Source organism: Amycolatopsis melonis (assembly GCF_040064235.1).
GTDB classification, from domain to species: Bacteria; Actinomycetota; Actinomycetes; order Mycobacteriales; family Pseudonocardiaceae; genus Amycolatopsis; species Amycolatopsis melonis.
In genome coordinates, this window is sequence record NZ_JBDZYD010000001.1 from 809717 (window position 1) to 867387 (window position 57671).

Here is a 57671-nt window from a genome sequence, read left to right on the forward strand (position 1 = left end):
GGTACGTGGCGGTGCGTGCCGCGATCGAGATCTTCGCGCGGCCGCGCTACCTGCCGCCGCAGAGCCTGACCTTCTCGCCGACGGGCGGGCAGACGCCGAATCCCGCGTCCGGTGACTGGGTTCTCGCCCAGGGCGTGCGCAACGCGGCGGGCGAGCTGGTGCTGCCCGACGCCCAGCTCGGCCCGTGCCCGCCGGGCGGGTGCGGCGGGGCAGGCGACGTGGGGCCGGGCGCCACCAACTGGCTGCAGTTCCAGCCGGGGGACCGGTTCTGGGTCTTCCAGGGCATCGAGGCCGGGATCTTCGCCGTTCTCACCGCGGCGCTGGTGTTCTTCGCACTGCGGCGGTTGCGCACGATCGCCTGAGCCGGTCCGGCGGATGTCCACCACCCGGTGCGGCCGGTTCGTGGGTTGCTCACCACGGGATTCTCCGGATACTGCGGCCGTTCGGGTGATCTGCGGCGGGAAGCGGGCGAACCGCGTCCGGACTGTCGGTGGGCCGCCGTAAGGTCGCATCCGGTGAGGGAGGACGACGGTTCGGCCGCTGGGCACGCGGGGGAGCCGGAACCGTGGCGGGTGTGCGTGCTGGACCCGTCCGGCCGGACCCTGGGTGCCGGCATGCTGCTGGGCGCGAGCACGGTGCTCACGTGCGCGCACGTGGTCCAGGCCGCGGGGGAGGAAGCGCTTTCGAAACCCCACGCGGTGCTGGTCCGGTTCGTCGGCCTGCCCGGCATGCCCGAGACGCTCGCCGGCGTGCGGCCCGGCTGCTGGGTGCCGCCGTCGGAGGACGGCCGCGGGGACATCGCGCTGCTGGAGCTGAGCGAGGCGTTCCCCGGCGTGCCGGGCGCCCCGCTCGTGCGGCTCGGCGCCGTGCGCGACCGGGTCGTGCACACCTACGGCTTCCCGCCGCCGCACCGGCACGGCGTCTGGGTCAACAACGCCGAGCTGGCCGGGCCCACCGGCGCCGGTGGCGAGTGGATCCAGCTGAACTCGAAGCTGCCCGGCGAGCGGGTCCGCCGCGGCTTCAGCGGCGCCGGCGTCATCGACAAGGCGACCGGCGCGGTGCTCGGCATGGTGGTCACCGAGTACACCGACGAACGGCTCGGGCTCGCCTACCTGATCCCGGTCGAGGTGATCGTCCGGCACGTCCCGGCGGTCGCCGGGTGGGTCGGCGAGCCCCCGCCGCTGCCCGCCGGGCCGCTGGTCGTCGCGATCGGGCCGCGCGACTTCCTGGATCTGGTGCGGCGCGAGCGGCGGGTGTCCCGTCCCGGCTCGGCCACCCCGCGCCTGGGCGAGGGGTTCGTGGCGATCGTGGACGCCACCGGCAAGACCGCCGACGAGGTGGCGCGGCACGTCAACGCGGGCATCGGCACCGAGCAGGCCACCGCCGCGCTGCGGGACAGCCCGGAGGACGTCGCGGTGGCGGTGGCCGCCGTCGACGCGTCGCGGGCGCCGGAGGAGGTGCTCACCGGCGCGGTGAAACCGTTGATGGACAAGGGCGCCACGGTCCTGGTGCAGTTCAGCAGGCCGGGTTCGCCCGGCCTCGAGCTGGCCCGCCGCTGGGAGACCGAACGGAACGCCCGGCGGCTCGACCGGCTGGCGCTGCTGGTCGACATGGTGGAGCACGAGGAGGAACGCACCCGGGAGCGCGCCGTCCACGCCGGCCCGCGCGGCTGCCCGGTGCCCGTCCCCGGCCTGACCGCGGACCTGCGCCTGCGGCTGGCCGCGCTGCGGTCGGCGGGCACGCACGTCGAACCGGGCCGCGTGCGGCGCGCGCTGGCGGTGACCGAGCGCGACGCCGAGGCCGCCCGGCGCACGCTCGTCCGGCTGCACGCCGAGCTGGACGACCGTGCGGCCCGGTACGCCGAGCTGCGCGGCCGGCTGCGGGCGTACAACGCCAAGGCCACCGACGCGGGCCTGATGGAGGACGACGCGCTCGGGCAGCTGTACCGCCCGGCCATGGCGGCGGTGACCGGGTTCGCGCCCGAGGCCGAGGACCGGGTCGAGGAGTACGTCCGTGCGGTCCGCCGCAGGCTGGAGGGTGCATGACGGCGGAACCGGCGTGGTGTCACGGGAAACCGGTCGGGCCCATCGGCTTCTGCGAGGTCTGCGGCCGCCGCGGGATCCCCGCCGAGGAGCCTGCCGCGGTGTCCGGAACAGCTCCGGAGAGCACCCGGCGGAGCGTCGATCTCTGGGGCGGGGACACGGACTTCCACTCGCTGCCCGCGATCGAGGTGCCGGACCCGGAGAAGCTCGTCCTCACCGACCCGGACTACCCCGAGCGGTACCGCTTCTGCGGCCACTGCTCGGAACCCGTCGGCCGCGCGTACGCCGGCGAGCCGGCCTACGCGGAGGGCTTCTGCGAAAACTGCGGCGAGCCGTTCTCCTTCCTGCCCAAGCTGAACCGCGGGGACCGCGTCGGCGACCGCTACGAGGTCCTCGGCTGCTTCGCCCGCGGCGGCCTCGGCTGGGTGTACCTGGCCGCCGACACCGCGCTCGGCGGCCAGCACGTCGTGCTCAAGGGCGTGATCAACAGCGGCAACACCGTGCTGCGCGAGCTGGCGCGGGTCGAACGCGACGTCCTCATCCGGCTCGACCACCCGAACATCGTGCGGATCAACGACTTCGCCGAGCACGTCCCGCCCGGCGGCGACGCGCCGGACACCTACCTGGTGATGGAGTACGTCGGCGGCCGGTCGCTGCGCGACCTGCTGGCGGAGGGGCCGCCGCCGCGGGTGGAGCACGTGATCGTCTACGGCCGCGCGATCCTCGCCGCGCTGGACTACCTGCACGGCGAAGGCCTGCTCTACTGCGACATGAAGCCGGACAACGTCATCCACGGCGACAAGCGGGTGAAGATCATCGACCTCGGCGCGGCCCGCGCGATCGGCGACCGGGTCAACCCGCCCGTGGACACCGAAGGTTTCCGGGCCCCGAAACACGAACTCGCCCGCTACGGCGCCACCGTGCGGTCGGACCTGCACACCGTCGGCCGGACGCTGGAGGTGCTGCTGGACGCCGCGGCCGGAGACCGCGGCACCGGCGGCGTCGAATCCCTGCGCCGGGTCATCGAGCGGGCGGTCGCGCCGTACGAACGGCGGTTCGCGACGGCGGCCGAGATGGCCGAGCAGCTCGACGGTGTCCGGCGGGAAATCTTGTCCCTGCGCGACGAACGGCCGCGGCCGGTGCCGTCGCCGCTGTTCGAGGACACCGCCGAGCTGCTCGACGCCGGGCTCGGCGCGGTGCCCGGCCTCGGCCACTGGCTCGGCGGCGAACCCGGCGGCGAGCAGCTGGACCCCGGGCTGCCGGACCCCGCGGGCGGGGCCGCCCGGCTGCCGGTACCGCGGGTCGCCCCGGACGATCCGGCCGCGGAGTTCATCGCCGCCGCGGGCGCGCCGGGACCGCAGCGCTGGCTGGACAAGCTCGGGATGTTCGGGCCGCCCTCGGCCGAGATCGCCTTCGCCAGGACGCGGGCGCTCGTCGCGCTGCAGGACGCCGGCGGCGCGGCCCAGGCCCTGTCGGCGGCCGAGGAGCTGCTCGGCGCCGAGGCCGCGCGCGACTGGCGGGCCGCGTGGCACCACGGGCTGCTGGCCCTGGTCCGCGGCGACCCCGGGCAGGCCGCGGCCGCGTTCGACCGGGTGCACCGCAGCTGGCCCGGCGAGCTGGCCCCGAAGCTGGCCCTCGGCTTCTGTGCCGAGCTGCGCGGGCGGACCGGGGAAGCCGAGCGCTGCTACCGCTCGGTGTGGCACCGCGACCACAGCCAGGTCAGCGCCGCGTTCGGGCTGGCGCGGTGCTTGCTGCGCCTCCGCAGCCGGGCGGCCGCGGTGGAGCTGCTCGACGCCGTGCCGCCGATTTCGCGGCACTACGACGCCGCCCGCATCGCCGCCGTGCGGATCCGGATCGCCCGGCTGCCGTCCGGGCCACCGGACCGCGACGACTTCTCCGACGCGGCACGCCGCCTGCCCGAGCTGTACCTCGACCGCGAGGCCCAGGACCGGCTCGAAGCCCTGGTCCGCGAGGCGGTGCTGGCCGGGCTCCCCGGCGACGAGGGCTGGGACGGCGGCGCCCTCCTGGGCGGGCGCGTCACCGAACGCGGCCTGCGCGCGCTGCTGGAGCAGTCCCTGCGCCGGCTCGCCGAGCAGGCCGGGAACCGGAACGAACACGGCGTGCTGGTCGACCTCGCCAACGCCGTCCGGCCGAGGACGAGGAGGTGACCGCGATGCCGTCGTTCGCCCTCCAGCTCAGCCAGAACAAGTACCTGGCCCCGCGGGACGACCGGATGGACGTCGTGCTGACCGTGCGGGCCGCCGGCACCGGGGCCACGGCGGCCGCGCCGCCGCAGACCGCCGAACTGCTGCTGGTGGACTGTTCCAGCTCGATGGACTGGCCGCCCACGAAGATCGAGGCCGCGCGGCACGCGTGCCGGGTCGCCGTCGACACCCTGCGCGACGGCGTGCTGTTCGGTGTCGTCGAAGGCACCCGGCAGGCCCGGCTGGTCTACCCGGCCGGGCCGGGACTGGCCGTGGCGGACGAGCGGACGCGGCAGGAGGCGAAGGCGGCGGTGTCCGAGCTGATCGCCGGCGGCGGCACCGCGATGAGCACGTGGCTGGACCTCGCCCGCGAGCTGTTCGGTGCCACGCCCGCGGTCATCCGGCACGCCGTGCTGCTCACCGACGGCCGGAACCAGTCCGAGCCGCCGGCGGCGCTGGCGGCCGCACTCGACCGCTGCCGCGGCGAGTTCGCCTGCGACGCCAGGGGAATCGGGGACGACTGGGAGCCGCGCGACCTGCAGCTCATCGCCTCGGTGCTGCGCGGCAGCGCGGACGCGGTGCTGGAGGACGCCGAGCTCGCCGCCGACTTCCGGCGGCTGGTCGCGCAGGCGATGGGCCGGACGCTGCCCGATCTGCGGCTGCGGATGACGACGATGCCGTACGCCCGCCTGCGGTTCGTCAAACAGGTCCATCCGGCCGAGGTGGAGCTGACCGCGCAGTGCCGGGCCGAGGGTGGCGTGACCGAGCTGCCGACCGGTGCCTGGGGCGACGAGCAGCGCGAGTACCACCTCTGCCTCGACGTCGACACCGCCGAGCTGACCCGGAACGAGGACCGGCTGCTCGGCACCGTCGCGCTGGCCGAGGGCGCGGACGTGGTGGTCGCCGAACCGCAGCCGGTCGTCGGGTACCTGACCGACGACCTGGCGCTGTCGAGCGTGCCGGACGAGAACGTCGCCCGCGTCACCGGCCAGGCGGAGCTGGGCCGCGCGGTCCGGGCCGGCTGGGAGGCCTTCGAGCGGGACGACCGGGCGGAGGCCGGGCGCGAATGGGCCACCGCGGTCCGGCTGGCGACCGAGCTGGGCAACGCGGAAGTGCTCAAGCGCCTGGGCCGGCTGGTCGACGTGCGCGCCGACGGCACCGTCGCGGTCAAGGACGGGGTGCGCCCGCGCGACGGGTTCTCGCTCGTCCTCGGCTCGACGATCTCCACGTTCAGCGGCAGCGTGGCCGAGCCCGCCCCGCCCGCCCGGTCCGACGAGGGCGGTGTCCCGCGTCAGTGTGTCCGATGTGGACACCACGCGCGGCCGTCGGCGAAGCGGTGCGGGCGCTGCGGTGAACCCTTCGAGACGGGAGCCGTGTCGTGACGACGGCCAGGAGCACCACGCGCCACACGCTCTGGTGGCTGCGCTTCGGGCTGGTCGCCGGCAGCGTGCTGGTCCTGGGCACCGCGCTGGCGACCTTCCTCGGCGTGCGGGCGAGCATCGCCGAGATCCGCGAGCGGACCGCACCCGCGGTGCTGGAGGTGTCGCTGGCCAAGCAGGCCCTGGTCGGCGCGCACGGCGCGGCGGTCGCCGCCTTCGAACACGGCCAGGTCCGGCTGACCGGCCCCAGCGAACAGTACGAGGACGGCATCGCCCTGGCCAGCCAGCAGCTGGCGCAGGTAGCCGAGCACAACGCGGCGGGCGAGCAGGGCAGCCAGACACTGCAGCTGATCGAAGGGCTGCTGCCGTCCTACAACGGCTTCATCGGGCAGGCCGACGCGCACTTCCGGCAGGACGCGGGCCGCGCGCTCGCCGCGAGCAACCTGCAGTCCGCGGCCGGGCTGCTGAGCGACGGGGAGAACGGCATTCTCGCCCGGCTCGACCAGCTCGCCGCCGCCCAGCGCGCCGCGCTCGACGACCAGCTCGCCGCCGCCTGGCTGAACCCGGCGATCACGCTGCTGTGGGCGCTGCCGCTGGTGGCCCTGCTCGCCGCGCTGCTGTGGGCCCAGCGGTTCCTCGCCCGGCGGTTCCGGCGCACGGTGAACGTCGCCCTGCTGGCCGCGACGGCGGTCCTCGTGCTGCTGGGCACGGGCACGGCACTGCTGCTCGGCGTGCAGTCCGGCGCCCGGGACAGCGGCGCCGCGCTCGAACACGCCGTGGACGCGCGGTCCGCCGTCACCGCGGCGACCGCGGGCCAGGTCCGCGCGACGCTCGCCCGGGTGCTGCTCGCCCAGTGCGGAACCGGCTGCGGGGACACGGTGACCGCCTTCGCCGCCGCGGCCGCGCATCCGCCCGACGTGCCGCCCGCACCGCCGCGCGAGCCGGCGTTGCCGGGTTCCGGGCTCACCGAACCGGCCTGGACGCCGGGCCTCGGCTACGGGATTCCCGTGCTGGCCCTCGGGGCGGGCTTCCTGATCGTGGCCGGGCTGCAGCCCCGGCTCGACGAATACCGGTTCCGGGAGGCGAGAAGCCGGTGAAAGCCCAGCGGATCGCCGCCTGGCTGGCGGCCGTCGTGCTCGGCGTGTCGGGCTGCTCCGCGAGCGGGGACGACGCGGCGGTCGTCACGGTGCTCGGCCCGTGGACCCAGGACGAACAGACGGCCTTCCTGCGGGTGCTCGACGGCTTCACCCGGGAAACCGGGATCACCGTGCGGTACCAGGGAACCCGCGCGCAGAACCAGGTGCTGCGCGGCGACCTGCAGCAGGGCACCCCGCCCGACGTCGCGGTGCTGTCCAACCCCGCCGAACTGGCGCGGTACGCGCGCTCGGGCGAGCTGAAACCGCTGGACGACGTCCTCGGCACGGAGGCGGCCGAGGCGTTCAGCCCGCAGTGGCTGAAGCTGCAGCAGCTCGGCGGCACCGTCGGGTACGCGGTCGCGGTCAAGGCCGACCTGAAGAGCATCGTCTGGTACTCCCCGAAGACGTTCGCCGGGCCCGCACCGTCCACTTGGGACGAACTGGTGGCACTGTCGCGGCGGCTGGCGGCGGCCGGGCAGCCGCCGTGGTGCCTCGGCATGGGCGCCCCGCCCAACTCCGGGTTCCCCGGCACCGACTGGATCGAGGACATCCTGCTGCACCGCGCCGGGCCTGCCGCCTACCGCGGCTGGGCGGCGGGACGGCTGCCGTGGACCGACCCGGCGGTCCGGGACGCGTGGCAGCGGTGGGGCGAGCTGGTCCTGGCCCCTGGCGCGGTCCGCGGCGGCAGCACGGCGGCGCTGCTCACCACCTTCTCCGACGCGGGCAAGGCCCTGTTCACGGCGCCGCCGGGGTGCGCGCTGGAGCACCTCGGCTCCTTCGCGATCGGCGGGTACGAGCACGCCGGGCGGCCGGACCGCGACTTCCGGTTCTTCCCGTTCCCGGGCGCGGCAGGCGGGCCGTCCGAGGTGTCCGCCGACCTCGCCGGCATGTTCCGCGACACCCCCGCGGCCCGCCGGCTCATGGCCTACCTGGCGGGGGAGCGGGGGCAGCGGATCTGGCCGTCCGGCGGCACCACGTTCTCGGTGCACCGGCGGCTGCTCGGCCAGGACGTCTACGGCAGCGACGTCACCCGCCGGATCGCCGCGACCCTGGCCGGCGGGACCGGCCTGTGCTTCGACGCGTCGGACCTGATGCCCTCGGCCATGACCAGCGCGTTCTACCAGGCGGTGCTGGAGTACCTCGCCCACCCCGACCGGCTGGACGCGCTGCTGGAGCAGCTGGAGCGGGTGCGCCTCGGCCTGCCCCGCGAGCAGTGGCTCGACCTGCCGTGCTGAGTCCCGGAGAGTGAAGGAGAACCCGTGCCGGAGTTCGTGCGTTTCCCGCTGGCCGACGGCGGATCGGTGGTGGTCGAGGTCGAGCCGGAACCCGGCCTGGAACACGCGTCGGCGCCCTCGGGCGTGCTCCGCAAGGCGACGACGACGTTCGAGCACGCCCTCGACGAGGTCCGCGCGGCCGCCACCGCCGCCCTGTCCCGCTTCCGCGAGATGGGTCCGGACGAGGTCGAGCTGAAGTTCGGCGTCAAGCTCGACGCCCAGGCGGGCGCGGTGATCGCGCGGACCGGGCTGCAGGGCCAGTTCGAGGTCAAGCTCAAGTGGATCCGCGAACCGTCCACTGAGGACGAAGCAGAAGAACCGGACCCGCGCTAGGGCTTGCGGCCCACGATCCCCGCAACGCACTTGGCGGAGCCGCTGAGCGGGGTCAGCCGGGGGCCGTCCGGCCACCACTCGTCGCAGACCGCCAGGCCCGGCTCGGACATCGCGTTCGGCTGGATCACCTCGAGGCCGTCCATCAGCGCCTCGATCTCGGCGCGCGTGCGGAACCGGCCCGCGCCCAGCGGGCCCTGGACCAGGATCTGCTCGATGCGCTTGGCGATCGCGGTCAGCTCCGGCACCTCGGGGTCGAAGAAGTGCGACAGCACCACGTACGAGCCCGACGGCAGGGCGTCGATGTACTCGCGCATGATGCCGGTGACGCCGTCGCCCTCGAAGTGGTGCATCGTGCCGACCTGCAGCAGCGCCACCGGCTCGGAGAAGTCGATGTGCCGCAGCACTTCTTCGTGCTCCAGCACCTGCCGGGGCTGGAAGATGTCCGCGTCGACCATGTGCGTGAAGTCGTTCTCGACCAGCAGCGCCCGGCCGTGCGCCAGGACCACCGGGTCGTTGTCGACGTAGACGACGGTGGTGTCCTTGTCGATGCGCTGGACGATCTGGTGGGTGTTCTCCGCCGTCGGCAGCCCCGACCCGCAGTCGACGTACTGCCGGATCCCCGTCTGGCTCGCCAGCATCCGCAGCGCGCGGTTGTGGAAACCGCGGTTGCCGCGGGCGATGTCGACCGCCTCCGGGACCGCCTCGCGGATCTTGTCCATCACCACGCGGTCGACTTCGTAGAAGTTGCTGCCGCCGAGGAACCCGTCGTAGATCCGCGCGATGCTCGGCCGCCCGGGGTCGACTCCCACCGGCGTCTGGCTCGGGGACAGCGTGGACGGGACGTCGGGCATGGCGACCTCGCAGGACTTCGGCGGGTGGCGTTGGGCCACCCAGAGTAGTAGCCCGCGTCCGGGCAGTGAAACCCGAGGTCGTCCGTTCAGCCGCTCGGGCGCAGCCGCTGGCCGGGGATGTCGTGCGCGCGCAGCTCGCGTTCGCGGCGCAGCCGGGCCAGGTGCTGCTCGATCCGCCGGTCGAGGTCGCGGGCCGCCTCGGACAGTTCCGTCAGGTCGCGACGGGACGCCGGGTGGCCGGCGGCCCCCGTGTCCACTTCGTCCCCTGTCCTGTCCACTCCCGGCACCTCCCCGGTTCGGCCCTGGCCCGTCCCCTCTTGGCGCTACTGCCCCATCGGCCGTTTGCCGAAACACTTTCCGGCGTGAGCCGTGGCACGCCGCCGTCCGGAGGAACGGCCTGGTGTCAATTTTGACCGACTGGTAGAAATTGAGGGGAGTTCACCGGGGAACGTCTGGAGCTGGGGATGAGCGAGCTTTCCGTGCAGCTGTACTCCGTCCGCGACGCGTTCGCGGCCGATCCCGGCGGCACCCTGCAACGGCTGGCCGCGATCGGCTTCACGCAGGTCGAGCCGTACGGCGTCGTCGAGAACGCCGAGGCGCTGCGGGCCGGGCTGCCCGCCACCGGCCTGACCGCCCCGACCGCGCACGCCCGCCTGATCGGCGCCGACCAGCACGCCGTGTTCGCCACCGCGGCCGAGCTGGGCATCGGCCTGGTGATCGACCCGATGGCCGCCCCCGAGCGGTGGCAGGACGCGGCCGCCGTCGCGGCCACCGCGGACGCGCTCAACGCCGCCGCCGAGGTCGCGGCGGAGCACGGCCTGCGCGTCGGCTACCACAACCACTGGTGGGAGCTGGAATCCCGGCTCGACGGCCGCAGCGCCTTCGAGGTCTTCGCCGACCGGCTCGACCCGGCCGTCGCCCTGGAGGTCGACACCTACTGGGCCACCGCGGGCGGCGCGGACGCGCCCGCCCTGCTGCGGCGGCTCGGCGACCGCGTCCGCGCGATCCACGTCAAGGACGGCGGCCTCGCCACCGACGCCACCGGCCAGGTCCCCGCCGGCCAGGGCCGCGTGCCGGTCGCCGAGGTGCTCGCCGCGGCGCCCGGCGCCCTGCGCGTGGTCGAGTTCGACGCTTTCGACGGCGACCTCTTCGAAGCTCTCGCCGCCAGCCACGCCTTCCTGACCGGCGCGGCCCGGTGACCGGCGGCCCGGCCGGCGTCGGGATCATCGGCGCCGGCGTCATCAGCGGCACCTACCTGGAGAACCTGACGAGCTTCCCGGACGTGCAGGTGCGCTGGGTCGCCGACCTCGACACCGGGCGCGCGGCGGCGCAGGCGGCGAAACACGGCGTGCCGCACTCGGGCACCGTGGCCGAGCTGCTCGCCGACCCCGAGGTCGAGATCGTCGTCAACCTGACCCTGCCGGCCGCGCACGCCGACGTGGGGCTCGCCGCGCTCGAAGCGGGCAAGCACGTCTGGACGGAGAAGCCGCTCGCGCTCGACCGCGAGACCGGCCGCGCGCTGCTGGACCGCGCCCGGGACAAGGGCCTGCGCCTGGCGAGCGCCCCCGACACCGTGCTCGGCGCCGCGTGGCAGACGGCGCGGCGCGCCGTGGACGCGGGCCGGATCGGCCGTCCGCTGACCGCGCTGGCCCTGTTCCAGGTGCCGGGGCCGGAAGTGTGGCACCCGGCGCCGGAGTTCTACTTCCAGGCGGGCGGCGGGCCGCTGCTCGACATGGGCCCGTACTACCTGACGTCGCTGGTGCACCTGCTCGGCCCGGTCCGGCGCGTCACCGGCGCCGGCGCGCGGGCCCGCGACACCCGGGTCGTCGGGTCCGGGCCGCGGGCGGGGACGCGGTTCCCGGTGACGGTGACGACCACGGTCACCGCCCTCGCCGAGTTCGAGCGCGGTTCGGCCCAGCTGGTGCTGAGCTTCGACTCGGCACTCGTGCGCACCGGGATGGTCGAGCTGACCGGCACGAGCGGCACCGCCGTCCTGCCGGATCCCAACCGGTTCGACGAGCCGACCCGGCTGCACCTGCCCGGCCACGCCGAGCCGGAAGAGCTGCCCGCACAAGGGCACGCGGCCTCGCGCGGCACCGGCGTGCTGGAGCTGGCCCGGGCGATCCGCGCCGGTGCACCGGAACGCGCGTCCGGTGCGCTGGCCTACCACGTGCTCGACGCGATGCTGGCGATCGAGGAGTCGCTGACCCTCGGGCGGACCGTCGAGGTCGCGAGCACGGCCGACGTCCCGCCGGTGCTGCCGGACGGCTGGGACCCGTATGCGAAAACCCTCTAGAGCGGGACGGTGAGCAGGTTCTGCAGACAGAAGCGCAGCGCGCCGACCAGGTCGACGTCGCCCGGTACGGTCAGCCACTGCACCTGCAGGCCGTCCATCAGGGCGATGAACGTCAGCGCCGCCATGCCGGGGTCGACGCCCTCCCGCAGTTCCCCGCGGGCGGCGAGGACTTCGAACGACTCGCGCACGCCCGCCCGCGCGGCCCGGTAGTGGCGCACGAAGTACTCGTGCGCCGGGTGGTCCGGGGCGACCGCCTCGGCGGCCAGCCGCGAGTAGAGGTCGACGATCCCCGGGTGGCGGACGTTGTGCCCGGCGAGCGCGACGAAGTGGCGCAGGACGTCCAGCCCGGGCGGCACGGTCAGCTGCTCGCGCTCGGCGTCCTCGGCGTCGCGGCGTTCGAGCACCGCGGCGAGCAGGGCTTCCTTGGTGGGGAAGTAGTAGAGCAGGCCCGCGTGCGAAATCCCGACGCGCTTGGCGATCTCCCGCAGCGACGAGCCGTGGTAGCCCAGTTCGCCGTACGCGGCGGCCGCCGCCGTGATGATGTCCTCACGGCGGATGCGGCCCTTCAGGTACCCGGTCACGGCGTTGCGGTGGTCTCGGCTGCGTGCACGGCACCATCATGCCGCAGCCGTCGTTCGCCCCAGAATCGTGAGCGAACGGACAAATCGATGGTGCGAACGCCGCAGGCTTGCGAGCATCGCGAAGTGAAGCCGGTCCAGGGCGGCGTGCCCGGGCCCGCCGCCGTCCCCACGGAGAGCCGATGACGACTGTCCCGCCCCTGCCGCGTGCCGCCCGGTTCGCGACCTTCATGTTCTTCGCCCTCAACGGGTTCGGGATGGGCATGTGGGTGGTGCACATCCCGAACGTCGAACGCGCGACCGGCATCTCGCACAGCACGCTCGGCGCGCTGCTGCTGGTGCTCGGCGGTGCGGCGTTTACGGGCATGCAGGTGGCGGGCCCGCTGGTCGACCGCCTCGGCCAGCGGCGGCTGGTGCCGTCCGCCGGCGTGCTCATGGGGCTCGCGCTGTGCGGGCCCGGCTTCGCGAACTCGTGGTGGACGCTGGGGCTCGCGCTCGCATTGTTCGGCTTCGGCAACGGCGCGATCGACGTCGGCATGAACGCCCACGCGGTCGTGGTCGAACGCGCCTACCCGCGCCCGATCATGGCGGCGTTCCACGCGATGTGGTCGATCGGCGGCGCGATCGCCGCGGTCATCGGCGCGGCGACGCTCGGCGCCGGCGTGCCCACCGGCGTGACGCTTTCGGCCACCGGCCTGCTGTGCGTGCTGCTTTCCCTGCTGTCGGCGCGGTTCCTGATGGAGCCGTCCGACGCGCCGGCGCCCGAAACGCCCGCCGACGCGGCGCCGGTCCGGCGCCGCACCCCGGGCCGCGTGGTCTGGCTGCTCGGCGGCCTGGCACTGGCGCTGATGCTGTCGGAAGGCGTGGCGAACGACTGGGCTGCCCTGCACATGGAGAAGGTGCTCGGCACGTCGGCCTCGACGGCGGCGCTGGCCTACGGCGCGTTCGCGGTGGCGATGACGACCGGCCGCTTCCTGACCGACCGCGTCGCGGCATGGGCGGGCCCGGCGGCGATCGTCCGCTACGGCGCGGCGCTGGCCGCGGTCGGCCTCACGACGGCCGCGGCCGCCCCGTGGGTGCCGCTGTCGCTGGTGGGCTGGGCGCTGTTCGGCCTCGGCCTGTCCGGCGGTGTCCCGCAGCTGTTCACCGCGGCGGGCAACCTGGACACGCGGGCGTCGGGCGCGCTGATGGCCCGGGTGGTCGGCCTCGGATACGTCGGGCTGCTGGCCGGTCCCGCGCTCATCGGCGGGCTGACCCACTGGCTGCCGCTGAACGTGACGTTCGCGGTGCCGGTGGTGCTGTGCGTGCTGGCGGCGCTGTGCGCCGGGGTGCTCAGCCCGGAGCCGGAACCGGCGGAGGAGCCCGTCTGCTCCTGACCGGGAGAGGGCTCAGCCGTGCTCACCTTCCCTTCTCCGGCGGGCGAACTCACGCGCTTCCGTGACGCACTCGGCGTGCCGGGCGGCCGCGTCGTGCCGGAAGTCGTGGTCCGGGCGGGGTTCGATGTCCGTCTCGTCCAGGTTCAGGTGGGTGAGGAACGCGACCAGCTCGGGCCGGGTGGTGCTCGCCGCGGCCAGTTCTTCCCGGACCTGCGGCGGGAAACCGCTGGAGTACCGGGCGCCGTGGTATTCGTCGACGACGCCGAGGAACATCGCGTCGAGGTTCGGGAAGGACGCCGGATCGGTGACCTCGGGCGGGAGCGGGCTGCCGAGCCGCCGCTGGGCGGCGTTCCAGCAGTCCTGTTCCAGGTCCAGTTCGACGAGCAGCGGGGCCGCCAGCTCGGCCAGCCCGTCGTCGCCGATCACGTTGTCGTGCAGGTTCAGCTCGTGCAGCCGGGGCAGCGCGCTCCAGGCCGCGAGGGCTTTCGCTCCCGCCGAGCCGATGGTGTTGTAGGCCAGCGAAACCGCGGTCAGGCCGGGCGACGGCCCGGCCGCGGTCAGCGCGCGGACGGCGTCGTCGTCGAGGCCGCAGTCGTCGAGGCCGAGCCTGCGGACCGTGGGCGGGATCGCGGCGTCCGCGGGCCAGCCGACGGGGTTGCCGGAGACGTCCAGCTCGGCCAGGTTTCCCGGACGAAGCAAGGCAAGGAGGCCCTCGGGACCGAGCCCGGTGGCCGTCAGTTTCAGCCGCGTCAGGTTCGCCGCGTTGCCCGATCCGGCCCATGCCCTGACGCCGTCGTCGCCGATCGGCTGGACGGCGGGTCGCAGGTAGTACGGCGAGCCGACGTCCCCGCCGGAGAGGTCGAGGTCCGCCAGCGCCGGGAACCGGACAGCGGCCGCCAGGTGCCGCGCGCCGTCCTCGGTGAGGTAGTTCCGGCTCAGGTCGAGCGCACGCAGCCGCGGGAAGGTGCCGGTGAACGCGGCGGCGGTCACGTCGGTGGCCACGACGTCGGTGAGCGTCAGCTTCTCGACGCGGTCCCGGCCAAGGGCACCGACGACCCGGGTGAGCGGGTCGTCGCCCAGCGGCAGCCGGACGAGCGCCAGCTCGGTCAGCCGGGGCAGGACGCCGGAGCCGAGGACGGCCGCGAGACCCCGGGAGCCAAGGCCTTCCCGTTCCAGGCTCAGCCCTGTTCCTTGGAGCGTCAGCGCGGTGAGGCCGGACAGGTCCGCGCGGGCGAAGAAGTCCTCGCAAGCCGCGTCGTCCTCCTCGACGACGTTGCCGAAGAAGTGTTTCCCGCCTGGGCTCACGCGGTTGTGTCCGCAGCGGAAGCCGAGCGCCAGCCGGTCGAGCCGGGCCAGCTGCGGGCAGGCCGCGAGGTCCCGTGCTTCCTCGGCGCTGCCCACGATGACCTCGGCCGAACGCAGGTCCGGCACCAGCTCCGCGCGCAGCAGGTGCACCAGGTCGGGCGCACGCAGACCGGCGTGCCGCAGGCGCAGCGGCCGTCCGGCGGGTGGCCGGAACGGCGGCTTGGCGAAGTGGAACAGGTCTTCGCGCAATTCGATCAGGTTCAGCGATTCCAGTCGCGCGAGATCGGGGACGGCGGCGAACGTGCCGATCAGGTCGGCGTCCATCGGGGTGAGGAAGCCGATCCGCAGCGACCGCAGGTTCGCCCAGTGTGGCCAGGCATCGACGACGGCCGCCAGCTCGTCCGCGGCGAAGCTGCCGAGGTCGAGGGTGCTGATGCCGCGCAGCTCCGGCTGCGCCCGTGGATCGGGAAAGGGCGGATCGACGGTGCCGGGGTGCCCGGACGCGAGCGCGATCGACCGGGCGAGCCGCCAGCCCGCGCGGACGTGGCCCGCGTGCAGCGCGGCAAGCCAGGACCATGGTGCTTCGCGCACCTCGTCCGGCCACGCCGCGAGCCGCCGCTCGCACAGCTCGACGAGGTGCCCGGGACTGCCCGCGCGCTCGAGGAGACCGCAGAGCACGCGGAAGGCGAGCCTGCCCGGCGGGCCGTCGAGTGCCCGTTCGATCTCCGTTGCGTAGTCGATCACGGAAGCGACGCTAGCGGAGGGCACCGACAAAAAACGGAGCAAGGTTTGCGGGGGTGGTGGGAATGGCGGGGTTCGGCGCCGTGCTGCGCGTCCGGGAGTTCCGGGCGTTGCTGCTGGCCGAAGTGCTTTCGGTGGCCGGAGACCAGGTCGCGCGGGTGGCGCTGGCCCTGGTCGTCTTCGGCCGGACCAGCTCGGCGGCACTGACCGGGCTGACCTACGCGCTGACGTTCGTGCCTGCCGTGCTGGGCGGATTCCTGCTGTCCGGGCTGGCCGACCGCCACCCGCGGCGGACCGTCGTCGTCGCGACCGACGTCGTCCGCGGGATCCTGGCCGCCGCGATGGCCGTGCCGGGGCTGCCGCTGTGGCTGCTGTGGGGCCTGGTCGGCGTGCTGACGCTGGCGTCCGCGCCCTTCAAGGCCGCGCAGCTGGCGCTGTTGCCGGACGTCCTGCCCGCGGAGCTGTACCAGGCGGGCATGGGACTGCGGCAGATCGGCACCCAGGCGGTGCAGGTCGCCGGATTCGGGCTCGGCGGCGTGCTGGTGACGGCGGCCGGGCCGACCGTCGCGCTGCTGGGCAACGCGGCGACGTTCCTGGCGAGCGCGGCGATCGTGGTGCTGTCCGTGCGTCCCCGCCCGGCGGCGCGGGCCGCGCGCACGACGGCCCCGCCGGTGAAGACCGGCCCGGTTCTCGTTGCGGTGTACGGATTCGCGGCGATGATCGGCTTCCTCGTGGTCCCGGAAGGCCTGGCGGCACCGTACGCGGCGGCGGCCGGGATCGCGCCGTCCGGCGTGGGCCTGCTGATGGCGGCGGACCCGGCAGGCAGCGTCCTCGGCGGCTGGTGGGCGGCCCGCACGGCGTCCCGCCCGCACCGGCCGCCCCGGTCGGTCGCGGTGCCGGCGGCGCTGGCCGGGCTGCCGCTGGTGGTGTGCCCGCTGCTGCCGGGTCCACTGTGGACGGTGACGCTCTGGGCACTGTCGGGCGGCCTGTCGACGGTGTACCTGATCCGCCTCCAGGCGGCGGTGGTCGGCCTGATCCCGGACGACCGCCGCGGCACGGTACTGGGCCGCCTGAGCACGTGCCTCTACAGCGCCCAGGGCGTGGCGATCGTCGCCGCGGGCCTGCTGGCCGAGCAAACCGGCCCGGTGACGGCGGTCGCGGTCTCGGGCGCCCTGGCCACCCTGACGGCCCTGGCCGCCGCCGCAACCTGGCGGGCAACGGCAACCCCGCCTACCGAATCCCGCCCCTGATCACACGAGTCCCGTCCCTGATCACGCGAGTCCCGTCCCTGATCACGCGAGTTACGCGCCCAATCACGCGTGATGCCCCTTCAATCACGCGTGATGCCCGCTCAGTCACGCGTGATGCCCCTAATGATGGTGGGCCAGCCGTTCGTGGGCCCGGTCCGCCCCGGTGGCCGGCTCGGTGTGGACGACCACCGCGGTCAGCCGCGGGATCGCGTGCAGCAGCCGGTGTTCCACCTCGTGCGCGAGCGTGTGGGCGGCCTCGACGGTCAGATCCGCCGCCACCGTCACCGCCAGCTCGGCCCGCAGGTGGTGCCCGATCCAGCGCATCCGCAGCTCACGCGTGTCCAGCACGCCGTCGACGGCGCGGGCGGTCCGCTCGGCCAGCTCGACCGACGCGGGGTCGACCGCGTCCAGCAGCCGCCGGAACACCTCCTTCGCCGCGTCGCGCAGGACGAACAGGATCGCCACGGTGATGCCGAGCCCGACGATCGGGTCCGCGGCGGGGAAGCCGAGCGCGACCCCGGCCGCGCCGGCGACGACGGCGAGCGAGGTGAAGCCGTCCGTGCGGGCGTGCACGCCGTCGGCGACCAGCGCGGCCGAACCGATCTCGCGGCCGACCGTGATCCGGTAGCGGGCGACGAGTTCGTTGCCCACGAAGCCGATGACGCCCGCCGCGGCGACCACCCAGAGGTTGCCGACCGGGCGGGGATCGAGCAGCCGCAGCACCGACTCGTACCCGACGAGCGCCGCCGACGCCGCGACGACGAGCACCACGACCACGCCGGCCAGGTCCTCGGCGCGGCCGAGCCCGTAGGTGTAGCGGCGGGTCGCGGCGCGGCGGCCGAGCAGGAACGCGATGCCGAGCGGGACGGCGGTCAGCGCGTCGGCGAAGTTGTGGATCGTGTCGCCCAGCAGCGCCACCGACCCGGTGACCAGCACGAGCACCAGTTGCGCGACGGCCGTGGCGAACAGCGCGGCGAACGACCAGACGAGCGCGCGCAGGCCCCGCCTGCTGGTTTCGAGGGCGCGGTCGACGCGGTCGGCGCTGTCGTGGCTGTGCGGGCGCCACCGGGAGTGCCGGTGGCCGTGTCCGTGTCCGTGTCCGTGTCCGGTCATGGGATGAGTCTATCTGCGCACACACGCAGATACGCAAGTAGTAGGGTCGGTCGCATGCACGCGTCGCTGCCGGACTTCGACATGCCCACCGAAGAGCAGGTCCACCTGGCCGCGGAGACGTTCCGGCTGCTGGCCGACCCGACCCGCGTCAAGGTGCTGTGGGCGCTGCTGCAGGGCGAATCATCGGTGGCCTGCCTGGCCGAGCTGGCCGGCGCGGCCCCGACGGCGGTCAGCCAGCACCTGGCGAAACTCCGCCTGGCGGGCCTGGTGAAGGGCCGCCGCGAAGGCACGTTCGTCTACTACTCGGCGGCCGACAACCACGTCCGCGGCCTGCTGGCCCAGGCACTCCACCACGCAGACCACGTCGACCGCGGCGACCTCCCGGCCGAGCACGCGCACCACCCCAGCTGACTGTCGAGTCCGGCCGGTCCCGTTCGTCCTCGGGGAAGGAAACCCCCCGAAGACGAAGGAGCGACATGGACACGATGGACTTGTACCGCCGCGCGCAGGACGGCTTCGACGCGGAGCTGGCCGCGGTGCGGGACGATCAGTGGGAGACGCCCTCGGCGTGTGCGGAGTGGTCGGTGCGGGACGTCGCCGGGCACGTCGTCTGGGGGCAGCGGCAGCTGCTGGCCTGGGCGACCGGTGCGGACTACGCCGAGACCGCCGGTGCGCCGGGCGCGCCGCATCCCGCCGTGCTCGCCGGGACCGATCCGCTGGCGACGTGGCGGGCCGCGCGGGTGACCTTCCTGGACGCAGATCAGCTGCGGCGCCCGATCTCGCTCACCGGGCTCGGTGAAATCCCGCTCGTCGGCGTCGTGACGCTGCTGATCACCGACCTCACCGCGCACGCCTGGGACATCGGTTCGGCGCTCGGGCGGGACGTCCGCCTGGCGCCGGAGCTGGTCGAGGTCGCGTTCGGCTGGGCGCGGGAGCACGTCGTGCGGCGGCCCGGGTTCTTCGGTCCCGAGCTGGAGCCGCCCGCCGGGGCCGACGCGCAGACGCGGCTGCTCGCCTTCCTCGGCCGCCGGGCGGAGGAGGCGGCGAGGCTGCCCAGCAGGGCCAGTGCCGCTTCCGACGGGCTGCCCGGCTCGGCCTGGTAGACGACCAGCTGTTGGCGCGGGTGCCTGCCTGAGGGTTTCCGTCCGGCGGAGCGGGTAGCCGGAGGGATGCCGATGCCCAGCCTGACCGCGCCTCCGGCGCCGCCCGAGCCGGTCCAGCCCGATCCCGGCGTTCCGGAGCCCGTGCCGCCCGGCCCGGGTCCGGACCGGCCGGAACCCGGCACGCCCGTGCCCGACCCGCTGCCGCCGGACCCCAAACCCGGACCGGAACGATACGACTTACAGATAATATGGGTTTCATATAAGATCGCGGGATGACCTCAGCGCAGAGCTACCGCCGGCTGGTCAACGCCGGCAACAAGATCGTCGTGGCCCTGCAGCGGCTCGGGCTCGCCTTCGGCCCGATGCAGCTGCTCACCGTGCCCGGACGGCGTACCGGCGTGCCGCGGACCTTCCCGGTCGCGGTCATCGCGCTCCAGGGTGGCCGCTACGTCTTCCAGGCCTATCCGAAGGCGGCGTGGGTGGCGAACGTGCGGGCCGCGGGCGAGGTGACGCTCACGCGCGGCCGTCGGCAGGCCGCCGCGAAGCTGACCGAACTGCCGGTCGACCAGCGGCGGCCGCTCCTGCGCGAGCTGGTCCGGACGAGCCCGGCGAGCGTGGGGAAGCGGTTCGTGACCACCGGACTGGCGGACGCGCCGACGCCGGACGCGGTCGCCGCGGCCGCCGGGCGCATCGCCGTCTTCCGGATCGACCCGGCCTGACTCAGACAGCTCCCGGGCTCAGGCCTTGATCTCCGTGCGGTCCCCGCTCCCGCCGATGGTAATACGCCGCGGCTTGGCCTTCTCCACGATCGGGATGCGCACGGTCAGCACGCCGGCGTCGTAGTCCGCGGTGACGTGGTCGGGGTCCAGGGTGTCGCCGAGGAACAGCTGGCGGGAGAACACGCCGAGCCGCCGCTCCGAGACGTGCATCCGGACGTCGTCGCCGGTCGGCAGCGGCCGCCGCTCGGCCTTGACGGTGAGGACGTTGCGCTCGACGTCCAGCTCGATCGCGGCGGGGTCGACGCCGGGGAGGTCGAAGCAGACCACGAACTCGTCGCCGGCGCGGTAGGCGTCCATGGGCATCGCGGCGGGCTTCGACCAGGTGCCGGTGCCGAAGAACGGGTCGGTGCGCATCAACATCGGGGATCCACCTCCTGGGACTACGGCTCTGGTGTCAACACGCGGTTCTGTTCTAGCATGTCATCAAAACGATGACAAGGGACAGGTCGTCGAAAGGATGACGTTATGGACGGAACCGATCCGATCGGCGCTGTACGCCGCATTCACGACGTGGTCGTGGCCGCCCGTGCGGGCACCGCGGAGCAGAACCAGCTGCTCGACGCGTTGTCCGGGCTGCGGCTGCTGCGCGAGGAGCTGGCGAGCTGGGAACCCCAGCTGATCACCGCGGCCCGGGCGGCCGGCGCCAGCTGGGTCGCGCTCGCGCCCGCACTGGGGGTGGCGAGCCGTCAGGCCGCCGAACGCCGGTATCTGCGGCTGCAACCGTCCCACACCGGGGAGAAGACGGGCGAGGCGCGGGTCGACGCCGAACGCGACCGCCGCGCGGGTGACCGGGCGGTCGCCGACTGGGCGCGGCGCAACTCCGCCATCCTGCGTCAGCTGGCGGGCCGGGTCAGCGCCCTCGACGGCCTCGGCCCGGCGGCACAGGAGAGCGCGGACCGGCTGGGCGCGGCCCTCGGCGACGACGACCCGGCCAGCCTGCTGTCCCCGCTGGCCGCCGCGCGCCCGCACCTGACCGGCACCCACGCCGGGCTGGCGGAGCAGCTCGGGGAGATCTCCGAGCACACCGACCGGCTGCGCCGCGACGCCGCGGGAAACCGCCGGTCACGGGACTGAACCGGCGGGCACGGCGTTTGCCCGGCGCGCTGCCGGGCACCCGTCGCGGAAGCGACGGAAAGGACGAGTGCCATGACCGCGCAACCCCCGGATCCGGATCCCCGCCGGACCCCGGACCTCGAGGCCGGGGGCGGCGTGCCGCCGGGCAGCACGCCGCCCGACTCCGCGCAGACGTCGGGGCTGTCGCATCCCCAGCCGATGCCCTCCCGCGCCATGCCCGCCCTGTGGCTGGTCCTCACCGGGATTCTCGTGCTGATGGTGGCCGCGCTGATCGTCGCGCTGGCCGTCGGCTGGCTGCGTGTCTGAGACCGCGCCGCCGCGGGTACCCGCCGATCATGACCAGCGAACAGCCTTTCGACGAACGCAACGACATCGCCGGCCGGTCCGGGACGCGGGCCGAGCTGCTGCCCGAGGAGCAGGCCGCCGACAGCGACGACCCGGAAGGCCAGGCCGCCGAGGTGCTGCGCGACTCCGACCGCCGGACCGAGCGGCCGGAGGCGACGCTGGGCAGGCGCCGTCCCGAAGAAACGGTATAAAAGCGTCGTGAGTGCGTAACAGTGTTCTAACACTGTTACGCACTCACGAGCGTCAGTTCGGGGTGCAGGGCTGTTCCGTGGCCTCGTGCACTGCGCCGGTCGACGTGGCGCGGATGCACAGGTCGCGGTTGTTCGGGTGGTTCCTGGCGAACATCTGGGTGCCGCGGTCGGACACCGTCACGCGGGTCTCCGAGGCGTTGTTGGGCACCCAGAACGTCGACTTCCCGCGCGTCTGCACCTGGTCGCAGTCGTGCGCGAGCTGGTGGCCCTGCGCGTCCTTCGCGGTGTAACAGGCGAACATCGGGAAGGCGAACCGGTTGCTGAACAGGACGAAGTGGTTGGTCGGACCGGCCGTCGCGGCCGGGGCGGCGGCCAGGGCCGCTCCGGCGGCCAGGGTGAGCGCGGTCAGGGTCCGGGCGGCGATGCGCATCGGTTTTCCTCTCATTACCCAATGATTTGGTAATGAGAACTTTAAGAACGCCGGGCGAAGTTGATCAATCCACGTTCGCCGGATTCCGGCTCCGCCGTTTTCGGAATCAGTCGCCACCCCGGAAGTTCTCGTGCGAACCGGGATGCCCCGGCCTGGCCTTCGCGTCTTCGTCTTCGAGCGGCCCTTCGGGCTCGTTCCGGCGCGGCGGGTACTCCTCACGCGGGACGGGATTCCCGCTCGAATCCTCTTCGCCGGTCTCGTGGTGCGGCTCGGACATCGGACCTCCTTCGCGTAGCCGGTCCCCGGCGGCTACCCGGACGGCACCGCCGCCAACCGTGCCTCGCCGCGCAGCAGCAGCACCGCGCCCAGGCCGAGCGCGGCCACGACGGCGAAGAAGTAGAAGCCCCACGGGTAGGCGACCCCGGCGGTGACCAGCGCGCCGGTGACGAACGGCCCGAGGATCGAGCCCAGCCTCCCGACCGCGGACGTCAGCCCGAGCGCGGTGCCCCGCGCCTGCGCCGGGAACGCGTGCGCCACGTACCCGTAGATCAGCACCTGCGCGGAGAACACGAACACGCCGGTCAGCAGCACGACGGCGTTGAGCACGACGGCGTTGCCGATCTTCAGGCTCAGCGCGGCCAGCAGCACGGCACCCGCGCCGAACCAGATCCGGGCGATCGGCCGGATGCCGAACCGGTCGGCGATCGTGCCTGCCAGCACCAGCCCGAGCACCGCGCCGATGTTGAGCACCAGCAGCAGCGTGATCGACGTCGAGATCGGGTAACCGGCGGTGCGCATCAGCTGCGGCAGCCAGGTGTTGAGCCCGTAGACCAGCAGCAGCCCCATGAACGAGCCGGTCCACACGGCCAGGCTGATCCGCCGGAACCGCGGGCCGAGCAGGTCCTTCACCCGGATCTGCTCGGTCTGCTCCTCCTTGGCCGCGAGGTAGGCCGCCGATTCCGGCAGCTTCACCCACATCAGCGGCACGACGAGCAGCCCGGCGATGCCGCCGCCGTAGAACAGCACGTGCCAGTCTTCCTTCGCCGACAGCGCGAGCACGGACGTCAGCACCGCGCCGACGTGGTAGCCGGTCATGGTGAACGTGCTCGCGCTGGCACGCCGGCGCGCGGGCAGGTTCTCCGACATCACCGTCAGCGCCACCGGCATGCACGCGCCGAGGCCGAGCCCGGCGGCGAACCGGAACACCCCGAACGTCGCGACGTCCGGTGCCAGCGGCGTCAGCAGGGTGAACAGCGAGAACAGCAGGACCGAGCCGAGCAGCAGCGCGCGGCGGCCGAACCGGTCGGTGAGCGGGCCGAGGAACGCCGCGCCGACGGCCACGCCGATCAGCGACACCGTCGCGACCAGGGTCGCGCCGGCCGCGGTGAACCCGAGGTAGCCGCTCTTGAGCAGGGTGGGGATGGTCGCGCCGAGCGCCACGAGGTCGTAGCCCTCGAGCAGGACGGTCAGCCAGCAGAGGGCCGCCGTCCACAGTGGACGGGGAGACGTCGTCGTCATCGCCGTGCTCCTCAGAAGGGGTAGGGCGCCAGGTCCGCGCGGACGGTCAGCCACTGCGTTTCGGTGAAGGCCTCGATGTTGGCCTTCGCCCCGCCGAAGCGGGAGCCGTTGCCGGAGTCGCCGACGCCGCCGAACGGCGCGGTCGGCTCGTCGCCGACGGTCTGCTCGTTGATGTGCACCTTCCCCGAGCGGACCTCGTCGGCCAGCTTCATCGCCGTGCCGACGTCGCCGAGGATGCCGACCGACAGGCCGTACTCGGAGTCGTTGACGATCCGGGCGGCCTCCTCGAGGTCGCGGTAGGCGCGGACCGGCGCGACCGGGCCGAAGATCTCCTCGCGCCACGCCGGGGTGGCGTCGTCCAGTCCGGAAAGGACGGTCGGCGGGTAGTACGGCGCGTCGGGCTTGCCGCCCGCCACGACCCGCGCGCCCGCCGCGACACTGCGGTCGACGACGTCGGTGACGTGCGCGAGCTGCCGCTCGTCGATGATCGGGCCGAGCGCGACGTCGCTCTCGGCCGGATTCCCCACCGGGAGCCGTCGCGCCTTCTCGGCCAGTGCTTCGACGTATTCGTCCACTTGCGACTCGTGGACGAGGTGCCGCCCGGTGGTCATGCAGATCTGGCCCTGGTGCAGGAACGAGCCGAACGCCCCGGCGGAGGCCGCCTTGGCGACGTCGGTGCCGGGCAGCACGACGAGCGCGTTGTTCCCGCCCAGCTCCAGGTGCACGCGCTTGAGCGAGCGCGCCGCGGCTTCGCCGACCTTCCGCCCGGCCGCGGTCGAGCCGGTGAACGACACGACCGACACCTCCGGCGCGCCGACCACCGCGGCGCCGACGGCGGCGTCGCCGGGCAGCAGGTGCAGCAGCCCGTCGGGCAGCCCGGCCTCCTCGAAGACGCGCGCGATGCTCACTCCGCCGGACACCGCGGTCCGCAGGTCGGGCTTGAGCAGCACGGCGTTGCCCAGCGCCAGCGCGGGCGCGACCGAGCGGATCGCCAGGATCAGCGGGAAGTTGAACGGCGAGATCACCGACACCACGCCCGCCGGCACCCGCCGGGCCAGCGACCAGCGCGGCTCGCCGGTGCTGAGCACCTCGCCGAGCGGATGGGTGGGCAGGGCCGCGGCCTCGAAGCAGATCCCGGCCGCCATCTCCGTCTCGATCCCGGCCTTCGGCCGCGTCGAACCGGCCTCGCGGACGATCCAGTCCTGCACCTCGGCGGCGTGCGTCTCCCACAGCTCCCCGGCGCGGCGCAGCACCGCGGCGCGTTCGGCGGGCTTGCGCCGCGCCCAGTCGCGCTGGGCCTTCGCGGCCTTCGCGGCGGCTTCCGCGACGTCGTCCGGCGTCGCGATGCCGACGTGGCCGAGGGTTTCGCCGGTGGCCGGTTCGACGACTGCGTGGGTCCCGCCGGTGCCGCCGGGGAAGGGGTCAGCGAGCAAGGTCATGATCACTCCGGTGTGGTCGGTTCGGTGTCGACCTGGATCAGCTGCGGGCCGTCCGGGGTCGTCTTGAGCTGGGTACGCAGGTCGTCCTCGTCGAGGGCGGTGGTGGCCGGGACGCCGTAGCCTGCTGCGATGGCCGTGAAGTCGAGGCCGGGGATTTCCGTGCCGGGCACGTCCGGTGTCCCGAGCAGCTCGCCGAACCACCGCAGCGCGCCGTAGACGCCGTTGCGCAGGATCACGAAGGTGACCGGGACGCGGTAGTGCGCGGCGGTCCACAGCGCCGTGATGCCGTAGTTCGCCGAGCCGTCGCCGATGACGCCGACGACCGGGCGGTCCGGGCTGCCCATGGCGACGCCGACCGCGGCGGGCAGGCCGAACCCGAGGCCGCCGGCGGCGGGGAAGAAGTAGGAGCCCTCGTGGCGCAGGTCCATCTGCCGCCACCACGCCGAGTTCGTCGACGTCGATTCGACGACGTACCGGGTGCCGTCGGGCTGGGTCTCGCGCAGCGCGGCGAACACCTGTTCCGGATGCAGGGCTTTCCCGCCGGTCTTCGGCTCCGGGATCTCGGCGTGGCCGCCCGCCGAGGTCCGGCCGGGCACCCGGGTCAGCAGTGCCTCGATCACCGGCGCGGGGTCGGCGACCAGTGCCTCGCCCATCGGCGCGCGGGCCGCGGCACCGGCGTCGTCGGTCACCTGGACCAGCCGGGTGCCCGCGGGCAGGAACTCACCGGGCACGTGCTGGTGGTAGCGGAACACCGGCGCGCCGAGCACCAGCACGAGGTCGTGCCCGGTGAGCGCGGCCGACACCGGCGCGATGCCGGCCGGCAGCACGCCGCGGAACAGCGGGTGCCGGTTGGGGAAGGGCAGCCGGTGCGGCGACGGCGCCACCCACGTCGGCAGCGCGAGGTGCTCGGCCAGGGCGACGGCGCGGCCGAAAAGCCCGGCGGCGTCGATGTCGCCGCCGAGCACCAGCGCGGGGTTGCGCGCCGCGGCGACCTGCGCGGCGAGGTCGTCGAGCTGCGCCTGTGACGGCGTGAGACCCCGGTGGACGGTCCGGTCCAGCGTCACCGCGGCGGTGCCGTCCAGCTCGGCGGCCCAGTCGTCGTACGGGACCGAGAGGTAGCTCGGGCGGCGCTGCAGCTCGGCTTCGAACACCGCCTGGGCGAGCGAGCGCGGGACGTCCTGCGCGCAGCTCGGCTCGCCGGACCAGCCGACCAGCGGGTGCATCAGCTGCGTGGCGCCGACGTTGGCGAGCATCGCCTCCAGCCCGATCGCCGAGCGGACCTGCTGGCCGGCGGTGAGCACCAGGGGAGTGCGGGAGTGGACGGCGTTGGTGAGCGCGCCCATCGCGTTGCCCGAGCCGGCGGCCGCGTGCAGGTTGACCAGCGCCGGGCGGCCGGTGACCTGGGCGTAGCCGTCGGCCATCCCGACGACGGCGCCTTCGTGCAGGCCCAGGACGTAGCGGAAGTGGTCCGGCAGCTCGGCCAGGAACGGCAGCTCGTTCGAACCGGGGTTGCCGAAGATCGTGGTCAGGCCCCGGCGGTCCAGGAACTCGTGGGCGAGCCGGCGGGCGGTGGGCATGCGCGTCCTCCTCCGTGCGGGGTTGGACCAGACCCTAGGAGCGCGCCGGGCTGTGCTCCAATAAATGTTGCCTCGCTCCGACATAGACGGGATCGATGATGCGCGACTTCGACCTCAACCTGGTGCGCACGTTCGTCCTGCTCTACGAGACGCGCAGCGTGACCGCGACGGCGGAGTCGCTGCACGTCACTCAGCCGACGATCAGTTACAGCCTGCAGAAGCTGCGGCGCCGGTTCTCCGACGAGCTGTTCCGCCGCACCGGCACCGGTCTGGAGCCCACGACGACGGCCCGCGCGCTCTACGAGCCGCTGCACGGCGCGCTGTCGGCGATCGAGACGACGGTCAGCGGGGCGTGGTCGTTCGACCCGGCGTCGGCGCGGGCGGCGTTCACGCTGTGCCTGTCGGACCTGGGCGAGATCTCGCTGCTGCCGCGCCTGATGGCGGCGCTGCCGTCCCGCGCGCCCGGGGTGACGCTGACGGTCCGCCCGCTCGACGTCGCCAACGCGGCAGGCCAGCTCGGCCGCGGCGAGATCGACGCGTTCATCGCGTCGTCGCTGATCGACTCCCAGCGCGTCGCCCGGATCCCGCTGTTTTCCGAGGGCTACCTGGGCATGGTGTCCCGCGACCACCCGCGCCTGGGCACCGAGGTGAGCGTCGGGGCACTGGCGGCCGAGCGGCACGTGACGGTGTTCGGCCCGACCGGCCACGACGGCCCGCGCCGCGCGCTGGAGGCGTACGGCCTCCTCGATCGCGTGGTCCTGGAGGTGACCCGGTTCGCGGCCCTGCCGTACCTGGTCCAGGACGGCGAGCTGGTGGCGATGGTGCCCCGGCTGGTGGCGGAGATGTTCGCGGCCGACCACCGGGTCCGGCTGTTCGAGCTGCCCCTGGACGTCGAGCCGGCGCAGGTGTCGGTGTACACGCGGCATCCGCATTCCCGCAGCCCGGCCCAGCACTGGCTGGTGGGCTTCATGCGCGAGGTGCTGGGTCAGCCGACGTCGCAGTGGGCGCCGCCGAGGGCGAACTGACCGGGCGGCGGGTTCTGGCGGTCGAAGGCGCCGTTGAAGCCGATGTTGACGGTGGCGCCGGGGGCGAGGGCGAGGTTGTAGTCGACGGCTTTCATGGTGACGACGGGGCCGTTCTGGCTGTAGTCGCCGTTCCAGCTGTGGGTGACGCGCTGGCCGGCGGTGAAGGTCCAGGTGACGGTCCAGGGCTTCAGCGTTTCGGTGCCGGTGTTGGTGACGGCAACACCGGCGGTGAAGCCCCCGTTCCACTGATCGGTGACGGCATAGTGAACGCGGCAGCCGGCGGTCTTGACGGGCGTCGTCGTCGCCACCGTCGTCGGCGGAGGCGGCGCCGCGGGCGCGGTGGAGGTGGCGCTCATCCGCACGGGGCTGGGACTGGTCCGGCTGGTGCTCTTGACCTCGGACGACGTGCCCGGCGGAGTCGCGACGACGGAGGTGGCGGGAGCAAGCGGATCCGACGCGGAAACGTACCGCCCGGGAGAGCTTTCCGAGGTGACGGCAACGAGAACGAGACTCCCGACGACAACGGCAGCCCCACAGGAGGCCGAGATCCACCGAATCCGCCGCCCAGCCCGCTGCTGAACAGCGGCGGCCTCCCGCGCACGTTGCTCGAGCCGTTCCCGGTAGCCATCCCCAAGATCTTCGTCGCGAAGGGGAGAGGTATCCCCGAGAGGATGAAGGGCCCGAGGCGTAGCCCCGGTCTCCCGAAGAAGCTCGGCAACGGAGAGAGCCTCGTCAGCGACCCCCCGCCGCCCCCGCCCACGGCCGGCGCGCGCCATACTCCGGAACCTCCAGCTGTTGCGGCCCGACCGGCGAATCCTAGGAACCCACGACGGTCTTGTAAACCACCCTTCCTTGCGGCCTCTCCCTGGCGCTGGATCGATCCAGTTCGGGCTGAAACCCGCCGATCATGCCAGAGGGGGTGTCGAGGGTGATGGGGACCCCCCTGAACAAGGGGGTCGGGGGGCCGTATACTCTTTCTTCAGCAGGTCCGAGTGGCGGAATGGCAGACGCGCTAGCTTGAGGTGCTAGTGCCCTTAACGGGCGTGGGGGTTCAAGTCCCCCCTCGGACACAGTATTACCCCACGGATCGCGGAACGCGATCTTGAAACTGGGGCGATCGTAGCCCTAGCTCGAATCAATCTTCTCCAGTCGCCATCCGGCGCCGTCGTAGACGATGGACTGTCCCGAGCCTCGTAGCGCTGTCGCGACGCGGTTGCTTCGTGTCCGAGCTGACTCCAGCGTGGCGTGGCCGTCACTGTCTTGAACGCCGAGCCGGACCTGGATCTCGTCGACGAGGTGGTCTTCGCGGATGTAGAGCGTCTTCGCTCGCTCTGGGCTCCCGCGTTGGGTGCTGGTGTGGCCGTGGCGGCAGCGGTAGGTCGGTCGCCCGTGGTTCCAGTGCGAGTCCAGTCGCCGGTTGCAAACGCCGCAGTGGATGAGCCCGGCGAGGGCGAATCGGCGAGTCTGGCCGTCGCCAGCGGGGCGCGCCGCCCGGACTTGCTGCGCGGCGACGAAGTCCTGCCCTGTGATGAGCGCTGGATGGGCGGCCTTCGCCGACAGTGCGGGCGTTGAGGCTGGGCCTTCGGTGCCGGTGGCGCGGCGGTTCCAGGTCTGGCGGCCGGTGTAGCGCGGATTCGCCAGGATGACGGCGACGGTGCGTAGGGTCCAGGCTCTGCGGGTTCGATGCCGGTTGCGGTCCGGATCCGCGCTGGACGGACAGGGGACACCGCGCTCGTTGAGGTCCCGGGCGATGCTGGCGACGCTATGGCCGGCGAGACGTTGCCGGAACATCCAGGCCACATGCGGGGCGGTTCGAGGGTCGGGGGCGAGGCGCTGCAGCCGTCGGCCCCAGCGGGCGTTGGCGGGGTTGGGATGGGGGCCGACGTCGACGAGCTGGTAGCCGTAGGGCGGTCGACCGCCGAGGTAACGGCCTTGTTGGGTGGCCTGGTTGTGCATCGCTGCCAAGACACGGTGGCGGGCGCGCAAGACCTCACGCTGTGACTGGGTGGCCAGCAGCGCAATCAGCGTGCGGTGATCGCGATTGGCGAGATCGACCGGACCTCCTGTTTCAGGCAGCCACAGCTGGAGGCCGTGCCGGGAGCACCAGGCGTAGAGGGTCGCGAACTGGGTGCCGGTGAAGGCACGTTCGTACTCGCCGACCACGATCGCATCGATCACGATTCTGGACTCGAGGCCGCGGCCATGAGCTGGGCAGCCTGCGGTCGCTGCCGCCACGGGATGCGGCGTGAGGTGCCGGCGTCGAAGTAGGCGGCGGCGACCTGGCCGTGGCCCGCGACCAACCCATCGGCCATGTCGCGTTGCCAGCCCTGCGACGACACGCGGTCTTGATGGCGGGTGGTCGACGTGCGGCCGTAGAACGCGAACCGTATGCCGTTCACCTGGACGTCTGTGGATGCAGCCCCGATCTGGTTCCTTCTGCTCATCCACTGCACAAGTAAGTCTGCGGCGTCGTCCGCGGGAGGAAACTGAGCCGAGTGTGGTTGATGCGGGTGCACGTTGGACCGATGGCGTGGCTGACGTCTTATGACGGCGTGGTCGAGTTCGTTCGCCCGTTCGGCGCAGCGGATCGGGGCACGTCGGCCGTATAACGACCTATGCGAGGAGGTGGACGTAATCGGCACATAGCCGAGCAAGTTAGAGGGTCATGAAGATGACCGGGATTGACTCAGATCGCGGACTTTCTACCGGCAAGTTACCGAATCCGCACCTGACGTTGCGAGCCAGCAGCCCCAACCGAGACGGTCGGGGCTGCTGGGTGTCCGAATCGGCCGAAGGTGTCACCGGTCAGGTCAGCGACGCCTGCCAGGCAGACAGCAGGCGCAGCTCGACGCTGTATAGGCCATCGCTGTGGGTGTCGAACACCTGCAGCGCCATCAGCCGCTCAACGACATTTGTGGCGGATCCGTCCATGTCGGCGGCCGCCTGCAAGTCAACCCAACTGACTTTTTGGTCATCGACGAGCGCGACGATCGAGGCGTAGGCGCGCGCTAGGTCGGGATCGTGGGTGAGACCGACACCATCGAGCAGGTCGCGGAAACCAGTCGGGCTGTTGACGTACGCCTCGAGTTCGTCCAGGGCGGTGGACTCCTGGGCGCCCTCGCTGTCAGCGAGGGTGGCGGCGTGCTCGACGAGCATCGGCCACCCGCTGGTGAGGCCCCAGAGCCGTTGCAGACGCTCGTCGTGGCTGAACATCTGCCGCGTGATCGTCCAGACGCGTAGGGTCTGCTGGTCGTAGCGGCGTAGCGCGACAGCGACGCCATGCTCGAATGCGCTGTCCCAGAGCGCGGCCTGCTCGGGGCTGGAGATCAGGACCGCGGCGCGGGTGACGCCCGGAGCGGTCGGCACGTGCGTGAGTGCCAGCTCGAGCGCCTCGAGGCACGCCGATGCCTGCGGTTGGACGCTGGCCAGGTCATCGATGATGACCCGCCGCCGTCCGGCCTGTCCGCCGCGCAGCTCCTCCTCGAACGCGCGTCGGCCGTTGATCGTCGGGATGTCGAAGTCGCCGGCCTTGCCGGTGACCTCACGTAGCGCCTCGTCAACGCGATCCAGACCGGTTGCGCGCGACCCCACGACGACGCGGACGTGCGTGCTGTGGTCGCCGAGGATGTCGTCGAGCTGCGCAGCGGTCAGGGGCGCACTGCTGTTGTCGGACAGCTGCGGCCTGCCCTCCAGCGCCAAGAAAGTCTCGGGCACCGCCTCGGACTCCGCCATAAGCAGCTGCCGCTCAACCTCGGAACGGTTGCCGATCATGTTGAGTACGTTCGGGCTACGCAGCCGCCACCCGCGCCCGTCAGTGTTCGGTGCGACGACCCCGAGGCCGTCCATCTCGTTGAGGTAGGCGCGGAAGCTCTCGCTGTCGAGCGACTCGAAGCCCGCACGCCACCAACTCAGACACTCCTCGCGCAGTTCTGCGTCTTGCAGGCGGGCGTCGAAGCCAAACCGGAACGCGTGGTCGGCCAGCACGTTGGCGATGACGTTGTACCGGGGGTCCAGGTTCAGGGTGTCCTGGAACGCCGAGGTGATGTCGGCGCGCAGGTCACGGTTGCGCTCGACCACAGCGACGTCGTCGTCGGTGATCATGTACGGCGGCTGGTCGACAGCCAGGCCGTCGCGCCGCTTGGCGTGCAACGCTTCGACTAGCCGATGGCCGAACATTTGGAGCAAGAACGGCTGGTAAGAGCAGTAGCCCAGGACCCGGTTGACGAGATTGTCGTCGGCGAACTCATACCCGAGCACACCCAGAGGCACGGTCAGCAGGTCGGCGGCAAACTGCGGGCGCAACGGCCCGATGACGGTGGGGCGCTGCGCGAGATGGCTGAACGGACCGTTGCGAGCGCTCTTGGCGTACCGCTGCACCGAGTGAAGACCGGCGAAAACGACCTTAATGTTGTTGTCGGTCACCACACCGATGTCGCGCAGCCGCTTGGTGTCCAGGAACGCCGGTGCGTCGGCCTCGAAGAACTGGTCGGACTCGTCGAGCAGGATGAGCAGCCGGTTGCGACTGTCCTTGTTGCGCCAGTCGAGCATCCCGGCGCGGACCTGGTCGTACACGTCGCCGGTCTTCTTCGCCTTGCCGGTCGGGACAGGCAGCACCTCGCGATTGGTCAGCTCGTTGCGCAGCCCGACCCACAGGGCGTCCTTGCTGAACGCGGCACCGGCAGCGACCGAGTCGAGGCTCAAGTAGACCGCGATGCGCTGTCCGGGCTCGGCGGAGGACTCGAACTTCTCGGCGGCGTAGCGCAGCAGCGCGGATTTGCCCAGGCCACGACCGCCGTAGAGCACCTGCGTGCCGTCAGGGTCGATGACCTGTACGCGCTCAAGGTCGCGGCCGTAGAACATCTCCTCGGCGACCGCGCCGCGTTTCATCCGGATGTAGGGGTTGACGGCGGCGAACGGCATGAGGATCGACATGGCCACACCGAGCTGGCGGTTGCCGCGGGCGGCAAGGTAGGCCAGGGCGGCGTCGTCGAGGATCGCAACAGGACCGCCGGTGCGCTCGACGCGGGCGGCGAACTTCGCCCGTGCGGCAGTGCTCATGGTGCCGAAGTGCGCGATGAGCAGGCTGTCACCGGACTGGTCGTGGTCAGCGTAGGTCATCAGTAAGTCCTCGGTGGGCTGGCCCCACACGAGCAGGACGCGCAGTCGTCCGCCGAGCTTGCTGCCGAACGCCGGGATCTGCGCGTCACTGTTAGGCCGGACGTCGGTGATCTCGATGAACCGGCGCTCGCCACTTTTGGGCATGTCGTCCAGGCGCCGAATCTTGGAGCACTCGTAGCCCATGAGGCGGATCGCCGGCAACAGCAGATCGCGTTCGGTGAGGCTGCGTCGGCCGGCCACCGGCGCGGTCGCGGCTTGACGCCAGGCGCCGAGCGCCTCGGCGATATGCTCGGCGGCGTCGGGTGACAGGTGGCTGTAGTCGAGCACGTCGCTGCCGGCGTAGCTCGTCCGCTTGCGGACTGCGGTGACTAGCTCGGTGGTGATGCCCTTGGGCAGCATGTCCGGGATAACAGGGAAGAACGCGCGCAGGTCACGGCGGCTGTGGTCAGTACGGGGAACCGGCTCGCCGACGTCCTGGAAGTACAACAGCTCCTCGGCGGTGAGCAGGTCGCCCTTCTCGATCGGGTCGCTGATGCGGGCCCGCTCTTCGTCGTCGATGCTCAGCGCGGCAAGCCGGTCGCGCAGGCGCTGCGCGGCCTGTTCGCGGTAAGCCGGCAGCAGCTTGCTGATCTTGGCAAGGGTGGCGCGGACCTGGCCGAGGTGGTCGTGGGTGGGGTCGGCGCTGGCCAGCAGCGCGGTAAGCTCGCCGTCTGCCTCCTCGGTAACGACGTTGCTGCGGCGGGCGCGACGCAGGTCAGTGTCGACGGTGTTACGTTCGGCGACCATCTCGGCGCGGCTGCGCTCCAACGCCATGGTATAGCGCGTGCGGGCGTCGTTGCCGAGGGCGTCGTGGGCCAGGATGCCGACGTCCTGCATCTTGAGCATGTACAACGCAGCGGGATAGTTCTCACGCTCCAGCTGCAACGTGAACGCTTCGGTCCAGCTGCGCGGGACAGCGGCGATGAGCGCGGGAAGCGGGTCGGCGCTGCGCAGCTGAAGGGTACCGGTGTCGGCGACGAAGACACCCTCAGCCTTAAGCAGCTCGAGGTCCAGCGCGACCGTGACGCGTGGCTCGCCGGCCTGCAGCGGCTCGATCCCGTCGAGCATGGTGAAGGTATGCCGCAGGCTGTCGTGTGCGGCCTGTGCAGCGGCGACCAGCAGCGAGTCGGCGGTTTGGGTCTGCGCCAGCAGGGCGGCCAAGGCGGCGTTGCGCTGGGCGAGCACCGCACTGCGCATGTCGGCGACCTCGCCTGTGGTCCACTCGTCGCGTCCGATGCGGCCGCGGGTCAGAGCACCGGTCAACTCGATCCAGGTGCGAACGGGCCGCAATGTCTCAAGGATCAGCGCGTGCAGGTCCTGCCGTCCGGATCCTTCGATCGGCTTGCCGCTATGCCCGCGGAAGTAGGCATCAAACTCGTCGATCTGCCGCTCGCGGACCGAGGCGTCGGACAGGTGCTGAACCTCGGTCTGCGCTTCGACGAGACGGTCAGCGTCGTTGGCGACGACGATGTCGAGCAGCCGGCCGAGAGCGCCATTGCTGTCGAGCCAGCGCTTGGCGATGTCGCTGCACCGCTTGAAGCGCAGGGTCCGTGGCCGTCGGGCTGCGCCGGCCTGCTCGATGATGAGCTCCAGGTCACGCTCAGCGTCGCTGACGTCGGCAAGGACGTTGAGAGCCGGAGTGGCGTTCAGGACGCCGCGCAGCGCGCGCCTGCCGATCTCGTCGGCGATCGTCGCCAGGTGCGGGTCGAGCCGGATGCTGAGCTCGCCTAGCAGCGCGCCGGCTGCGGGCTCGCCGGTAACGAGCGCGACCCGCACGAGGCTGCTCACGGCGGTGAGCAGACTGACGTTGTCTTCGGCGACTTGATTGCTGTCCACGTCTGCCAACTCTTGACGAAGCATCGCGCCGCAGGGGCCCGTGTCGCTGCGGACAGCTTGGGCCAGCCCAGCCATCCGGAAGGTGCGGATGCGGGTGTCGTCCCACCCAGCTCGGGCGGCCAGATGAGAGGCCATCCCGTAGCGGCAGGTGGCCAGCAGCGTGGTGACAGCCCGCTGTACGTCAGTAGGGGTGGGCACGTGCTCGGTGTCGCTCTGATTTGCGCTGCGCTCGGCGGCGCTGCCCGAGACGGCCGTTGTACCGGTGGGTCGCGTCGGGACGCTGCCGGTCTGCGCGGTGGTCGAGGCCGGCGTGGCCTCCTGAGGCGCGGCGAGGCTGGCGGTACCTACGGGTTGGCCGGGGACCTGGGCAACTGGGTCGGCTGCCGCGTCCGGGACGTCACGAGCCGGGTGCAGGTCAGGCAACTGAGGGGTCGGCTCGGCAGTGGCCTGGGCAGGCTCCGAGGCTTCGGTCGGCACGCTGACCTCAGCAGTGTTCCCGGTAACAGCGGCGGCTGGGGCCTGCTGCGCCGACACATCGGCTGCGAGTACGGGCGGCGGTGTGGCAACGGTGGCAGTCGACTCCTGTCCGGTAGGCGGCTGGGGTGCCTGACCCGGGGGCGGCGAAGCTGTGCCACTGAAGGGGGCCTCGAGCATTAGCTGGCTGGCGAGCATGCTGAGGACGGCGAGGGCAGGCAGCGAAGCCACTGCTCCGCTGACGCGGGCCTGCAGCTCCAGTCGGGTCTCTGGCGCGGCCTGTGGGGTGCGGACAAGGTCGACCAGTGCGGCGATCGCGAGTGCCAGCGTGCGCTGAGTGTCGGTCCAGTCGTGCGCTGCCAGCAGCTCCGCGGTCAGAGTCCGCAGCTGCGCGACGTGCTCGAAGATGCCAGGGGCGTCGCTGGAAATGCCGACCGCAGCGGCGATGTTCTGGCGCAGCGGTGCGTCAGCATCACGCGCGGCGCGCAGAGTGAGCAGCCGAGCGATCTCGTCCAGCGTCGGCCGCTCATCGGACGCGGCGCGTGGGTCCTCCTCGCCTGCCTCCAGCACAGCGGAGCAGGCTTGATTGTAGGTGCTCTGGGCGGCGCGCACGGCAAAGATGTCGTCGGCAGCGGGCCCACGGCCGGCCCGCAAGTCGGCCAGGATGTGCTCAGCGGAGACGACGGCCAATGCGAAGCACTGGCGGGCGGCGTGCAACGCCTGCGTGGCGTCGGCTGGAGCATCCGGATCTGCTGCAGGTGAGGTCTGCTGATCTGCGGGCCGGACGGTGCTGGCGACGGCGACGGGCATGCTGGTTGGGGAGATGCGGGAGTTGGACGAGATTTCGCAATAATCTGGCGTCGTGACCGGCTGGCTGGACGAACCGGAGAGGGCAGGCTGGTCGTTGGGTGCGTCGTCGCGGACCTCGACGACGGCTTCGGGGTGAGTGGATTGGGCGATGACCCGCTCGGCCGCGGTGCGAATCTTCGCGGCGGTGGAAGTGTCGATCGCCCCGTGGACAAACCAGGGCCGTTCGACCGCCCACGTCCACACGCGGGCTGACATCTCGTCCTGAACGATGGGGGACCAAAGCGCCAGGCGCAACAGGGCGGGCGTCCAGCGGCTCTCAAGCTTGTCGAGGACCTGGTCGGAGCTGCGCTCGTCGAGTCCGCCGGTGGTGGTCACGGATCGCACGGCATGGGTGCGCAGGCTGCCGTAGAGCGCTCCGGCAGTCAGGTGGAACGCCGCGTGCCAAGCAGTTGATTCTTCGGCGCGCCGAAGCCTGCCAACTACGTCGCGGCACAGCCCCTGCGATAGCGTCTTGGGGGTGAGGTGAATGCCGAGTGGCTCAAGAGCATGCTGCCGGGCGCGGATTGGCAGGGTTGACAGGGCGTTGAGGACGTCTCGGGTGGTCAGCTCCTCAACGACGTCGCCGATCGGTCTGTCGACTGTGTTGAGCACCTCGGCCAGCTGATCGAGCGCGGCGCGCAGCTCGTCGCTGATGTCACGCTTGAGCGGCCGGACGATGTAGCCGGTGTAGGCATCGTCGGGGCAGCCTGATCGAGTGCGCGCCATGGATCTCCTCGGTGGTTCGCCGCGGGTAATGGGTGAGCAGGAAGTCGGATGCGGGCGGCGAGCACCTCGCACGAGTCTGACAGCTCGTGGTCAACCGGGGCATTCTGTCCCAGCCGCAGGACCAGGAGTGCGGTCGGATGTTGCGGTCAGCTCACGTCGGGACTCAGCTCCCGCGCTCGTGCGGACGCACGAACGTCCAGCCATCGGGCAGCTCGGCCGGACCCGCCAGCCCGTGCTGCGCCCGGTATTCCCGGTAGTCGGCACGGGCACGCGGGGTGGCGCTCTTACCTAGGTGGTCGATGCGGCGCAGGAAGCCGGCGACGACGTGTTTGCTGACGAACCGTGTGTCCAGGCGCTGGAACCGGCGTGGCCGGGGCGGGCCAGTGACTACCGCGGGTGTGTAGCAAAGCAACGACACGATCGGCTGTCTGGCAACGGCCGGGAACGCGATTCCCTCGGCAGTACGAGAGCCGGTGTCCTGGGTCAGCGCGCCGCGCTCCAAAAGCTGCGCGACGGCCGTGTCGAGGGAATGTTCTGTTTGCTCGGTACTACTGCCGTATACCTCTTGGGCCAGCTGGTCACGTGCCAGGCGGGCGACGCCGTCGGGATCGAGTAGGCCGAGGCGCCGGACGGCGCGAAGGACGCGCTGCGCAAGGGGGGCGCTGGTGCTGCCAGTCCTGTCGAGGGCGTCTCGGGTGACGATACGCGGGTCATAACAGTGCTCGATGTCGAGCTCGTCGTCGATGGTGACGGGCATGTCCAGCAGCGTGCTGGTGATCCGCAGCGTAGCGGTGTTGCGTGGCCAGGTAACGGTGAGCAGGATGCCGGGGAAGTAGTCCATCGGCCATGACACGCCGGTCAACACCGCAGGTGAGCCGTGCAGGTCGGCGATGGCCATCTGGGTGGCGTCAGTGACGTCGAGCTGGTAGCCGTCGTGGTTGAGCAGAAGGCGCATGCGTGTGCCGTTGCGCCGGTCGCTGATCAGAACGTGTGCGGCTTGTTGGGGCAGAGTGAGCCGCCCGGCGTCGATGTGTGCGGCGCGCAAGGCGACGGTCCAGCTGATCTGCGAGTCGCTGACATCGAGCTCGTCGTCGTACCCATCCTCCGGCTCCGACTCCAAAGCGGGCGGTTCGATAGCAGCAGGTGGCAAGGACGGGGCGAGCGTCTCGGCCCAGCCGAAGCCGCGGGGCACGGTCGGGTCGAGCAGCGCATGGGCGCTTCCGGGTGCCTCGGCTCGCCAGAGTCCACCGCCTTGCCAGTAGTCGTCCAGGCGTAAGTGCACCTGGTCGAACAACAGTCCATCCTCGGCATCACCGCGCACGTAGTCGGCGAAGATGAGGTTGGCGTGCAGGACGACATTGGGGTATCCGGTCCCGTGCATCAGGGTGGCGCTGCCGTCGACGCAGCGCAGCCGTGGCCCGAGCGCTGTGTATGTCACCTGTCGGGCCGTGTCAAGCCGGCGACTCTTGTCAGGAAGTGCGCTGCGCGCGGTGGAGTTCGCCAGGGAAGCGATGTCATCAGCGCCCAGCGCATCGCAACTGCGTAACCGGGTGGACAGGCTGGCTCGGGAGACGGCGTAGGGCTGCCACATGCGGATGGTGTCGAGCTCGTGGAGCGCGGCGGTCACGGTCGCGAACAGCCCGTCGAGCGCTGCCTGGTGCTGTTCGGTTCCGGCATCCTCGGTGAGGAGCAGCGGCAGCGGTGCGACGGCGGCGGTGCTGAACAGTAGGTCGCGGCCAGGGCCGAGCAGGTAGTGCCGGTAGAAGCCGGCGTCGTCGAGCTCGGCGAGTTCGGCCGTGGCGTAGCGGGAGCCGACGAGTAGGTGGCCGAGCTCGTCGAGGCGGCCGCGCCGGGTGAGGCGGGCGATCTGTGCGGCGGTCGGCGCAAGCCCAAACACGTTGAGGTCGAGAACGAGCCGTTCGTGCAAAATTGGCCTGCTGTGCAGGTCGGTCTGGGCTGGGCCGGTGGCGCCCGCGGGTGCGCCGGACAGCCAGGATGGGACGGTGCCGTCTTCACCGAGCTCGGCGTGTGCGCCCTCCTTATAGACGACTTCTGCCCAGATGGGGTCGCCGCCGGAAGCCACGTTGATCAGGGCGCCAACGGGCAGCGCGTCGATCGTCTCGCCGAGCGCGACGGTGGGGAAGCTGGCCGGGTCCACAGCGGCGCCGGCATAGCCGGTGGTCAGGTCGTACCCGAAGTAGCAGGCGTTGAAGGCGACGTTGACGTGGACTGGGGTGCTGCGGGCGGCGACGAGCGCGCCGAGGTAGCGGCTCAGCACCTGCATCTGGCTGGCCGGAACGCGCTCAGGCCCCAACGTCATCGCCGGGGTCAGCAACGGGTCGTTGGTGTGCGGGCGCCACGGGCGAGCAGCGGCGAGCTGCGCCAATTCGGGTCCGGCCGGTGCGAGCTGCTGCGCGAGAGTGTCCGGGCGGGTGGGTGTGCTGCTGTTAGGCGGGACGGTGGTTGTCACAGAGCCGTCCCAGCGGGGACCGGCGTGACGACGGCCACGGCGGCGCGGGCGGCTGCTGCGGCGGCCCGGTCGGCGTGCCCGCGCTCACGCCACATTCCGTGTCCGAGCGAAACGACCCGACCGTCGGTTTCCAGCCGGGCAAAGCTGTCCTCGATCTGGTCAAGCTTCACCATGTGCTGGGCGCCGAAGTAACGCGACACGACGAGGTTACGGCGAAGGCGTACTCGACGTCGGCGGATTGGGTGATAGTAAGAGTCCTCGCCGCGCAGCGCCCGGTACACGTCGCGCGCGTGGACGCCGCGGTAGTCGGCCCAGACCAGCCGGTACACCTGCTCGTCGAGACGCTTCTGCCGGACGCTGCTGTCGGTGCGGGCGCCAGCCAGCCGCGGCTTGGGCATGTTGAGCGCGTCACCAGCGTCGGGTGGCTTCTGCTCGACGGGGATGGTGGTGTCGTTGTCCCAGCAGGCCGAGCATCGGTTCGCGGCGGTGCTGCAACACCCGACGGGTAGAGCGTCGACGCCGAAGTAGTCGGCGAACTTGCGGTTGGCGCACTTGTTGCGGTCGGTGAAGAAGTCGTGCAGGAGGCGGATCTCCTCGGCGGCGCGCGCAGACTTGCCGGCTAGCGCACCGGCGTACCCGGCAGGCAGCGTCGGGGTGTGCACCGCGATTCCGGTGACCAGCTTGCGACTGGGTGCTGCGGAAACGTCGAGCTGGCCTCGGTCGTGCAGATCTGCCAGCAGCTGCCATGTGCTGGGCGGATCGTCGGCGAGATCGGCATAGCGCTTGACGGTCGCACTCAGGTACCGGTGCGCGCTCGGGACGTGCAGCCGGGACCGGTGTAGGTCGCTGCGTTCGTCGGAGCGGCCCGGCAGCGCCAGGATTGCGTCGACGACGGCTTGCTCGGTCGGGTCGCTGTCCTGGTCGCCGCCGTTGCGCAGCTCGCCAGGCTTTATGGTGCACAGCGGTGGGAAGTCGCCGAGGTCGTCGACGACGCCCAACTCCGACAAGGCGGCGAACGCGCGCACGACGCCGGACGTGTACTGCTCGCTGGTGCGAGACTTGGCGGCGTCGTCCTGGCTGAGCCGGCCGGCATCGACGTCTTCGGTGATGAGCCGGTCGGCGATGGTGCCCGCGTCCAGGACGCCGTTGCGGACGGCTAGGACGGCTTTTCCCATCCGGGTGAGCAATGGCGCGGGCAGGTCGCTGGTGGTCATGAAGCGGGCGGTGCGCAGTCCGCGCGGTGTGAGCAAGGCCAGTCCGACGTTCGCCGGCGGCGCGGCTGCCGCTGCGGTATCTCCCACAATGCCGGCTCCGGCGACGTCGCGGCCGGCTCGTCCGACCTGCTGGTATAGCTGCGACAGGTCGGTGGGGGTGCTGACGCAGAAAACGGTGCGGATGTCGGGCCGGTTGATACCGAGCCCGAAGGCGCTGGTCGCGACGATGAGCATCGGTGCGAACCCGTCGTCTTCGCGCCGCGGCGCCTCGCGGAACTCGGTCATGACGGCATGCTTCTCGGCTTCGGTGAGCCGGCCATGGAAGCGCCGGACCCGTACGTTGCTGTCACCCACGTAGTCGCGCAGGTGGGCGTGCAGCGCGACTACGTCTCGGACGGTGAGGCAGTAGAAGATCGCGTGGTCCTCTAGGCGGTCGACGACCTCCTCGGCCAGTCCGGCATTGACGGCCGGCCCGGCGGGGCTGATCGAGCGGCGGAACAGCGCCAGCTCAGGCCGGATGGGGTTTTCCCGGACGGTGACAAGTCCGGTCGGCCCGGCTGCGCTGGCCTCGGCGAGCGCCTCGCAGCTGCTGGCCGTGGGGATGTCAGCGGCAAGGCCGAACACCTGGGTGCGCAGCCCGGCATGGACGGTGCGATTGGCGGTGGCGGTCAGCGCGGTGACGGCGAGCCCGTAGTCAGCGCGCAGCCGGGTCAGGAACTGCGTCGCACGGCGCATGGACGGTCGGAAATCGTCCCACTGCACGACCGTGTGTGCCTCGTCAATGACGATGCGGCTGATCATGCCGATTCGAACCGCTTCAGTGACGATCTGCCGGAAGCGCCGCTGTCCTAGACGCTCTGGGCTGACGTAGATGAGCTTGATGTGGTGTTCAGCGCGGCCGAGCAGCTGATCGGCGATCTCGGTCTTGCCAGCGCGACTGCTGCTTTCGCGCAGCGGAGCGACCAGGGCGCGAACGGCGCCGCCGATGCTGGCGTTGAGCTCGAGCGCTTGGTCGTGCATGAGGGCCACGAGCGGGCTGATGATTAGGGTGACGCCGGGCAGCACGAGCGCTGGCAGCTGGAAACAGTAACTTTTGCCGAAGCCGGTCGGCAGCAATCCGAGGGTATTGCGGCCCTCGGCAACAGCCGTGATGACGGCCTGCTGGGAGCTCTTGAGCTCGGTGGGAGCGTCGGACAGCTTGAGCAGCCCACCGACCTGGGCACACCGGTTGAGCACCTCGGCGACGAGTGTGCCGCCTGTCTGGTGCTGCGAGACCTCCTGGGCGGTCAGCGCTAGCTCACGGATGCGGCGGGTCTGCGGCAGGACGGTGTGCTCGAGCAGAGCCTGCGGCGTGGAAAGCTCGCTGGCGCGCGCCGAGCCGAGCAGGCCGTTGCGGGCGTAGAAGTCCCAAATCCGTGCCCAGGCGTCGGCCATCGACATGACGTTGCCGCCGGTGCGCTCTCCGGTCACCGGGTCCGGGCGCAGCAGGTCGGCATCGAGGCTGCCTAGAAACGTCTCGCGATAGGCGCGTCCCAGGACAGTGTGTCCGGCGAGCTTGCGGTCGCTGATGATGATGACGCCGCGGTGCTGTTCGGAGCGTATGAGTCGGCCGACGGCCTGCCGCAGCTGTAGCGCGGCCAGTGGCAGGTAGTACGTCTCGGTGGCGACCGCGTCGGGATCCTCGGCGTGGGCGGCGTCGGCGCGAGCGACGACGGCGGCGCGGCGCGCTTCGATCACGGGAGCCGCGAACGGTGCGAACGGCAGCTTGTTGATCCAGACCAGGCGCAGCCTGTCGGAGTCGGCGATGTCGACGCCTTGCCACAGGCCCTTGGTGCCGACCAGGATGCCGCCGCCGTCGGTGTGGCTGTCGAACTGTCGGACGGCGCGGGGGTTGCCGAGCAGGACGGCGCTGTGCACCGGCGTGGTGTCGCCGTCGCGTCGTAGGCTCTCGGCCAGGTGCTGGCTGATGCCGGCGGCGGTGCTCTTGGCGGTCGTGAGGACCATCGCGCCGCTGTCGTAGCCGCCGCGGGTGTTGTAGTCGTGGGGTTCGTCAGCCTCGTCCAGGACCGGCTTGATCATCTCTCGGGTGTAGCCGGTGAGCTGGTGGGCAACAGTGCGCATGGCGCCGTCGCTCTGCTCGGCCCAAGAGGGGAAGTCGGCCAGGCAGAAGAGCTCGGCCTGGTTCTTCATGTCGAACGGTGTCGGCAGGTGCAGGGTCGGGACGGTGCTGCGCAGCCCAAGCCGGGTTCGGATGAAGGTCCACTTCGCAGCGACGCGCAGCGTGGCAGACACATAGTAGGTACGGTCGAAGGTGGCCAGGAACTGCTGCCAGGTGCCGTCGGCGGGCAGCTCGATCGGGCTAGTGCTGATGCGGAAGCGGTAGTGGCGCAGCTCGGCGCTCAGCGCTTCGACCTCCTCGGCGTAAACTGTCTGATTAGTGGTGCCGGGCGGCAACAAACCCAGGGCCGGTGTCACCCTGTCGCCAGTCAAGCCGTGATCGGTCAGGTCACCGTCGACCGTGCCGGCCGAGCCTTCGGCTGCGGCGGGATCGAGGTCGTCAAAGTCGGGTTCGCCATTCGGGGCGGTCGCGTCAAGTGGCAGCGTCTCGTCCGTGTCGTCGTCCTGGTCATCTGCGGTGCCTTGTTCGGTGCTGCCGTCGTTGGTGTCGTCCGTGCTGGGGTTACCACCGGGCGTGCTGCTTTGGACGGTGCCGGGGGTGCCAGTGGCGGGTAGGCCGAGGGCGGCGTCAGTGTCGGCCACGATCCTTTGCGCGTTGGCCCTGACCTCGGCTGCGCCAACAACGAGGGCGTCGAGCCGTTCGAGGTCGTAGAAGCTCAAGGTAGCGGCGTGCGCGCCGCGGTAGGCCGACAGGGTGCCGACGAGCACGTCACATATGCCTGCCAGGCGCAGCAGCAGGCCCATCAGGTAGCGGACTTGTCCGGTGCCGCTGGCGCCGCTGTACGGGCTGGCCAGCGTGACGGTGCGTGAGCCGACGAGAGTGCCGACGCCGGTGCCGCGCGCATCGAACGCCTGCCCGGCGACCTTGGGCAGCGTCTCGTGGTCGAGTAGCAGGCCGAGGTTGCGCACTCCTTCTGCGGCCTGGTCGCGTTCGATGCTGGACCGAGCGTCGCGGATCCAGCTGTCGAGCTCGCTGTACAGATCTTCCACCAGTCGGTAGTCCAGTGTGGTGGTCAAGGCGCTGGTGGCGCTGTCTTCGAGCTGGTGGGCCTCGTCGAGGATGAGCAGGGTGTTCGAGCCAAGGTCGGACAGCTCGTCGAGGTGAGAGAGCAGCAACGCGTGGTTGGCCAGGATGAGCCGATGGCCAAGCAATGCCTCCTTAACACCGTCAGTGTGGACGGCCAGCGGTGTGGGGGCAGTCGCGTCGTACTCGCCGGTGGCGGCTTGGGAAAGCGACTCAAGCCAGATGCTGACAGTGTTGTTGCTGTAGCCGGTGAAGAACAGTGGCACGTCGACAGGGTCAACTGAGTGCGCGGTCCAGGATTGCTCGATGGTCGTGGAAGCGATCAAGCGCAGCATCAGGTAGGCGAGGAGCTCGCGGAAGATGATGCGCTCGAGGAAGCGGTTGCGACCGGTGCTGCGGCTACGCCGTGGGGCGGTCGGAGTGGCGAGCAGCGCGGTTGCGTCGGCCAACGACAGCGTCAGCGCGCGCAGCGACAACCGGTTGGCTTTGCCCTTGACGACATCGGAGGCGCCGAGCAGCCCTGGGATTGCCGCTTCGAGGCGCGCAACGTCGGCGGCCAGCTGCGCCTGCAGCTGCTTGGTGGCGGTGGTGATGATGGCGGTGCGATCGGGGGCGCCAGAGAGCCAATCCAAGGCGACGGCCAGCACGGCGAAGCTCTTACCGGTGCCAGTGGGCGCTTCGACCAGGCCGGCACTGGCCTCGTCGACCCAGCTGTGCATCTGCTGGGTCATCTGCTTCTGCGGCTCGCGCAGTGCCGCGCCGGGGCGGACAGCGCGGGCAAGGGCGGTGACGTCGACCTTGCCGTCGGTTCCGCGCAGGCTTGCGCTGACGCTGACCGCCGAGCGTCCGACCGGTCCGGTGTGGCTCCGCCGCGGAGGGTGCCCGGCCAGACCGGAGTTCAGGATGCCGGCGACCTCTGCGGTGGTGTGGACGCGCTCATCGCCGAGCAGCTCGTTCTGCGGCGCGCCGACGTAACTGGCCGCAAGCGAGCGCACCAGGATCCAGGCGGGGGAGTCGGCGGTCAGGCTGGCGAGCAGGTCCTGAACGTCGGAGGGCATCGCGGCGAATGTCTGTGCGCATTGCTGTAGGACGCGGGCGAGCAGCTCGCTGTCGTCGACAGCGTCGTGCCAGCCCAGCCCAGCGCGGCTGATGCCGAGGTCGTCGGCCAGCGGCGCGAGCGCGTGCCGGGTGGCGGTCGGGTAGAGCGCGAGGGTGAGGTAGAAGGCGTCGACGTAGGTGCCGCGCAGGTCCGGCATGTCCTCGCGGACGGCGGTGGCGCTCAGCAGCGGGAAGTCGGCCTGAGTGCCGTTGTACGTGACGATCAGATCGGCGCCGTCGGTGTAGGCGTAAAAGTCCTCTAGCGCCTGCCTTGGGCTGACGGCCGCTGCGGCGTGTGCCTCGCGAACGCGCTTGGAGCGGATGACCCAGGTGTCGTCGGGCAGCTCGACGTAGGCGCTGAACTGCGGCTGCTCCGCAACCCAGGCGCTGTCGTTGCTGAGCCGGACGGCGCCGATCTGGTAGATCCGCTTGTCGGTGTACGGGTCGCTGGTGGTGGTGTGGACGACAGACTCGAGGTCGACGAGGACGGCTCGCACGGCGGCGCCGAGCGGTTCCGCGGTCGCCGGGGGGTTTGCGAGCGGCTCGGCGGGATGGTCGGGCGCGGGCAGGGGTGTGGTACTTGCTGCCGAGGCGGTGACGGTCGGACCGGAGATGGTGACACCCGTGCTGGCGTCGGCAGAAGAATCGTGAATGGGTGAACTTACGACCTGGGCGGTCGCGCCACCAGGAGCGCTGATGCGTCCGGAGCTGTCGCGGTGGAGAAAACCGGCAGCCACGGCCTCGTCGAGGAGTGCGACCAAGCGCCCGCGGCGTTGGCCAGGGAAACGGCGCATGGCGGCTGTGAGCAGCTCGTCGACGCTGACCGCAGGGTGGTCACGCAGGTACTCAAGGGCGAGGGTGGCTAGCCGCCGGGCGTGCGGGGATGCCGCATTGTGTCCGGCGTCGTTAGCCAACGTTGGCTCCTTCGTGTCGTACGGTGTGGCCCGCATGATCGGGTGCGTCTGGTCACGGCATTGGGCGCTGATAAACCCGGAAACACACGGCGCCGACGCAGAAATGAACTTCGGTTCGTTGTCCCTGCGCACTGCTGGCGTAGGTGCTACCGCGGCTGTCGTAGGCCGTCGGCATTTCCTCGCGCTGCCGTTCGGGCAGGATGGCCGGCAGCAGCGTGCCGGGCTCGCGTTCTGATGTCATGCGTGCTTGCCAACCAACATGCGCGACACGAAACCGGCTACCCCGTCGGACAGCCCGTGAGCAACTCGAGCTGTGACCTGGGCAGAGATCGGATGATCGACGAGGAAAACGGCGGTCGATTGGGTGTTGCCCAGGTGCTGAAAAAGCGGAAGCCAGCCGGTGACGACTCCGTCTCGTTGCGTGTGGATTTACCCAGACGGACGTGTCGACGTTCTCGGCGGGTTTTCATGATCTTGCCTCCTCCCTGTTGCAGGCACAGTCAGCTTTCGGTGGGCGTATGTTTCACTTCCGGCCGAAGTTACCCCGAATGGAGCAGCTGGCTCGGTTGAGAGTTGCCTCGCAGGGGTGAACCGATACGGCGTGTATAGAGGTCGGGCTGTGGACCAACCTCGCCTGCGCGAGGACGACCATGGCAAGACGTTAACGTTCAGGCCCGGCCGGGGGCTGCTGCTGCGCTGGGCGGACTGCGACAGCGTCCGCGACGACGTACGGGACTGTGTGACCGAGCATCTCGGCGAGCCGTACGGGGTGCTGATCCCGGACGACCCCGGATTCCCGAAAGGCACGCGCTCGGCCGAGTTGCAGCGGCAGTACTCCGGCATCGTCGGCCGGATCGAGAACTGCCGGCCGTCGATGAGCGGTGCCCACGAGCGCTCGGCCAGAGCCGCGCCGTGGTGGTGGTCGGGGAGCCGGCTGAGGTGAGCAGGTCGGCGGTGGTGGCCTGCTCTGGCGCCACGGGTGCGGTGGCAGGCGGAGGTCGACCTGGGTGACGAAGCCCTCAGTGAGGAGGAAATCGACCAGGAGGAGGTCGCCGACCAGCTCGGTGGCGGGTCAGGCACACCCGCTCCGGTGCGACCGGCCGGAGCAGCTGGTACCGGTGTACGTCGCCGCAGGCTGGTGACCACATCGTGACCCCGGCTCGGCTGATCGGGTGGTTTCTGAGCTTGCGGGAAACACCGGCTGCGTGATCGCCGAATTGATCAATACTCGCCGGGAATGCCCAGATGGGGAGGTGCGAATTGCCGTAAGGAAGCCGGCCTTTCAGCGCGGAGTCGTTGACCTCGTTGACACGTGAGCATCGAGCACGTCAGCTCGCCGAACTGACCTGGGCCGTGCCGCTTGATGTCTCGTAACAGCGATGGTCTTCTAGGATCAGTGTCGACGAAGTCCGTCAGATGCAGCCTGGAGGCCGGCGGAAGAAAGAGGGCCGATGCTGGCGGGCGACCGACGTGGAGATGGTTCGTGACCGATCCTTGGGAGCCGTTGTTCGAGGCGCCAGAACGGGACGTGGTGATCCCGACTGACGATGAGTCCATCACGAGACGCCGTCGTGCGTTGGCGCCGATCCAGGTACTGACCGAGATCGAACGGACCAAGGGGAGTTTGGACGGCGCCTACTGGGAGCGCTACGACCTGTTCACGATCGCCTTGGCCGTGATCGACCAGGTGGCGTTGGCGATGGGGATTTCGGCCGGCCGCACGTGGGAGGAAGCACTCGACTATGCGGCGGGGCAGGCCGCTCGGCAAGCGCCGGACGCCGATGACTCCGAGTGGTCCTCGGTGTCGGAAAGAGTGCTCGTTTCGTTGGTGACGACGGATGTGGAGATCGTCAAGCATCTCGTGCACACCACGACCGGTCCGGCGTGGCGTAATCAGCGGTTCCGGCTGCTCTACCTGCATCCGACCGGCAGCGAGGGGACCGAGCACCTGCGTGCTTCCGAGCAGGCGATCAACATCTTCGTCGAGGCTCTCGATCTGGACATCGAGGCTGCCCAGATCGCCAACGAGGCACAGCTCAACGCGCTGATCGCCCGCGGCGCGGTGGATTCGGCCGTTCAGATCGCGAAGCTTGCCCGCTACCGGTCGATCCAGTACCAGGAACGGATCCGCCGGATCATCGCCGACACGCTGATCGATCCTGACGTCCACGATTGGATCAGCGAAGTGCCTTCGCTGTTGCAAGATGCCTTGGCGCACGTCAAGGAACGTCTCGACGCCGAGTCGGCTCTGCTCGACGCGGTTGCGGATCGCCGGACCCAACTGGGCGACCAGACCAAGCTCGACGCGGCCAACCAGTTGATCGAGATTCTCCGAGAATGCCGCCGGCGCCACGACGACCTGCATCGCCACCTCATCGGTGCCCGAACCCGTTTGCGGGAAGCGCTTGAAGACCGCTTCCGGCGCGCCCCGCGCACGGCGCGGCGGTTCGACATCGGCACGGATCTTCTCGCGCCTTACCTCGCCCGCAGCTCCGCCGCCTGCGCGGAGGCTTCCGATCGCATGGTGGCTCTGTTCGGCGGACTCCCCACGCGCTGGTGGCCGTCTCTGACCACGCTGACCGACGAGCTCTGCACCCCGCTGCCGCCACCTCGGCCCGGCGAGGAGTATCAATCGCCCGAATTCGACCCCGATGTCCAGAGCGAATGGTGGGAGCCCTACGAAGACACGGTGGAGTCCCTGCTGAGCGGCATCGACCAGCCGATCCGGCTGTCTCAGTTGCTGGCGCGAGCCGGTCAGATCATCGCCGAGGCCGGCGCAGATCCCGACGAGCTCCCATTGGACGAAGGCGTCCTGGCCGCGGCGATCGTGCATGCCGCGCATCGGGCCTGGGCGGCGCGGCTGGCGGGTCGCTCGGCAGGCGACCAGATTATGGTGGCGGTGACCACGGGAACCGATCTCGACAGCGGTGGTGTCCGTGCCGACGACCTGCTACTGGTGCCTGGCGAGGTGCTGACCGACATCAATGAAGCGGCCGGGGTATCCACGTTGCCTCGAGCAACTGCCGGGGGCTATTCCGACGAGGAGGCGGTCGGATGAGGTCTTCGACTGACGACGTCGACATCGGAAAGTTCCTGGCCTGGGCCGGACGGCCGCGAGAAACGCCAGGGCGCAGCGAAGATCTGCATCGCATCGTCAGCCGGTACCTCGATGAGCCGGACTTCGCCGCGGCCGTCGATCGGGTCTTCTCCGGCGCGGGGCTCGATGTCCGTGTGGACGGCCGAGACGGGATCATCGTCACGGCCCGGCACCACTCGTTGCTGAGGTTGCAGGCAGGCGACATCGTCAAGCGTGCGCAGCCTTCCCAGCGCAGCGTGATCGGAGCGGTGCTGCTGGCTGTCGCCCGCACGGCCTACCCGGAAGCCGGGATGGTCGACGATCCGGATCGGGTCGCCGTCTTCACCACCCAATCCGTCGTGGAAACTTTGGACCGGGCGGCGCAGCGGCTCGCCGACGAGACCCGCGAAGACAGCGAGCTCGACGAGGATCTCGTAGAAGGCTGGCGCCGCTGGCTTGACTTGCCTCAGGCCAGGCCCAATGCCCAGCGGCGGTCGGCGGGTGACCGCGCCGGTGCGGTGAACCGGATCTGCAAGCTCCTGGCCGAAGCGGGGTATCTCAACCTCCGAGGCGACACCGATGGTGGTACCTGGATCGCGCGGCCACGGTTCCGCTACGCCGTGGCTGCCCTCGCCGAGGATTCCGATCTCTACACCCTCGTCAACGACCTGCCCGAGCCGGTCGAACTCGACCCAACGGATCCGGAATGACCGATTCGCTGTTCGCGAAGACATCCGAGATACCATCGGCGTTGCCGGTACCGCCGCTGCGGTTACGGCGGATCAAGCTGTACGGGGTCGGCCCCGAGGGCGCCCGGTTTGACCCGCTGGACCTCGACTTCGCCACGCGGGACGGTGCGGCAGCCAGGGTCCTGTTGTCCCTGACCAACACCGGCGGCAAGTCGACTTTGATCACGTTGGTGTGCAGTCTTGTCGTCCCGGCGGCGCGTGCACAGGTCGGCGGCAAGGTGCTCGGTGACTACGTTCTCACCGGCGACACATCGCATGTCGTGTGCGAATGGGAAGATGCCACGACGGGCCGACGCACGGTAACGGGCGCCGTTATGGAATGGAAGGACCGCAGGCGGCAGCCCCCGCACGCCGCCCGATCGACGAGCAACATGTTTCGCTCGTGGTATTTGTTCACCACGGGGCCGGACCTTCCCGGCATCGACGACTTGCCTTTCGTTGTCGATGGGCGTCGGCTGCCTTTCCGTCCGTTCTGCGATGCGGTGGACGACTTGATCGCCACGCATACCGGCGCGCAGGGCGTGTTGACCGATAAGCAGCCGATGTGGAAGAAATCGCTCGAAGAACGGACGAGTATCGATCCCACGCTGTTCGGTTATCAGATGCGGATGAACGACTCCGAGGCCGGCGCGGAAAAGCTGCTGGCGTCGTTCGATTCACCGGACAACGTGGTCCGGTTCTTTGTGGGCGCGCTCAACGACCAACGTGAGCTTGAGACGTTCACCGGAAGCCTCGAGGAGTATGCCGTGCTGGCCGCTCAGCGGGCCGACCTGGAGGCGATCGCCGCCTTCGGTATGGAGATTGCCCCGCTGATCGAACTGATCGCCGCCCTAACGGCGGATGCCGAGGCGGCTGCCGCGGCGGCACGTCAGGCGCACGCTCGAGGCGGCGAACACGCAGCCGCCCTCGACAACCGGGTCAAGCGAGACGAAGAATCGCTGGTCGAACTCCGTGCCTCCTTGGAAGCTGCCAAACGTGAAGGCAACCGGGCGCGCCAAGACTACGGCCGGGTCAGCGACATCCGGCAGCAATTACTGCTCGAGGAAGCGCGGGCGCGGGTCGAATCGACCGTGCAGGCGGTCGCTCGGGCCGAGAGCGAGGCGCGTGAGGCTGGGCAGTACGAGCAGGCGTGGCAGGCCGTCGATGCGGTGATCGATCTCGGTATCGCGAGGCAGGAGAGCGCAGCCGCCACACTTGCCTACAAGGCGGCCGACGCCGGTCTGGACTCGCTCCGGGCCGAGGTCGGCGATGCGGCCGCGCGCACCGCCGGACGGCTCGACGCGCTGGCATCGGAGTCAGCCGAAACCGCCACCTTGGCAAATGCGGCAGCCGAGGACGCGACTCGGCAGGCCGAGCAGGCTAATGCAGAGCTCGTGGAGGTCGCTCGCGAGCTGGAACGCACCAAGGGTGCACTCACGCAGATCAAGGCAGAGCGCGACAATGCCGAACGGCAGACGGCGGCAGCGATTGCGGCAGGCTGGCTGGTCGAGGACGAACGACCGGATGCTTGTATGCGTCGCTGGCAGGATACCCGCGGCGAAGCTTGCCAGGCCGCGGACCGAGCCGATACGGCTGCGGAGGCCGCGGAACAGGCCGACAAGCGTCTGGGCGCCGAAATGGATGAGCTGGACGGCGCTCTCCTGGGTCTCCGCTCGGTCGAACACGACGCCGAGGAAAAGGTGGCCGCGTTCGACCGCGATCTCTCAGCGGTCGGCGACGATGAAACCGTCATCCAGTTGGCCGGTGGCCGGTCGGCCGACGGTGCTGTCTTGGCGCGGGTCGCGGCGCTGGCGGAAGAGTCTGCTCACGACGCCGACACCAGAGCGTCGAAACACGCAACCCTTGCCCGTGTGGCCAAAGAGGAGCTGGCACTGATCGACGGGACCGGAATCGCGCCTGCGGGACCCGACGTACTGGCCGTGCTCCAGACGTTGACCGAGGCGCGCATCGGGGCCTCGACCGGCTTGAGCTGGATCGAACGCAACGTCGTCGATCCCGATCGGCGTGCCACGTTCATCGAGAACCATCCCGAGCTGGCCGGGGGCGTGGTCATCACCGACCCCCAACGGTTCGACGACGGGATCGGTGTCTTGAGGGCACAGCCCGCGCACACCAAGACGCCGATCACCGTCCAAACTGCTCCGTCGACTACTACCGGATTCGAGGACGACACAGAGGCGAGGGAATTGCGCTACGTCGTGGTTCCCCATCGTGCCACGTGGGATCGGGCTTGGGCCGAGGAGGCACGGAACAAGCTGGAGCAGACCGCACAGAAAGAAGGCAAGGCCGCTCAAGACGCCACCCAGGCCGCCGCGCGATATCGCGCGACGGTTGCGATGTGCGCAGACTTCGCGCGCCGGTGGGGCCTAACCACCCGGGACGAGCTTGAGCAGGCTTTGTCCACCGCAGCGGAAGCGGTTGCGCAAGCCGAGGAACGTCGCGGCACTCTGGCGGAGGAAAGGGAACAGGAGCGCCAGAAGGCGCGAACGGCACGCCGAGAAGGCGGCGAGCAGCGGCTGCTCGCCCAGAAGGCCGACGGACACGTGACTCAGGCGTCGGCCCTCGACGCAGTCGTGCGGAAGGCCGACACCGCTGCGGCGCTCGTCCCGGGGCTGAACGCCAAACGTGACCGGCTTCTCGAGCGCCAGAGCGTTGCGGAAGCGACGATCGAAACGACCGAGGCTGTCTTCAAGGAACAAACCCAAAAAGCCTCCGACGCGCGAAGCGCGCGTGATGCCTACCGCAGGGAGCGGGGCGAGATGGGCGTCGATGCAGCGGCATCGGACCCTGGCGGCAACCTGGAAGTGCTCAGGGATGCCTGGCACACCCTGCGCCGCGAGCTGAGGAGCGCTGAACAAGGAATGGTCGAGGCCGACCTCTTGAACCGCGCGGAGGAACGGGTCGGCAAAGCCCTGCTCCGCACCCAGCGGTTCGACTCGTCGGTGTTCGCCCATGCGGAACAGCTGGCCCAGACCAGCGAAGGCTCGTCCCAAGCAAGCAGAGCCGGTGCTCAGGAGCGTGCACAACGGGCTCACGACGCTAGGCGGACCGCGCTGACGATCGCCGTAGCCGAACGCAAACAGGCGAGCAAGGCACTGGCCGAAGCGCAGCCGACGGCTGCGGATCATCAGAACTTCATCGACCTCTCCACGACGGAGTGGGTGCCGGCCGCGCCTGAGGAGATTCCCGGCCTGCTCGAGCGGCTTGAGGTGCGCAATGCCGAACTTCGTCAGCTGCGCGACCAGGCCGAAGCGGCCGAGCAGGAGGCACTCGACTTCGTCGATGCGGTCTCCGAAGACGTCGAGTCGATGAAGGACATCGCGGCGCTGTGGACCGCAGATCGGGTACCGACTCCACGAATCTTCGACGGTACTAAGGGACTCGCCCGCGAACAGATGCGCCTCAATGTCCAGCAGTACGCCGCCGCGGATGGGATCAACCGCGAGGTCAAGGGACAGTTGCATGACGCCGTGCTCGGCGCTCGCAACAGCGCGATGAACACACGGTGGTCGACCCTGGATGCCGCCGCGGCCATCCGCGTGCGCTCGCTCCCGGAGCCCGATCTCGTCGCCGAAGCGGGGGTCCTGGCCAGGCGGATCCGGGCCATGGCCGAGTCCGCTGCCGCGGACTTGCGGGAACTCGACAAGCACCGGGGCATCCTGCGGGACAGCCTGCTCACGCTGTGCCGTGATCAGCGTCGAATGCTGCGTGAGGTGTCGCGCTACTCGAAGCTCCCCGACGGTCTCGGCGACCTTTCCCATCAGCCCGCGCTCAAGATCCGGTTCGAGGAAGCGCCGGACGACGAAGCGGCGGCCCGGCTCGCCACCAGGATCGACACATGGTCCGTCGAACTGAGCGGCAACCCCAAACGGGCGAGATCCGCTGAAATCCGCACACGCTGGCTCGCCGACGCGGTCCGTGACACCGTGCTCGACCGGACCCGGGCCGGCGCGTGGTCCATCGAGATCCTCAAGCCGTCGATCGACGGTCGCGTGCGGTATTGCCCACCCGACCGGATACCCATCGAGTTCTCCGGTGGACAAGTACTCACCTTGGCCGTCCTCGTCTACTGCGCCTTGTCTCGCGTCCGGTCCGCCCACCGACAGGGTGGTCCCCGCCCCGCCGGGACACTGCTGCTGGACAATCCGTTCGGCGCGGCGTCGGCGGAAGCGCTGATCCAAATGCAGCACCAGCTCGCGGCGCACTCGGGTGTACAGCTGGTGTGCGCGACCGGCTTGCACGACCCCGCAGTCGACGCGGCATTCACCGGACACGGCTCGGTAATCGTGAAACTGCGCAACGACGGTGACCTTCGCCGCAACCTCGCCTACCTGCAGCTACGTGCGACGGTCGTGGACGGAGTGGACGTGATCGACTCGATCACCGGGGGCCGGGACCGAGCTTCGGCTCGAAACTGGGTCGATGCGACGCGCTACGAGGTGGATCTGTGACTCTCCGTCCGTCCGAGGTCGCCACGCTGCGGGGAGCGATCCTGGACACGAGATCAGTGAAGATCGAGTTCGACACGCTGTGGCGACTCTGGAACCGCTCTGCACCCAGGTTCGTCGGCGATCCCGATCAGGCGGCTGCCTTGCACGAGGCGTTGCTGCAGCTGTCGAACTCCTCCGTGATCGAACTGCCGAAGCAGGCATGGGACGCATCCACCGTCCCCGCGCTGCCCCGCCATGTGTTGGTGCCGGCAGCCCGGCGTGTCGGCAGTGGACGGCCGTGGGTGACGTTTCCGTGGCGCCGCGAACTGGGCTGGGTGTCGTCCTTGCCGACATTGTCCGCCGCCCTATTCGACGATCTGACGGCCGTCAACGATTGGCTGGGTCGGGTCGAGCCAGCGAGACTTCCGACTGTGCCTATCCGCTATCGATCCGCGGAGATTTTTGGTCGAGAGAAGCGGCTCGAGCAGCTGGAACGGTCGAAGATGTTCGGTCCGGGCCGGCTAAGGCTGTCGATGCTTGCGTGCGTGCGGCTGGCGCCACCCGCCCCGGCAGCGGTCGTGGGGGCGGGTACGGACGTCCTCGTCGTCGAGAACAGTGACACATATTGGGTGGCTGTCCAGACACTGCGAGCCAGCCGGCGCCACCGCATCGGTGCGGTCGTTTGGGGCTCCGGCAAGACGTTTCCGGCGCAGGTTCCTTCGCTCGCGGTCGACGTAGCCGGTCAGGGACCGGTGCAAGGGGTTGCTTGGTACTGGGGCGACTTCGATCCGGCCGGTACGGCGACCGCGGTGGCAGCGGCACGAACGGCACCGGACGTCGACGTCCGCCCTGCGACGGGCTTATGGGCGGCGATGGCGGGGCTTGCAGTGCAGGAGGCTGGAACGGTCGACTGGTCGGGCGCGGTAGGGCAGGAATGGCTCGGCGCTGAGTTGTGGGATGCGCTGGCACACGTGCGCGCTGCGGGTGGACGTATCGCCCAGGAGCTTGTGCCGGTGGATGTGGTAGCTGCCTGGGCAGGTCAGCCCGATCACCGGTTTGCTCCGTGATAGCTCACGGGGAGACGGATCGGGCTACTCTGCGCTACAATGCTCGTATGATCTCCCCACCCCACCGATCGCGACACGCGATCTTGAAGCTGGGGCGATCGTAGCTCAGCTCGAATCGATCTCTTGCAGTCGCCATCCGGCGCCGTCGTAGACGATGATCTTTCCTGACTTGCGCAGCATCGTTGCCACGCGTCGGTGTCGTGTCCGGTCAATCTCCGGTGTGGCGTGGCCGTCACTGTCTTGAACGCCGAGCCGGACCTGGATCTCGTCGACGAGGTGGTCTTCGCGGATGTAGAGCGTCTTCGCTCGCTCTGGGCTCGCGCGTTGGGTGCTGGTGTGGCCGTGACGGCAGCGGTAGGTCGGTCGCCCGTGGTTCCAGTGCGAGTCCAGACGCCGGTCACAGACACCGCAGTGAATCAGCCCGGCCAGGGCGAACCGACGAGCCCGGCCGTCACTGGCTGGTCGCGCGGCTCGGATCTGCTGAGCGGCGATGAAGTCCTGTTCCGTGACGATCGCCGGATGCGCCGCCTTCGCGGAGAGCGCTGGCGTTGAAACAGGCCCATCGGTGCCGCTGGCTCGGCGATTCCAAATCTGGCGGCCGGTGTAGCGCGGGTTTGCGAGGATGACGGCTACGGTCCGGAGTGTCCAGGCGCCGCGGGTTCGGTGGCGGTTGCGGTCCGGGTCGGCGCTGGACGGGCAAAGGATGCCGCGCTCGTTGAGATGCCGAGCGATGCCGGCGACGCTGTGCCCGGCCAGGCGCTGCCGGAACATCCAGGCCACGTGTGGCGCGGTTCGCGGGTCAGGAGCCAGTCGTTGCAGCCGCCGACCCCAGCGGGCGTCCGCCGGGTTCGGGTGAGGACCGGCGTCGACGAGCTGGTAGCCGTAGGGCGGCCGACCGCCGAGGTAACGGCCTTGTTGGGTGGCCTGGTTGTGCATCGCCGCCAGCACCCTGTGCCGGGCTCGTAGGACCTCGCGCTGCGACTGGGTCGCCAACAGCGACATCAGTGTGCGGTGATCGCTGTTGCTCAGGTCGACCGGGCCGCCGACTTCGGGAAGCCAAACCTGGACGCCGTGCCGGGTGCACCAGGTGTAAAGGGTGGCGAACTGGCTGCCAGTGAAGGCGCGTTCGTACTCGCCGACTACGATCGCATCGATTGCGGGCTCAGGGGCGGAGATCGAGGCCAACAGCCGGGCAGCCTGCGGTCGTTGCCGCTATGGGACGCGGCGTGAGGTGCCGACGTCGAAATGCGCGGCGACGATCTGGCCGTGACCGGTGATGAGATGTTCCGCCATGTCGCGTTGCCAGCCCTGCGATGACACGCGGTCTTGATGGCGCGTGGTTGAGGTGCGGCCATAGAAGGCGAACCGCAAACCACTGCCGTGGTCGGGGCGGGTAGCGGTGGTGGTTGCCAGCTTCTTGCCGTTCATCCACTGCGAAAGCAGGTCGGCCGTGCCGGCAGGTGGTGCGGCCACCTGACGCAAGGGCGGGTGCGGTGGGATCACGCTGGACGGATGTCGCGGCCGTGGGGTCATGACGGCGCGCTCCGAGCAGTTCATCCGATCAGCGCAGTCACGCCTGTCATCGAGGGTTGTATAACGCCCTATGCGCCGACGCTCGACAGCTGTCTCCTTCGCCTGATCCGGCGTTAGGGACCGTGGCGACACCCGTGCCAAGATGCCTCCGCTTGACGTAGTCGTACTCGCCGACCGCGGGCATTCCCTTCGCCATCGCCGGGGCGAAGACAGTCAACGGGACTTCGGGCAGATGCTGCGCTCAGAGAGTGGTTCGCGAACGCGACCGGATCGACGCCGACATCGTGCACCTCGTCGAAAGCCGGGACGCCCTCGACCTGCTGCTCGAAGCCGACAGCCGGCACCGGGCGCAGCTGTCCACGACCTCGGTGACCCGCTCCGCGTGACCCTTGTGACCTGGGCCGGAACGATCAGGCCGGTCACCGGAAGGCCGGGGACATGGGACAGGCGTGGGGTTTGGGCGGGTGCGGCGGGCCCGAGGTGCAGCAGTTATTCAATCGGCCGGATCCCGCCCCCGGCCGCGGCGAGGTGTTGATCCGGGTCGACGTCGCCGGGGTGAACCTCTCGGCCACCTGGTGCGTTCGGGTCTGGGGCCGCTGCCTCGGCGGCGGGCGGCCGTTCCCCCGCGTGCTGGGCATGGAAGCGGCGGGCACCGTGCGGCGTTGGGGGAGGACGTCGACGGCCTCGAGGTGGGTGACGCGGTCTTCGGCTTCGCGCTCACCGGCGGCGGCATACGTCGAAACGATGGTGCTGTCCGCGCCGAGCACCGCGCGGATCCCGGCGGATCTGTACGCGCCCGTGGCGGCGACGCTGCCGATCGCGGGGACGACCGCGGTGGACGTGCTCGACCAGCTCGGCCTCCCGGCCGGTGCCACGGTCCTGGTCAACGGGGTCGGCGGCGGTGTCGGCCTCGCCGTCGCCCGGCTGGCCGCCGGGCGCGAGCAGCAATCCTCATCGACGTGATCTCCTCCTGCACACCAGCGGCCACCGTGCCCGTTGATCGAGAATGTGGAAGGACGAACCGGGCCAGCGGTGTAGCCCAGGTGTAGCCGGGCGCGGACGAACGTGTCAGAACGCATCTCTTGGACAGCACCATCAGTGGCCCCGAAGAGCATCTCTTTCGACCTGACTGAAGCACTGAGGTCAGTCCTCCGCGAAGACGGCCCCCGCCCTCTGCGGCTACTCGAATCGACGGTCCGGCCCCTGCTCAGCACACCGGACCGAGCCGCCGCGGGTCTCGTCTTCCTCGCCACGTCCCCGGAATTCGCGGGACGTACGGGCGGCTACTACGGCCCGATTCCGCGGAAACCCTGCCGTGCCACCCGGAATCCCGAACTCGCCGCACGGTTGTGGCGACTCAGCGAAGACCTCACCGGCTTCTGCTACCCAGGAGCCCAGCTGTCATGAGGTGGGAGTGATGGAGTACGTACTCAGCGGCGAATGGCGTCGTGAACGCGATCGCCTCGCCGCGATCGAAGTCGGCGAGGATCCGGTCACCATCGATGTCCTCGCCCGTA

Annotated in this window: 44 protein-coding genes, 1 tRNA gene and 3 pseudogenes (2 of these 48 running past the window's edge); 27 read left to right on the forward strand and 21 right to left on the reverse strand. The window is 70.7% G+C overall.

Annotated features, from left to right (window positions below; translation table 11 throughout):
• The 7 genes from ABJI51_RS03625 to ABJI51_RS03655 form a co-directional block, all read left to right on the forward strand.
• Positions 1-362: the 3' portion of an ABC transporter permease gene (locus ABJI51_RS03625; protein ID WP_348947477.1), read on the forward strand. It extends 613 nt beyond the left edge of the window; only the last 362 of its 975 coding nucleotides appear in the window; the start codon falls outside the window, past its left edge; it ends in the stop codon at positions 360-362.
• A gap of 153 nt (positions 363-515) precedes the next feature.
• Complete coding sequence (locus ABJI51_RS03630; protein ID WP_348947478.1) at positions 516-2045, forward strand: S1 family peptidase; 1530 nt, start codon at positions 516-518, stop codon at positions 2043-2045.
• Positions 2042-4210: a serine/threonine-protein kinase gene (locus tag ABJI51_RS03635; protein WP_348947479.1), complete on the forward strand. Its 2169-nt coding sequence runs from the start codon at positions 2042-2044 to the stop codon at positions 4208-4210. Before ABJI51_RS03630 ends, ABJI51_RS03635 begins: the two co-directional genes overlap by 4 nt.
• A gap of 5 nt (positions 4211-4215) precedes the next feature.
• Positions 4216-5628, forward strand: a complete 1413-nt coding sequence (locus ABJI51_RS03640) for a vWA domain-containing protein (RefSeq protein ID WP_348947668.1) — start codon at positions 4216-4218, stop codon at positions 5626-5628.
• Positions 5625-6722 carry a hypothetical protein gene (locus tag ABJI51_RS03645; RefSeq protein ID WP_348947480.1) on the forward strand — a complete coding sequence of 366 codons (1098 nt, stop codon included), beginning with the start codon at positions 5625-5627 and terminating at the stop codon, positions 6720-6722. Before ABJI51_RS03640 ends, ABJI51_RS03645 begins: the two co-directional genes overlap by 4 nt.
• Positions 6719-7996, forward strand: coding sequence for an ABC transporter substrate-binding protein (locus ABJI51_RS03650; RefSeq protein ID WP_348947481.1), 1278 nt, complete (start codon positions 6719-6721; stop codon positions 7994-7996). Before ABJI51_RS03645 ends, ABJI51_RS03650 begins: the two co-directional genes overlap by 4 nt.
• A 24-nt stretch (positions 7997-8020) precedes the next feature.
• Positions 8021-8368, forward strand: a complete 348-nt coding sequence (locus tag ABJI51_RS03655; protein WP_348947482.1) for a CU044_2847 family protein — start codon at positions 8021-8023, stop codon at positions 8366-8368.
• Here ABJI51_RS03655 and ABJI51_RS03660 read toward each other — a convergent pair.
• Both ABJI51_RS03660 and ABJI51_RS03665 read right to left on the reverse strand, forming a co-directional pair.
• Entirely contained in the window at positions 8365-9219 is an 855-nt protein-coding gene (locus ABJI51_RS03660; RefSeq protein ID WP_348947669.1) for an SAM-dependent methyltransferase, read from the reverse strand. The two genes, ABJI51_RS03655 and ABJI51_RS03660, sit on opposite strands and share 4 nt — an antisense overlap.
• An 86-nt stretch (positions 9220-9305) precedes the next feature.
• The gene (locus tag ABJI51_RS03665) at positions 9306-9497 is read right to left on the reverse strand and encodes a hypothetical protein (protein ID WP_348947483.1); all 192 of its coding nucleotides are present in this window, start codon (positions 9495-9497) and stop codon (positions 9306-9308) included.
• Between the two features lie 186 nt (positions 9498-9683).
• Between ABJI51_RS03665 and ABJI51_RS03670 the strand changes: the two genes are divergently transcribed.
• Positions 9684-10418, forward strand: a complete 735-nt coding sequence (locus ABJI51_RS03670; protein ID WP_348947484.1) for a sugar phosphate isomerase/epimerase family protein — start codon at positions 9684-9686, stop codon at positions 10416-10418.
• The gene (locus ABJI51_RS03675) at positions 10415-11515 is read left to right on the forward strand and encodes a Gfo/Idh/MocA family protein (protein ID WP_348947485.1); all 1101 of its coding nucleotides are present in this window, start codon (positions 10415-10417) and stop codon (positions 11513-11515) included. Before ABJI51_RS03670 ends, ABJI51_RS03675 begins: the two co-directional genes overlap by 4 nt.
• Here the strand turns inward: ABJI51_RS03675 and ABJI51_RS03680 are convergent.
• Positions 11512-12096, reverse strand: coding sequence for a TetR/AcrR family transcriptional regulator (locus tag ABJI51_RS03680; RefSeq protein ID WP_348947486.1), 585 nt, complete (start codon positions 12094-12096; stop codon positions 11512-11514). The genes ABJI51_RS03675 and ABJI51_RS03680 overlap by 4 nt on opposite strands.
• 179 nt (positions 12097-12275) lie before the next feature.
• Between ABJI51_RS03680 and ABJI51_RS03685 the strand changes: the two genes are divergently transcribed.
• The gene (locus ABJI51_RS03685) at positions 12276-13469 is read left to right on the forward strand and encodes an MFS transporter (RefSeq protein WP_348947487.1); all 1194 of its coding nucleotides are present in this window, start codon (positions 12276-12278) and stop codon (positions 13467-13469) included.
• A gap of 12 nt (positions 13470-13481) precedes the next feature.
• Here the strand turns inward: ABJI51_RS03685 and ABJI51_RS03690 are convergent, their stop codons facing one another.
• Complete coding sequence (locus ABJI51_RS03690; RefSeq protein ID WP_348947488.1) at positions 13482-15518, reverse strand: leucine-rich repeat domain-containing protein; 2037 nt, start codon at positions 15516-15518, stop codon at positions 13482-13484.
• Positions 15519-15580: 62 nt separating this feature from the next.
• Between ABJI51_RS03690 and ABJI51_RS03695 the strand changes: the two genes are divergently transcribed.
• Positions 15581-16765, forward strand: coding sequence for an MFS transporter (locus ABJI51_RS03695; protein WP_348947489.1), 1185 nt, complete (start codon positions 15581-15583; stop codon positions 16763-16765).
• A 120-nt stretch (positions 16766-16885) separates the two neighbouring features.
• On the opposite strand, the gene ABJI51_RS03700 is transcribed toward ABJI51_RS03695, so the two are convergent.
• Positions 16886-17878 (reverse strand): cation diffusion facilitator family transporter, encoded by a 993-nt coding sequence (locus tag ABJI51_RS03700; protein ID WP_348947490.1) that lies wholly within the window; start codon positions 17876-17878, stop codon positions 16886-16888.
• 54 nt (positions 17879-17932) lie between these two features.
• Between ABJI51_RS03700 and ABJI51_RS03705 the strand changes: the two genes are divergently transcribed.
• Both ABJI51_RS03705 and ABJI51_RS03710 read left to right on the forward strand, forming a co-directional pair.
• Positions 17933-18289 carry an ArsR/SmtB family transcription factor gene (locus ABJI51_RS03705; RefSeq protein WP_348947491.1) on the forward strand — a complete coding sequence of 119 codons (357 nt, stop codon included), beginning with the start codon at positions 17933-17935 and terminating at the stop codon, positions 18287-18289.
• Between the two features lie 74 nt (positions 18290-18363).
• Positions 18364-18861 (forward strand): annotated as a pseudogene (locus tag ABJI51_RS03710) (TIGR03086 family metal-binding protein); the annotation flags it as partial.
• Positions 18862-18911: 50 nt separating this feature from the next.
• Here ABJI51_RS03710 and ABJI51_RS03715 read toward each other — a convergent pair.
• A pseudogene (locus ABJI51_RS03715) lies at positions 18912-19001 on the reverse strand (transcriptional regulator); the annotation flags it as partial.
• 252 nt (positions 19002-19253) lie between these two features.
• Here ABJI51_RS03715 and ABJI51_RS03720 point away from each other — a divergent pair.
• Complete coding sequence (locus ABJI51_RS03720; RefSeq protein ID WP_348947492.1) at positions 19254-19700, forward strand: nitroreductase family deazaflavin-dependent oxidoreductase; 447 nt, start codon at positions 19254-19256, stop codon at positions 19698-19700.
• An 18-nt stretch (positions 19701-19718) separates the two neighbouring features.
• Here ABJI51_RS03720 and ABJI51_RS03725 read toward each other — a convergent pair whose 3' ends face one another.
• Positions 19719-20120, reverse strand: coding sequence for an Hsp20/alpha crystallin family protein (locus tag ABJI51_RS03725; RefSeq protein ID WP_348947493.1), 402 nt, complete (start codon positions 20118-20120; stop codon positions 19719-19721).
• Positions 20121-20225: 105 nt separating this feature from the next.
• Between ABJI51_RS03725 and ABJI51_RS03730 the strand changes: the two genes are divergently transcribed.
• The 3 genes from ABJI51_RS03730 to ABJI51_RS03740 all read left to right on the forward strand — a co-directional run bounded on the left by ABJI51_RS03730 (position 20226) and on the right by ABJI51_RS03740 (position 21370).
• Positions 20226-20834 carry an HSP18 transcriptional regulator gene (locus tag ABJI51_RS03730; protein WP_348947494.1) on the forward strand — a complete coding sequence of 203 codons (609 nt, stop codon included), beginning with the start codon at positions 20226-20228 and terminating at the stop codon, positions 20832-20834.
• A 72-nt stretch (positions 20835-20906) separates the two neighbouring features.
• Positions 20907-21140 carry a DUF6480 family protein gene (locus ABJI51_RS03735; protein WP_348947495.1) on the forward strand — a complete coding sequence of 78 codons (234 nt, stop codon included), beginning with the start codon at positions 20907-20909 and terminating at the stop codon, positions 21138-21140.
• A 29-nt stretch (positions 21141-21169) separates the two neighbouring features.
• Positions 21170-21370: a hypothetical protein gene (locus tag ABJI51_RS03740; protein WP_348947496.1), complete on the forward strand. Its 201-nt coding sequence runs from the start codon at positions 21170-21172 to the stop codon at positions 21368-21370.
• Between the two features lie 52 nt (positions 21371-21422).
• On the opposite strand, the gene ABJI51_RS03745 is transcribed toward ABJI51_RS03740, so the two are convergent.
• The 5 genes from ABJI51_RS03745 to mdlC form a co-directional block, all read right to left on the reverse strand.
• Positions 21423-21800: a hypothetical protein gene (locus ABJI51_RS03745; RefSeq protein WP_348947497.1), complete on the reverse strand. Its 378-nt coding sequence runs from the start codon at positions 21798-21800 to the stop codon at positions 21423-21425.
• A 106-nt stretch (positions 21801-21906) separates the two neighbouring features.
• Complete coding sequence (locus ABJI51_RS03750) at positions 21907-22077, reverse strand: hypothetical protein (protein WP_348947498.1); 171 nt, start codon at positions 22075-22077, stop codon at positions 21907-21909.
• A 32-nt stretch (positions 22078-22109) separates the two neighbouring features.
• Complete coding sequence (locus tag ABJI51_RS03755) at positions 22110-23318, reverse strand: MFS transporter (RefSeq protein WP_348947499.1); 1209 nt, start codon at positions 23316-23318, stop codon at positions 22110-22112.
• 11 nt (positions 23319-23329) lie between these two features.
• Positions 23330-24757, reverse strand: coding sequence for a benzaldehyde dehydrogenase (locus ABJI51_RS03760; protein WP_348947500.1), 1428 nt, complete (start codon positions 24755-24757; stop codon positions 23330-23332).
• 2 nt (positions 24758-24759) lie between these two features.
• Entirely contained in the window at positions 24760-26334 is a 1575-nt protein-coding gene (mdlC, locus tag ABJI51_RS03765; RefSeq protein WP_348947501.1) for a benzoylformate decarboxylase, read from the reverse strand.
• A gap of 98 nt (positions 26335-26432) precedes the next feature.
• Between mdlC and ABJI51_RS03770 the strand changes: the two genes are divergently transcribed.
• On the forward strand, positions 26433-27359 hold the full coding sequence (locus tag ABJI51_RS03770; RefSeq protein ID WP_348947502.1) for a LysR family transcriptional regulator: 927 nt from the start codon (positions 26433-26435) through the stop codon (positions 27357-27359).
• On the opposite strand, the gene ABJI51_RS03775 is transcribed toward ABJI51_RS03770, so the two are convergent.
• The gene (locus ABJI51_RS03775) at positions 27320-27715 is read right to left on the reverse strand and encodes a cellulose-binding domain-containing protein (RefSeq protein WP_348947670.1); all 396 of its coding nucleotides are present in this window, start codon (positions 27713-27715) and stop codon (positions 27320-27322) included. The genes ABJI51_RS03770 and ABJI51_RS03775 overlap by 40 nt on opposite strands.
• Positions 27716-28345: 630 nt before the next feature.
• Here ABJI51_RS03775 and ABJI51_RS03780 point away from each other — a divergent pair.
• A tRNA-Leu gene (locus tag ABJI51_RS03780) sits at positions 28346-28429 on the forward strand.
• Positions 28430-28484: 55 nt separating this feature from the next.
• On the opposite strand, the gene ABJI51_RS03785 is transcribed toward ABJI51_RS03780, so the two are convergent.
• The 6 genes from ABJI51_RS03785 to ABJI51_RS03810 form a co-directional block, all read right to left on the reverse strand.
• Positions 28485-29537: a recombinase family protein gene (locus ABJI51_RS03785; protein ID WP_348947503.1), complete on the reverse strand. Its 1053-nt coding sequence runs from the start codon at positions 29535-29537 to the stop codon at positions 28485-28487.
• Positions 29534-29803 carry a hypothetical protein gene (locus ABJI51_RS03790; protein WP_348947504.1) on the reverse strand — a complete coding sequence of 90 codons (270 nt, stop codon included), beginning with the start codon at positions 29801-29803 and terminating at the stop codon, positions 29534-29536. Before ABJI51_RS03790 ends, ABJI51_RS03785 begins: the two co-directional genes overlap by 4 nt.
• A gap of 361 nt (positions 29804-30164) precedes the next feature.
• Positions 30165-36401, reverse strand: a complete 6237-nt coding sequence (locus tag ABJI51_RS03795; protein WP_348947505.1) for a hypothetical protein — start codon at positions 36399-36401, stop codon at positions 30165-30167.
• Positions 36402-36564: 163 nt separating this feature from the next.
• Positions 36565-38871: a hypothetical protein gene (locus ABJI51_RS03800; RefSeq protein ID WP_348947506.1), complete on the reverse strand. Its 2307-nt coding sequence runs from the start codon at positions 38869-38871 to the stop codon at positions 36565-36567.
• Complete coding sequence (locus tag ABJI51_RS03805; RefSeq protein ID WP_348947507.1) at positions 38868-45299, reverse strand: DEAD/DEAH box helicase; 6432 nt, start codon at positions 45297-45299, stop codon at positions 38868-38870. The genes ABJI51_RS03800 and ABJI51_RS03805 overlap by 4 nt, the downstream gene beginning before the upstream one ends.
• Positions 45300-45351: 52 nt before the next feature.
• Complete coding sequence (locus tag ABJI51_RS03810; RefSeq protein ID WP_348947508.1) at positions 45352-45540, reverse strand: hypothetical protein; 189 nt, start codon at positions 45538-45540, stop codon at positions 45352-45354.
• Positions 45541-45975: 435 nt separating this feature from the next.
• Here ABJI51_RS03810 and ABJI51_RS03815 point away from each other — a divergent pair.
• The 5 genes and pseudogenes from ABJI51_RS03815 to ABJI51_RS03835 form a co-directional block, all read left to right on the forward strand.
• A pseudogene (locus ABJI51_RS03815) lies at positions 45976-46167 on the forward strand (IS701 family transposase); the annotation flags it as partial.
• Between the two features lie 615 nt (positions 46168-46782).
• Entirely contained in the window at positions 46783-48357 is a 1575-nt protein-coding gene (locus ABJI51_RS03820) for a hypothetical protein (protein ID WP_348947509.1), read from the forward strand.
• On the forward strand, positions 48354-49085 hold the full coding sequence (locus ABJI51_RS03825) for a hypothetical protein (RefSeq protein ID WP_348947510.1): 732 nt from the start codon (positions 48354-48356) through the stop codon (positions 49083-49085). The genes ABJI51_RS03820 and ABJI51_RS03825 overlap by 4 nt, the downstream gene beginning before the upstream one ends.
• Positions 49082-53575 carry a coiled-coil domain-containing protein gene (locus ABJI51_RS03830; RefSeq protein WP_348947511.1) on the forward strand — a complete coding sequence of 1498 codons (4494 nt, stop codon included), beginning with the start codon at positions 49082-49084 and terminating at the stop codon, positions 53573-53575. Before ABJI51_RS03825 ends, ABJI51_RS03830 begins: the two co-directional genes overlap by 4 nt.
• Positions 53572-54621 carry a hypothetical protein gene (locus tag ABJI51_RS03835; protein ID WP_348947512.1) on the forward strand — a complete coding sequence of 350 codons (1050 nt, stop codon included), beginning with the start codon at positions 53572-53574 and terminating at the stop codon, positions 54619-54621. The genes ABJI51_RS03830 and ABJI51_RS03835 overlap by 4 nt, the downstream gene beginning before the upstream one ends.
• A 105-nt stretch (positions 54622-54726) precedes the next feature.
• On the opposite strand, the gene ABJI51_RS03840 is transcribed toward ABJI51_RS03835, so the two are convergent.
• Together ABJI51_RS03840 and ABJI51_RS03845 are read right to left on the reverse strand one after the other, a co-directional pair.
• A complete protein-coding gene (locus tag ABJI51_RS03840) occupies positions 54727-55806 on the reverse strand; it encodes a recombinase family protein (protein ID WP_348947513.1) in 1080 nt (359 codons plus the stop codon).
• A 27-nt stretch (positions 55807-55833) separates the two neighbouring features.
• Positions 55834-56178: a hypothetical protein gene (locus tag ABJI51_RS03845; protein WP_348947514.1), complete on the reverse strand. Its 345-nt coding sequence runs from the start codon at positions 56176-56178 to the stop codon at positions 55834-55836.
• A 224-nt stretch (positions 56179-56402) separates the two neighbouring features.
• Here ABJI51_RS03845 and ABJI51_RS03850 point away from each other — a divergent pair, with 224 nt between their 5' ends.
• From ABJI51_RS03850 to ABJI51_RS03860, 3 genes are all read left to right on the forward strand, one after another.
• Positions 56403-56540 carry a hypothetical protein gene (locus tag ABJI51_RS03850; RefSeq protein ID WP_348947515.1) on the forward strand — a complete coding sequence of 46 codons (138 nt, stop codon included), beginning with the start codon at positions 56403-56405 and terminating at the stop codon, positions 56538-56540.
• Positions 56541-56592: 52 nt separating this feature from the next.
• Positions 56593-57117 carry an alcohol dehydrogenase catalytic domain-containing protein gene (locus ABJI51_RS03855; protein ID WP_431605560.1) on the forward strand — a complete coding sequence of 175 codons (525 nt, stop codon included), beginning with the start codon at positions 56593-56595 and terminating at the stop codon, positions 57115-57117.
• A gap of 454 nt (positions 57118-57571) precedes the next feature.
• Positions 57572-57671, forward strand: the 5' portion of a protein-coding gene (locus ABJI51_RS03860) for a hypothetical protein (RefSeq protein WP_348947517.1). The gene runs 443 nt beyond the window's last position; 100 of the gene's 543 nt are visible here — the first part of the coding sequence; it begins with the start codon at positions 57572-57574; its stop codon lies beyond the right edge, outside the window.

What these genes read in the sequence shown, in the direction of transcription:
- ABJI51_RS03705 (WP_348947491.1), top strand. Translation starts at nt 17,933, where the DNA reads ATGCACGCGTCGCTGCCGGACTTCGACATGCCCACCGAAGAGCAGGTC.
- ABJI51_RS03670 (WP_348947484.1), top strand. Translation starts at nt 9,684, where the DNA reads ATGAGCGAGCTTTCCGTGCAGCTGTACTCCGTCCGCGACGCGTTCGCG.
- ABJI51_RS03825 (WP_348947510.1), top strand. Translation starts at nt 48,354, where the DNA reads ATGAGGTCTTCGACTGACGACGTCGACATCGGAAAGTTCCTGGCCTGG.
- ABJI51_RS03735 (WP_348947495.1), top strand. Translation starts at nt 20,907, where the DNA reads ATGACCGCGCAACCCCCGGATCCGGATCCCCGCCGGACCCCGGACCTC.
- ABJI51_RS03770 (WP_348947502.1), top strand. Translation starts at nt 26,433, where the DNA reads ATGCGCGACTTCGACCTCAACCTGGTGCGCACGTTCGTCCTGCTCTAC.
- ABJI51_RS03700 (WP_348947490.1), bottom strand. Translation starts at nt 17,878, where the DNA reads ATGACCGGACACGGACACGGACACGGACACGGCCACCGGCACTCCCGG.
- mdlC (WP_348947501.1), bottom strand. Translation starts at nt 26,334, where the DNA reads ATGCCCACCGCCCGCCGGCTCGCCCACGAGTTCCTGGACCGCCGGGGC.
- ABJI51_RS03725 (WP_348947493.1), bottom strand. Translation starts at nt 20,120, where the DNA reads ATGTTGATGCGCACCGACCCGTTCTTCGGCACCGGCACCTGGTCGAAG.
- ABJI51_RS03855 (WP_431605560.1), top strand. Translation starts at nt 56,593, where the DNA reads ATGGGACAGGCGTGGGGTTTGGGCGGGTGCGGCGGGCCCGAGGTGCAG.
- ABJI51_RS03775 (WP_348947670.1), bottom strand. Translation starts at nt 27,715, where the DNA reads ATGAGCGCCACCTCCACCGCGCCCGCGGCGCCGCCTCCGCCGACGACG.
- ABJI51_RS03750 (WP_348947498.1), bottom strand. Translation starts at nt 22,077, where the DNA reads ATGTCCGAGCCGCACCACGAGACCGGCGAAGAGGATTCGAGCGGGAAT.
- ABJI51_RS03695 (WP_348947489.1), top strand. Translation starts at nt 15,581, where the DNA reads ATGGCGGGGTTCGGCGCCGTGCTGCGCGTCCGGGAGTTCCGGGCGTTG.
- ABJI51_RS03845 (WP_348947514.1), bottom strand. Translation starts at nt 56,178, where the DNA reads ATGAACTGCTCGGAGCGCGCCGTCATGACCCCACGGCCGCGACATCCG.
- ABJI51_RS03745 (WP_348947497.1), bottom strand. Translation starts at nt 21,800, where the DNA reads ATGCGCATCGCCGCCCGGACCCTGACCGCGCTCACCCTGGCCGCCGGA.
- ABJI51_RS03795 (WP_348947505.1), bottom strand. Translation starts at nt 36,401, where the DNA reads ATGGCGCGCACTCGATCAGGCTGCCCCGACGATGCCTACACCGGCTAC.
- ABJI51_RS03720 (WP_348947492.1), top strand. Translation starts at nt 19,254, where the DNA reads ATGACCTCAGCGCAGAGCTACCGCCGGCTGGTCAACGCCGGCAACAAG.
- ABJI51_RS03755 (WP_348947499.1), bottom strand. Translation starts at nt 23,318, where the DNA reads ATGACGACGACGTCTCCCCGTCCACTGTGGACGGCGGCCCTCTGCTGG.
- ABJI51_RS03660 (WP_348947669.1), bottom strand. Translation starts at nt 9,219, where the DNA reads ATGCCCGACGTCCCGTCCACGCTGTCCCCGAGCCAGACGCCGGTGGGA.
- ABJI51_RS03740 (WP_348947496.1), top strand. Translation starts at nt 21,170, where the DNA reads ATGACCAGCGAACAGCCTTTCGACGAACGCAACGACATCGCCGGCCGG.
- ABJI51_RS03685 (WP_348947487.1), top strand. Translation starts at nt 12,276, where the DNA reads ATGACGACTGTCCCGCCCCTGCCGCGTGCCGCCCGGTTCGCGACCTTC.
- ABJI51_RS03635 (WP_348947479.1), top strand. Translation starts at nt 2,042, where the DNA reads ATGACGGCGGAACCGGCGTGGTGTCACGGGAAACCGGTCGGGCCCATC.
- ABJI51_RS03760 (WP_348947500.1), bottom strand. Translation starts at nt 24,757, where the DNA reads ATGACCTTGCTCGCTGACCCCTTCCCCGGCGGCACCGGCGGGACCCAC.
- ABJI51_RS03640 (WP_348947668.1), top strand. Translation starts at nt 4,216, where the DNA reads ATGCCGTCGTTCGCCCTCCAGCTCAGCCAGAACAAGTACCTGGCCCCG.
- ABJI51_RS03830 (WP_348947511.1), top strand. Translation starts at nt 49,082, where the DNA reads ATGACCGATTCGCTGTTCGCGAAGACATCCGAGATACCATCGGCGTTG.
- ABJI51_RS03810 (WP_348947508.1), bottom strand. Translation starts at nt 45,540, where the DNA reads ATGACATCAGAACGCGAGCCCGGCACGCTGCTGCCGGCCATCCTGCCC.
- ABJI51_RS03730 (WP_348947494.1), top strand. Translation starts at nt 20,226, where the DNA reads ATGGACGGAACCGATCCGATCGGCGCTGTACGCCGCATTCACGACGTG.
- ABJI51_RS03790 (WP_348947504.1), bottom strand. Translation starts at nt 29,803, where the DNA reads ATGAGCAGAAGGAACCAGATCGGGGCTGCATCCACAGACGTCCAGGTG.